Origin of the sequence: Isoptericola halotolerans (assembly GCF_003003075.1) — a bacterium.
Classification (GTDB): domain Bacteria; phylum Actinomycetota; class Actinomycetes; order Actinomycetales; family Cellulomonadaceae; genus Isoptericola; species Isoptericola halotolerans_A.
Map to the genome: position 1 here is coordinate 53,251 of NZ_PVTX01000001.1, position 57,460 is coordinate 110,710.

48 protein-coding genes and 1 riboswitch (2 of these 49 running past the window's edge) are annotated in these 57,460 nt (G+C 73.8%); of the genes, 31 read left to right on the forward strand and 17 right to left on the reverse strand.

The window, feature by feature from the left end; all coding sequences use genetic code 11:
• Positions 1-2,832: the 5' portion of a glycosyl hydrolase 115 family protein gene (locus tag BCL65_RS00320; RefSeq protein WP_106264147.1), read on the reverse strand. The gene continues 858 nt to the left of window position 1, outside the view; the window shows 2,832 of its 3,690 coding nt (coding positions 1-2,832); the start codon lies at positions 2,830-2,832; its stop codon lies off the left edge, out of view.
• A 129-nt stretch (positions 2,833-2,961) separates the two neighbouring features.
• Between BCL65_RS00320 and uxuA the strand changes: the two genes are divergently transcribed.
• The 12 genes from uxuA to BCL65_RS00380 all read left to right on the forward strand — a co-directional run bounded on the left by uxuA (position 2,962) and on the right by BCL65_RS00380 (position 17,052).
• The gene (uxuA, locus tag BCL65_RS00325; RefSeq protein ID WP_106264149.1) at positions 2,962-4,152 is read left to right on the forward strand and encodes a mannonate dehydratase; all 1,191 of its coding nucleotides are present in this window, start codon (positions 2,962-2,964) and stop codon (positions 4,150-4,152) included.
• Between the two features lie 42 nt (positions 4,153-4,194).
• Positions 4,195-4,440 carry an antitoxin gene (locus tag BCL65_RS00330; protein WP_243401147.1) on the forward strand — a complete coding sequence of 82 codons (246 nt, stop codon included), beginning with the start codon at positions 4,195-4,197 and terminating at the stop codon, positions 4,438-4,440.
• Entirely contained in the window at positions 4,437-4,808 is a 372-nt protein-coding gene (locus tag BCL65_RS00335) for a type II toxin-antitoxin system PemK/MazF family toxin (RefSeq protein WP_106264153.1), read from the forward strand. Before BCL65_RS00330 ends, BCL65_RS00335 begins: the two co-directional genes overlap by 4 nt.
• A 37-nt stretch (positions 4,809-4,845) precedes the next feature.
• Complete coding sequence (locus BCL65_RS00340; protein ID WP_106265100.1) at positions 4,846-6,090, forward strand: MFS transporter; 1,245 nt, start codon at positions 4,846-4,848, stop codon at positions 6,088-6,090.
• Positions 6,087-7,073, forward strand: coding sequence for an adenosine deaminase (locus BCL65_RS00345; protein WP_106264155.1), 987 nt, complete (start codon positions 6,087-6,089; stop codon positions 7,071-7,073). Before BCL65_RS00340 ends, BCL65_RS00345 begins: the two co-directional genes overlap by 4 nt.
• Positions 7,074-7,343: 270 nt before the next feature.
• A complete protein-coding gene (gene kdpA, locus BCL65_RS00350; RefSeq protein WP_106264157.1) occupies positions 7,344-9,017 on the forward strand; it encodes a potassium-transporting ATPase subunit KdpA in 1,674 nt (557 codons plus the stop codon).
• The gene (gene kdpB / locus BCL65_RS00355; RefSeq protein ID WP_106264159.1) at positions 9,014-11,182 is read left to right on the forward strand and encodes a potassium-transporting ATPase subunit KdpB; all 2,169 of its coding nucleotides are present in this window, start codon (positions 9,014-9,016) and stop codon (positions 11,180-11,182) included. Before kdpA ends, kdpB begins: the two co-directional genes overlap by 4 nt.
• Before the next feature lie 25 nt (positions 11,183-11,207).
• Positions 11,208-11,867: a potassium-transporting ATPase subunit KdpC gene (gene kdpC, locus BCL65_RS00360; protein ID WP_106264161.1), complete on the forward strand. Its 660-nt coding sequence runs from the start codon at positions 11,208-11,210 to the stop codon at positions 11,865-11,867.
• Positions 11,868-11,881: 14 nt separating this feature from the next.
• Positions 11,882-14,425 (forward strand): DUF4118 domain-containing protein, encoded by a 2,544-nt coding sequence (locus BCL65_RS00365; RefSeq protein WP_243401148.1) that lies wholly within the window; start codon positions 11,882-11,884, stop codon positions 14,423-14,425.
• Positions 14,422-15,120, forward strand: coding sequence for a response regulator (locus BCL65_RS00370; RefSeq protein WP_106264163.1), 699 nt, complete (start codon positions 14,422-14,424; stop codon positions 15,118-15,120). Before BCL65_RS00365 ends, BCL65_RS00370 begins: the two co-directional genes overlap by 4 nt.
• A 70-nt stretch (positions 15,121-15,190) precedes the next feature.
• Positions 15,191-16,108: a glycosyltransferase family 2 protein gene (locus tag BCL65_RS00375; RefSeq protein WP_106264165.1), complete on the forward strand. Its 918-nt coding sequence runs from the start codon at positions 15,191-15,193 to the stop codon at positions 16,106-16,108.
• A gap of 2 nt (positions 16,109-16,110) precedes the next feature.
• Positions 16,111-17,052 (forward strand): glycosyltransferase family 2 protein, encoded by a 942-nt coding sequence (locus BCL65_RS00380; RefSeq protein WP_106264167.1) that lies wholly within the window; start codon positions 16,111-16,113, stop codon positions 17,050-17,052.
• 33 nt (positions 17,053-17,085) lie between these two features.
• On the opposite strand, the gene BCL65_RS17870 is transcribed toward BCL65_RS00380, so the two are convergent.
• The 5 genes from BCL65_RS17870 to BCL65_RS00400 form a co-directional block, all read right to left on the reverse strand.
• Complete coding sequence (locus BCL65_RS17870) at positions 17,086-17,250, reverse strand: hypothetical protein (RefSeq protein WP_165800062.1); 165 nt, start codon at positions 17,248-17,250, stop codon at positions 17,086-17,088.
• 15 nt (positions 17,251-17,265) lie between these two features.
• Positions 17,266-17,538 (reverse strand): metal-sensitive transcriptional regulator, encoded by a 273-nt coding sequence (locus BCL65_RS00385; protein ID WP_106264169.1) that lies wholly within the window; start codon positions 17,536-17,538, stop codon positions 17,266-17,268.
• 18 nt (positions 17,539-17,556) lie between these two features.
• Positions 17,557-19,248, reverse strand: a complete 1,692-nt coding sequence (locus BCL65_RS00390) for an FAD-dependent oxidoreductase (RefSeq protein ID WP_106264171.1) — start codon at positions 19,246-19,248, stop codon at positions 17,557-17,559.
• A 45-nt stretch (positions 19,249-19,293) separates the two neighbouring features.
• Positions 19,294-20,310, reverse strand: a complete 1,017-nt coding sequence (locus BCL65_RS00395) for an NADP-dependent oxidoreductase (protein WP_106264172.1) — start codon at positions 20,308-20,310, stop codon at positions 19,294-19,296.
• Positions 20,311-20,372: 62 nt separating this feature from the next.
• Positions 20,373-20,771: a DUF1304 domain-containing protein gene (locus BCL65_RS00400; RefSeq protein ID WP_106264174.1), complete on the reverse strand. Its 399-nt coding sequence runs from the start codon at positions 20,769-20,771 to the stop codon at positions 20,373-20,375.
• Positions 20,772-20,857: 86 nt separating this feature from the next.
• On the opposite strand from BCL65_RS00400, the gene BCL65_RS00405 reads away from it, so the two are divergent.
• The gene (locus BCL65_RS00405) at positions 20,858-21,436 is read left to right on the forward strand and encodes a TetR/AcrR family transcriptional regulator (RefSeq protein WP_106264176.1); all 579 of its coding nucleotides are present in this window, start codon (positions 20,858-20,860) and stop codon (positions 21,434-21,436) included.
• 16 nt (positions 21,437-21,452) lie between these two features.
• On the opposite strand, the gene BCL65_RS00410 is transcribed toward BCL65_RS00405, so the two are convergent.
• Complete coding sequence (locus tag BCL65_RS00410; RefSeq protein WP_106264178.1) at positions 21,453-22,157, reverse strand: ABC transporter ATP-binding protein; 705 nt, start codon at positions 22,155-22,157, stop codon at positions 21,453-21,455.
• A 30-nt stretch (positions 22,158-22,187) separates the two neighbouring features.
• Entirely contained in the window at positions 22,188-23,312 is a 1,125-nt protein-coding gene (locus BCL65_RS00415) for an ABC transporter permease (RefSeq protein WP_106264180.1), read from the reverse strand.
• 158 nt (positions 23,313-23,470) lie between these two features.
• Between BCL65_RS00415 and BCL65_RS00420 the strand changes: the two genes are divergently transcribed.
• From BCL65_RS00420 to glmS, 4 genes are all read left to right on the forward strand, one after another.
• The gene (locus BCL65_RS00420; RefSeq protein ID WP_165800082.1) at positions 23,471-24,733 is read left to right on the forward strand and encodes a sensor histidine kinase; all 1,263 of its coding nucleotides are present in this window, start codon (positions 23,471-23,473) and stop codon (positions 24,731-24,733) included.
• Positions 24,730-25,350 carry a response regulator transcription factor gene (locus BCL65_RS00425; RefSeq protein ID WP_106264182.1) on the forward strand — a complete coding sequence of 207 codons (621 nt, stop codon included), beginning with the start codon at positions 24,730-24,732 and terminating at the stop codon, positions 25,348-25,350. Before BCL65_RS00420 ends, BCL65_RS00425 begins: the two co-directional genes overlap by 4 nt.
• An 82-nt stretch (positions 25,351-25,432) precedes the next feature.
• Positions 25,433-25,693 carry a hypothetical protein gene (locus BCL65_RS00430; protein WP_106264184.1) on the forward strand — a complete coding sequence of 87 codons (261 nt, stop codon included), beginning with the start codon at positions 25,433-25,435 and terminating at the stop codon, positions 25,691-25,693.
• A gap of 53 nt (positions 25,694-25,746) precedes the next feature.
• Positions 25,747-27,585, forward strand: a complete 1,839-nt coding sequence (gene glmS, locus BCL65_RS00435; protein ID WP_106264185.1) for a glutamine--fructose-6-phosphate transaminase (isomerizing) — start codon at positions 25,747-25,749, stop codon at positions 27,583-27,585.
• A 9-nt stretch (positions 27,586-27,594) separates the two neighbouring features.
• On the opposite strand, the gene BCL65_RS00440 is transcribed toward glmS, so the two are convergent.
• Positions 27,595-28,491: a M15 family metallopeptidase gene (locus BCL65_RS00440; RefSeq protein WP_106264187.1), complete on the reverse strand. Its 897-nt coding sequence runs from the start codon at positions 28,489-28,491 to the stop codon at positions 27,595-27,597.
• Positions 28,492-28,578: 87 nt separating this feature from the next.
• A riboswitch (cyclic di-AMP (ydaO/yuaA leader) is annotated at positions 28,579-28,731 on the reverse strand.
• Positions 28,732-28,951: 220 nt separating this feature from the next.
• On the opposite strand from BCL65_RS00440, the gene BCL65_RS00445 reads away from it, so the two are divergent.
• Positions 28,952-30,397: a basic amino acid/polyamine antiporter gene (locus BCL65_RS00445; protein WP_106264189.1), complete on the forward strand. Its 1,446-nt coding sequence runs from the start codon at positions 28,952-28,954 to the stop codon at positions 30,395-30,397.
• A gap of 13 nt (positions 30,398-30,410) precedes the next feature.
• Positions 30,411-31,667 carry an arginine deiminase gene (locus BCL65_RS00450; RefSeq protein ID WP_106264190.1) on the forward strand — a complete coding sequence of 419 codons (1,257 nt, stop codon included), beginning with the start codon at positions 30,411-30,413 and terminating at the stop codon, positions 31,665-31,667.
• Between the two features lie 4 nt (positions 31,668-31,671).
• Here the strand turns inward: BCL65_RS00450 and BCL65_RS00455 are convergent, their stop codons facing one another.
• Entirely contained in the window at positions 31,672-32,076 is a 405-nt protein-coding gene (locus BCL65_RS00455; RefSeq protein WP_106264192.1) for a VOC family protein, read from the reverse strand.
• Positions 32,077-32,149: 73 nt separating this feature from the next.
• Between BCL65_RS00455 and BCL65_RS00460 the strand changes: the two genes are divergently transcribed.
• The 8 genes from BCL65_RS00460 to BCL65_RS00495 all read left to right on the forward strand — a co-directional run bounded on the left by BCL65_RS00460 (position 32,150) and on the right by BCL65_RS00495 (position 39,882).
• On the forward strand, positions 32,150-32,731 hold the full coding sequence (locus BCL65_RS00460) for a TetR/AcrR family transcriptional regulator (RefSeq protein WP_106264193.1): 582 nt from the start codon (positions 32,150-32,152) through the stop codon (positions 32,729-32,731).
• 91 nt (positions 32,732-32,822) lie between these two features.
• Positions 32,823-34,058, forward strand: a complete 1,236-nt coding sequence (locus BCL65_RS00465) for an inositol-3-phosphate synthase (protein ID WP_106264195.1) — start codon at positions 32,823-32,825, stop codon at positions 34,056-34,058.
• Positions 34,055-34,930 (forward strand): SCO3242 family prenyltransferase, encoded by an 876-nt coding sequence (locus tag BCL65_RS00470; RefSeq protein ID WP_106264197.1) that lies wholly within the window; start codon positions 34,055-34,057, stop codon positions 34,928-34,930. Before BCL65_RS00465 ends, BCL65_RS00470 begins: the two co-directional genes overlap by 4 nt.
• Positions 34,927-35,814: a sugar phosphate isomerase/epimerase family protein gene (locus BCL65_RS00475; protein ID WP_207767742.1), complete on the forward strand. Its 888-nt coding sequence runs from the start codon at positions 34,927-34,929 to the stop codon at positions 35,812-35,814. The genes BCL65_RS00470 and BCL65_RS00475 overlap by 4 nt, the downstream gene beginning before the upstream one ends.
• A complete protein-coding gene (locus BCL65_RS00480) occupies positions 35,811-36,386 on the forward strand; it encodes an EboA domain-containing protein (RefSeq protein WP_106264199.1) in 576 nt (191 codons plus the stop codon). The genes BCL65_RS00475 and BCL65_RS00480 overlap by 4 nt, the downstream gene beginning before the upstream one ends.
• A gap of 56 nt (positions 36,387-36,442) precedes the next feature.
• Positions 36,443-37,333, forward strand: a complete 891-nt coding sequence (locus tag BCL65_RS00485; RefSeq protein ID WP_106264200.1) for a TatD family hydrolase — start codon at positions 36,443-36,445, stop codon at positions 37,331-37,333.
• Positions 37,334-37,336: 3 nt separating this feature from the next.
• The gene (eboE, locus tag BCL65_RS00490) at positions 37,337-38,515 is read left to right on the forward strand and encodes a metabolite traffic protein EboE (protein WP_106264202.1); all 1,179 of its coding nucleotides are present in this window, start codon (positions 37,337-37,339) and stop codon (positions 38,513-38,515) included.
• 5 nt (positions 38,516-38,520) lie between these two features.
• Positions 38,521-39,882 carry a nucleotide pyrophosphatase/phosphodiesterase family protein gene (locus BCL65_RS00495; protein ID WP_106265108.1) on the forward strand — a complete coding sequence of 454 codons (1,362 nt, stop codon included), beginning with the start codon at positions 38,521-38,523 and terminating at the stop codon, positions 39,880-39,882.
• On the opposite strand, the gene BCL65_RS00500 is transcribed toward BCL65_RS00495, so the two are convergent.
• Positions 39,848-41,050, reverse strand: coding sequence for an ROK family transcriptional regulator (locus BCL65_RS00500; protein WP_243401095.1), 1,203 nt, complete (start codon positions 41,048-41,050; stop codon positions 39,848-39,850). The genes BCL65_RS00495 and BCL65_RS00500 overlap by 35 nt on opposite strands.
• Before the next feature lie 412 nt (positions 41,051-41,462).
• Here BCL65_RS00500 and BCL65_RS00505 point away from each other — a divergent pair, with 412 nt between their 5' ends.
• Entirely contained in the window at positions 41,463-44,780 is a 3,318-nt protein-coding gene (locus BCL65_RS00505) for a PQQ-dependent sugar dehydrogenase (RefSeq protein WP_106264206.1), read from the forward strand.
• Between the two features lie 178 nt (positions 44,781-44,958).
• Positions 44,959-45,420, forward strand: a complete 462-nt coding sequence (locus BCL65_RS00510; RefSeq protein WP_106264208.1) for a DUF2255 family protein — start codon at positions 44,959-44,961, stop codon at positions 45,418-45,420.
• Between the two features lie 4 nt (positions 45,421-45,424).
• Here BCL65_RS00510 and BCL65_RS00515 read toward each other — a convergent pair whose 3' ends face one another.
• Together BCL65_RS00515 and nhaA are read right to left on the reverse strand one after the other, a co-directional pair.
• Positions 45,425-46,570 carry a winged helix DNA-binding domain-containing protein gene (locus BCL65_RS00515; protein ID WP_106264209.1) on the reverse strand — a complete coding sequence of 382 codons (1,146 nt, stop codon included), beginning with the start codon at positions 46,568-46,570 and terminating at the stop codon, positions 45,425-45,427.
• Positions 46,567-48,375, reverse strand: a complete 1,809-nt coding sequence (gene nhaA, locus BCL65_RS00520; protein ID WP_106265110.1) for a Na+/H+ antiporter NhaA — start codon at positions 48,373-48,375, stop codon at positions 46,567-46,569. Before nhaA ends, BCL65_RS00515 begins: the two co-directional genes overlap by 4 nt.
• Before the next feature lie 82 nt (positions 48,376-48,457).
• On the opposite strand from nhaA, the gene BCL65_RS00525 reads away from it, so the two are divergent.
• The gene (locus BCL65_RS00525; protein ID WP_106264211.1) at positions 48,458-48,868 is read left to right on the forward strand and encodes a nitroreductase/quinone reductase family protein; all 411 of its coding nucleotides are present in this window, start codon (positions 48,458-48,460) and stop codon (positions 48,866-48,868) included.
• A gap of 3 nt (positions 48,869-48,871) precedes the next feature.
• Here BCL65_RS00525 and BCL65_RS18215 read toward each other — a convergent pair whose 3' ends face one another.
• Complete coding sequence (locus BCL65_RS18215) at positions 48,872-50,350, reverse strand: RICIN domain-containing protein (RefSeq protein WP_106264212.1); 1,479 nt, start codon at positions 50,348-50,350, stop codon at positions 48,872-48,874.
• A gap of 164 nt (positions 50,351-50,514) precedes the next feature.
• Between BCL65_RS18215 and BCL65_RS00535 the strand changes: the two genes are divergently transcribed.
• The gene (locus BCL65_RS00535) at positions 50,515-54,294 is read left to right on the forward strand and encodes a VaFE repeat-containing surface-anchored protein (RefSeq protein WP_106264213.1); all 3,780 of its coding nucleotides are present in this window, start codon (positions 50,515-50,517) and stop codon (positions 54,292-54,294) included.
• Between the two features lie 21 nt (positions 54,295-54,315).
• Here the strand turns inward: BCL65_RS00535 and BCL65_RS00540 are convergent, their stop codons facing one another.
• From BCL65_RS00540 to BCL65_RS00550, 3 genes are all read right to left on the reverse strand, one after another.
• A complete protein-coding gene (locus BCL65_RS00540) occupies positions 54,316-55,152 on the reverse strand; it encodes a Cof-type HAD-IIB family hydrolase (RefSeq protein ID WP_106264214.1) in 837 nt (278 codons plus the stop codon).
• 88 nt (positions 55,153-55,240) lie between these two features.
• Positions 55,241-55,933, reverse strand: coding sequence for an ANTAR domain-containing protein (locus tag BCL65_RS00545; RefSeq protein ID WP_106264215.1), 693 nt, complete (start codon positions 55,931-55,933; stop codon positions 55,241-55,243).
• Positions 55,934-56,041: 108 nt separating this feature from the next.
• A protein-coding gene (locus BCL65_RS00550) for a ribonuclease J (protein WP_106265112.1) crosses the window boundary here: on the reverse strand, positions 56,042-57,460 show its 3' portion. The gene runs 267 nt beyond the window's last position; the window shows 1,419 of its 1,686 coding nt (coding positions 268-1,686); its start codon lies beyond the right edge, outside the window; the stop codon is at positions 56,042-56,044.

Consider the following 57,460-nt stretch of genomic DNA (forward strand, 5'->3'; position numbering starts at 1 on the left):
GCGCCGCTCGCCCGTCCACAGCACCAGCGCGGACAGCGCGAACCCGTCGTCGACCACGTGGAGGCGGACCGTGTGCGTCCCGGCGCCCAGGAACGGCAGGCGCAGCGTGAGCCGCTCGACGTTCTCCACCACGGCCTGCGCCCACACCCCGCGGTGCTCGTCGGTGGTGGGGGACTCGACCAGCACGGGCGGCAGGTCGTCCACCGACACGCCGACGCGGAGCCGGCCCGTCGAGTCCAGGCCGGGGAACCGGAACAGCTCGAGCAGGTGCGCACCCGGGGTCTCGAGGTGGACGCGGAACCCCACCGTCCCGGCGTCGTGCACCGTGGCGGGGTCGGCGCTCGCGGCCCGGCCGTGCGCCTCGAGCAGTCCGCCGCCGCCGCGGCCGAGGCCCGGCACCACGGTCCAGGAGCTCTGCTCGGTGTCGTGCCGCTCGTCGGGCGCGTCGGCGGGGAGGGACACGTACCCGTCGGCCTCCAGCGCGCACCCGTCCTCGGGCGTCGAGGTGGGAGCGCTGGTCCGCACGGGGACGACGACGGTGCTCCCGTCGGTCTCGCAGCGCACCACGACCTGGCCCACCCGGTCGGCGGCGTCCTGCGGGACGCGGACCGCGATCCGACGCTCGGTGGCGACGGTGAGACGCGCGGCACCGGACCCGGGGGCGCCGAGCTCGATCCACGGGTCGGCCTCGAGGGTGACCTCGATCTCGCCCGCGCCGGTGGTGAACACCTCGATCCACTTCGACCGCGTGCCGTGCGCCGCGAACTCCAGGGCGGGCGCGTCGCCGGGGCGTTCCTCGCCCCACACGACGACGCCGAGACCGGGCGCGCCGATCTGCAGGGCGGGCCGCCCGGCCGGGAACAGTGCGGTGGCCGGGGGCGGGAAGTCCTCCGGCGTCATGATCCCGTCCCACTTCCCGCCCGACATGACCGTGTTGTAGGCGCGGATCATCGCGCGCTTGTGCCCGTCGAACGTCCGTGACAGCGCCAGGTGGTGGTCCGCGGCCGCCATCTTGCCCTGGGCGTACGCGAGCGCCGAGCGGTCGGCGTGCACGAACTGGGCGTTGGTCAGGTACGAGGCGTGCACCTTGAGCGCGACGAGCTGGAAGAAGGCGTCGCGCTCGCGGTCCGGGAGCTGCGCCCAGACGGCGGAGACCTGCTCAGCGAGCTCGCGCAGGCGGTCCAGCCGCCGGGCCGCCTCGTCGCCGTACGCCGTCTGCGAGAAGGCGCGGGCGGACAGATGCTCGATCTTGCGCACGTCGGTGACCTGCGCGAACTCCTCGAGGAGCGGTCCGACCTGTGCACCGATGCCGCCGGAGAACGATCGGTCGACCCAGTCGCGGGCCCAGGCGGAGACGTCGGACGTGCTCGTCGGGGCGCGGTGCGTGCCGTCCTCGCCCTCCACGCGGCCGACCTCCCACGCGTACCGCAGGAAGAACTCGGTGTCCTGCTCGAGCGGCTTGAGCGCGCCGACGTTGTTCACCCACAGGGTGCGGATGCCGCGGTCCCAGGCCTTGCCCAGCTCGTTCTTCATGAGGGTCAGCGGCATGGACGAGATGAACAGGTAGCTGCGCGGTGGCGGGGACCAGTACGACGAGTGGTAGTACAGCCCGTGACCGCCGCGGCGGCCGCGCTCGGCGTCGTCCGGGAAGCGGCGCACGTGCCCGAAGCTGTCGTCCGACCAGATGAGGGTGACGTCCTCGGGGATCTCCACGCCGTCGTCGTAGAGGGGGAGCACCTCCTTGTACGGGACGAAGCACTGCAGCTCGCCGGCGGCCCGCTCGGCGCCGAGCTCGTCGGCGAGCAGTGCTCGCTGGTCGTCGATCAGGGTGTTCAGCAGGCTGACGCGGGCGCGGTGCTTCTGCTCCGCGGACAGGTGCGGGTCGTCGTCGATCCTCGACGTGACGAATCCCGAGTCGTGGATGCCCCGCATGCCGACGGTCCAGCCGACCTCGTAGTCGGCGTTCTGCTGGATGCTCTCCCGCCAGTACCGGTGCAGCAGGTCGCGGTTGGCGCCCTCGATCGAGTAGTCGTACTCGACGTGGTGGCCGGCCCGGGCCTGCTCGGCGGCCCACGGCGCCCACTCGTGCTCGTTCGAGCGCAGCAGCATGTCGCAGTGGCTGGTGCCGATGACGATCCCTGCCTCGTGCGCGAGCCGGCCGTTCTCCGGGTCCGCGTTGAACGCGTTGACGTGCATGGCCGGCCACAGGTAGTTGCCCTTGAGGCGCAGCACCAGCTCGAAGACGTGCGCGTAGAGGGTGGGTCCGATGGTGCCGTCGGGGGTGTGCCGGCGCGCCCAGGTGTCGAGCTCCTCCTCGTCGTTGAGGAAGATGCCGCGGTAGCGCACCGACGGCCGATCGGTGTGGTCGGTGTCGCGCGCCACGGTGAGGTGCTCGCGGGTGCGGACGGGCACGTCGGCGAACCAGTGCCACGGCGAGACGCCGGCGCGCTCGCACAGGTCGTAGATCCCGAACACGGTGCCGCGCCGGTCGGCGCCCACGATCCAGAGCTGGTCGCCGAGCGTCCGGACGAGGAGCGCCTCCCAGGCGGGGCGGCCGTCGTCGTCGAGCAGGGCGGTGACGTCGAGGCGGCCGTCGGCGACGGCGTCGTCCACCCACCGGCTCGTGCCGAGCGTGCCGACGACGACGGTGGCGCGGTCCGCGTGCGCGTGCCGGTCCACCGTGGCCCCGGGGCAGACGCGACCGATATCGCCGACGAGGTGGCCGACGGCGCGGAGCACGGCGGCGGTCTCGGCCGGGTCGACGGCGACCGTCGTCGTGGCGCCGGGTGCGGCCAGCGGGGTGCCGTCGCGATCCTCGAGGACGTAGCTCATGCGGCGACCCTAGGCTGCAAACGTTTGTCGGTCCACCGGCCACGGGTTTACTTGACCGGTCGAGAGGCTTGTGACAACGTTTGCCATCGCGGCGAAGCGACATCGCGACGGAGCGACGAGAGGACGACGATGGAGCACACCTGGCGCTGGTTCGGACCGCGCGACCCCATCACGCTGGCGGACGTCCGCCAGACCGGGGCGACCGGCGTCGTCACCGCCCTGCACGACGTCCCCAACGGCGAGGTGTGGACCGTCGAGGCGATCACCGAGCGCCGCGAGATGATCGAGGCCGCCGGTCTGCGCTGGTCGGTGGTGGAGAGCATCCCCGTGCACGACGACGTCAAGCGGCGCGCACCGGGCTACGAACGGTGGCTCGAGACGTACGCCCAGAGCGTGCGCAACGTGGCGGCCTGCGGCATCGACGTCGTCTGCTACAACTTCATGCCGGTCCTGGACTGGGTCCGCACCGACCTGGCGTACCCGCTGCCCGACGGCGCGCTGGCGCTGCGGTTCGACCAGGACGCCTTCGCGGCGTTCGACCTGTTCCTGCTGCAGCGACCGGGCGCCGAGGGCGACTACACCGACGTCGAGGTCGAGCGCGCGCGCCGGCATCTCGACGCGATGACACCGCCGGAGGTCGACCGGCTCGTCGCGACCGTCTCCGCCGGGCTCCCGGGCTCGGAGGAGACGTGGACGCTCGACGGCCTGCGCGCCGAGCTCGCCGCCTACGCCGAGGTGGACGAGGCGTCCCTGCGCGCGGCGCTCGTCGAGTTCCTCGAGGCGATCGTGCCGGTGTCCGAGGAGTGCGGGGTGCGCCTCGGCATCCACCCGGACGACCCGCCGCGTCCGGTACTCGGGCTGCCGCGCATCATGTCCACCGCCGCCGACGCGCGCTGGCTCCTCGACGCCGTCCCGCACCCCGCGAGCGGGCTCACGTTCTGCACCGGGTCCTTCGGCGTCCTGCCCGAGAACGACCTCGTGGCGATGGTCGACGAGCTCGCGCCGCGCATCCACTTCGCGCACCTGCGCTCCACCCGCCGCGAGGCTGACCCGCGCACCTTCCACGAGGCGCACCACCTGGGCGGTGACGTCGACATGGTCGGTGTGATCGCGGCGCTCGTGCGCGAGGAGCGGCGCCGCGAGGAGCACGGCGGCGCCCGGATCCCGATGCGCCCCGACCACGGCCATCTGCTGCTGGCCGAGCAGGCCTCCGAGCGCGCGTCCGCCGTGCCCGGCTACTCCCTGGTCGGGCGGCTCAAGGGCCTGGCCGAGCTGCGCGGCGTGGAGCTGGCGGTGCGGCAGCTCTCCACGTCCGGCTGAGCTCTCCCGCCCGGTTTCGCGACGCCAAGTATGATGGGGAGTATGAGCGCTCCTACGAAGGCATTCAGCAGCAGTCTTCCGGTGCCGGACCTGGAGTTCCTGGAGGACTACGGTCGCCGCCACCAGCTGTCCTCGCGAGCGTCGGCCCTCCGTGCTGCCGTGCGAGCCTTGCGCGAGGCCGAAGCCGAGGACCACTACGTGGCTGCCTTCGAGGAGTGGAACGAGTCCGACGACTCGGCGCTGTGGGAGGGGACCGCTACCGACGGTCTGGAGACTCCGGGTCCATGAGCCTGGCACCGGCCAAGCGGCGGAGCGAGATCTGGGACGTCGAGTTCGATCCGGCGCAGGATGGCGAGGTCGCCACAACCCGTCCCGCCGTGATCGTCTCCAACGACGGGGCGAACCGCGCCGCGGGACGAGCCCGAGAGGGCGGTGTGCTGGTCGTCGTGCCGATCACGTCGAACGTGCGTCGAGTGCTGCCGTTCCAGACGGCCCTCCCGGCGGACGAGCACACCGGGCTGGCTGCCGACTCGAAGACCCAGCCCGAGCAGCTCCGCGCTGTGCACGTCCGGCGTTTCGTCGGACGGCGCGGCTCGTTGTCGGCCGAGCAACAGGCAGCGCTCGACACGGTGCTGATGGACCACCTCGGTCTCTGACGGCGCTCGTCGTCGTGGCCGGGGGATGATGGCCGCGATGAGCACCGACACGACACCGGGTCGCCCGGGCCGCCCGGACCTGGTGGCACGCCGGGCGCGCGCCGCCGTCGCGGCGCTCTTCCTGACGAACGGTGCGCTGTTCGCCAACCTGCTGCCCCGGTACCCCGAGATCAAGGCGGCCCTGGACCTCAGCAACACCGTCTACGGCCTCGCCGTCATCGCCTTCCCCGCCGGTGCGATCGTCTCGGGGTTCGCGACCGCCGCTGCCGTCCGCCGGTTCGGCTCCGCCCGGATCGCCGCCGTCGGCACCGTGCTGACCGCCGTCGGCGTGCTGTGCGCCGGGTTGGCTCCGGCGCTCGGGCTGTTCGTCGCCGCGCTGTTCGCCGCCGGGGCGTCCGACGCGTTCACCGACGTCGGCCAGAACGCGCACGGCCTGCGCGTCCAGCGCCGGTACGGGCGGTCGATCTTCAACTCCTTCCATGCCCTGTGGTCCGTTGGGAGCGTCGTCGGCGGGGCGATGTCCGCCGTCGCGATCGCGCTCGACGTCCCGCTCGGGATCCACCTCGCCGTCTCCGGGGCGATCTTCTCCGCCGTGGCCCTCGTCGCGCTGCGGTACTGCCTGCCCGGCCTGGACGAGCAGGAGCGCGCGGCCGGCGGGCGTACCGGGGACCGACCGGCCGACGGCGGCGCCCCGGCCGCCGGACCACGAGGCCGGACGATCTTCCTCCTGGTCGCGTTCGTCGTCGTCGCGATCTCCGGCACCGTGGTGGAGGAGGCGACGAACTCCTGGGCGGCCGTCTACCTGTCCGGGTCGCTCGACACCACCGGCGCGGTCGCGGCCACCGCGTTCATCGCCTTCATGGCGGCGGAGTTCGTGGGACGGGCGACGGGGGACCGGTTCGTGGACCGGTTCGGCCAGCGGGCGGTCGCCCGGGCCGGCGGCCTCCTCGTGGCGGTCGCGATGGGTCTGGCGCTTGCCTTCCCCTCGGTGCCGGGGACCGTCGTCGGGTTCGCGGTCGCCGGCTTCGGCGTGGCCACGGTGATCCCCGCGGCGATGCACGCGGCCGACGAGCTGCCGGGCCTGCGCGCCGGCACCGGGCTGATGGTCGTCACCTGGCTGATGCGCCTCGGGTTCCTCCTGACGCCGCCGTTCGTGGGGCTCGTCTCGGACGCGACCACCCTGCAGGTCGGGCTCCTCGTGGTGCCGGCGGCCGGGATCGCCATCGTGCTGGCCGGTTCGCTGCTGCAGGGACGCCGGACGACCCCCAGGATCGACCTATGACCCACCTGCCGTTCGCCGAGCTGCACCTGCACATCGAAGGAACGCTGGAACCCGAGCTCGTCATGGAGCTCGCCCGGCGCAATGGCGTCGCCCTGCCGTACGACGACGTCGGCGAGCTGCGTGCCGCCTACGACTTCACCGACCTGCAGTCCTTCCTGGACCTGTACTACGCGAACATGGCGGTGCTGCGCACCCGTCAGGACTTCGCGGACATGACGGCGGCGTACCTCGCGCGGGCCGCGACGGCGGGGGTGCGGCACGCCGAGATCATGTTCGACCCGCAGGCGCACCTGGTCCGCGGCGTCCCGCTGGAGGTGGCGGTCGAAGGGATCGCCTCCGTGCTCGCCACCAGCGAGGACGACCACGGCGTCTCGACGCTGCTCATCGCGGCGTTCCTGCGGGACCGTCCGGAGGCGGAGGCCCTGGACGTCCTCGACGGGCTGCTCGGCATGGGCGCCCCGATCGCCGGCGTCGGGCTCGACTCAGCCGAGATCGGCCACCCGCCGGCGAAGTTCGCGAGGCTCTTCGCGCGGGCCCGGGCCGCCGGTCTGCACCTCGTCGCCCACGCGGGGGAGGAGGGCCCGGCCGCGTACGTCACCGAGGCGCTCGACGTGCTGGGTGTGGAGCGGATCGACCACGGCATCCGCGCGCTGGACGACGACGCCCTGGTGTCCCGGCTGGTCGCCGAGCAGGTGCCGCTGACGGTCTGCCCGCTGTCGAACGTCGCGCTGCGGGCGGTCGGCACGCTGGCCGAGCACCCGGTCGTGGCGATGCTGGAGCGCGGGCTGAACGTCTCGGTGCACTCCGACGACCCCGCCTACTTCGGCGGCTACCTCGACGACAACCTCGACGCCCTCACGACGGCGGTGGGCCTGACCCGGGCGCACCGCGTGCGGCTCGCCGAGAACTCGCTCCGGGCGTCGTTCCTCCCCGCCGGGCGCCGCGACGCGCTGCTCGCCGAGGTCGCCGCGGCGTCGGACTGAGGGCATCAGCAGGGCGTCAGGGTTCCCGGCCCGGGCGTCAAGGATCCGTCAGGGCCGCCGATCAGGAGGCCGGCGACGGCTAGACCTGGAGTCATGACCGATCTCGCCTTCGTCGTGTTCACCGTCGCGTTCTTCGCGACCGTGGCCGCTCTGGTCCGCCGGAGGGTCGCATGAACGCCCTCGACTACCTCTTCTTCGTCCTGATGCTCGGCACCCTGGGCTATCTCTTCGTCGTGATGCTCCGCGACGGACGGGAGCGCTGACGGGCCGATGAGCACCACCACCACCGTCCTCGCGGCGGTCGGGCAGCTTGCCCTGCTCGTCACGCTGCTCGGCGCGGCCCACGCTCCCTTCGGGGCCTACATGGCCCGCGTGTACTCCAGCCCCCGGCACCTGCGCGGTGAGCGGCTCTGGTACCGCCTCGTCCGGGTCGACCCGGACGTGGAGCAGCACTGGCGGACCTACGCCCTGTCGCTCCTCGGCTTCTCCCTCGTCTCGGTGCTCGCCCTCTTCGGTCTCGGCCGGCTGCAGGGGCACCTGCCCGGGAACCTGGGGTTCCCCGGCCTCGACCCGGCCGGAGCCTGGAACAGCGCGGTCAGCTTCACCACGAACACCAACTGGCAGTGGTACTCCGGGGAGCAGACGGCCGGCCACCTGCTGCAGATGGCGGGCTTCGCGGTCCAGAACTTCCTGTCCGCCGCCGTCGGCATGTCGGTCGCCATCGCCCTGGTCCGCGGGTTCGCCCGATCCGGGACGGACGCCCGGATCGGCAACTTCTGGACCGACCTCACGCGGTCCGTCGTGCGCATCCTGCTCCCGATCTCGATCGTCGCGACGCTGGTCCTCGTGGCCAACGGCGTCGTCCAGAACCTCGACCCGCACTCCGCCGTCACCACGCTGACCGGAGACACCCAGCACGTGGTGGGTGGCCCGGTCGCCTCGCAGGAGGCCATCAAGGAGCTCGGCACGAACGGCGGCGGGTTCTTCAACGCCAACTCGGCGCACCCGTTCGAGAACCCGAACCCGGTGACCAACCTGGTGGAGATCTTCCTGCTGCTCCTCATCCCCATGACGCTGCCGCGCACGTTCGGCCTGCTGGTGGGCGACCGTCGGCAGGGATGGGCGATCCTCGGCGTCATGGCCACCCTGTGGGCGAGCGCCGTCGCGCTGACGACCTGGTCCGAGGTGGCGGGGCCGGGGACCGTGCCACAGCTCGCCGGTGCTGCCATGGAGGGCAAGGAGACGCGCTTCGGGCCCGCCACCAGTGCGCTGTTCGCCGCCTCGACCACCGGGACCTCCACCGGTGCGGTGAACTCGATGCACGACTCGTTCACCGCCCCGGGTGGAGGTGTCGCCCTGTTCGACATGCTGCTCGGAGAGGTCGCCCCCGGAGGCGTCGGGGCCGGTCTGTACGGGATGCTCGTGCTCGCCGTCGTGGCCGTGTTCGTCGCCGGGCTCATGGTCGGGCGCACGCCCGAGTACCTCGGCAAGAAGATCGGTCGCGGCGAGATGACCCTCGTCGCGTTCTTCGTGCTCACGACGCCGGCGATCGTGCTCGTGGGCACCGCCGTCTCGGTGTCGGTCGCTCCGGGCCTTCTCGGGATCCAGGAGCCGGGACCGCACGGGTTGTCCGAGGTCCTCTACGCCTTCGCCTCGGCCGGCAACAACAACGGCTCGGCCTTCGCGGGCCTGAGCACCGGAACGCCCTACTACAACACGATGCTCGGCCTCGCCATGCTCGCCGGCCGCTTCGTGCCGATCGTGCTCGTCCTGGCGCTGGCCGGGCGGCTGGCGTCGCAGCGCACCGTGCCGGCCTCGGTGGGCACCCTGCCCACGCACCAGCCCTTGTTCGCCGGCCTGGTCGCCGTCGTCGCGATCGTCGTCGTCGGCCTCACCTTCGTCCCCGTCCTGTCTCTCGGGCCTGTCGTGGAGGCACTGTCATGACCCACCACACCACTCTCACCCCGCCCCAGCCGTCGACCCGGCCCTCGGGCACGACCGCGTCCGCCCCGCTGCGCGGCGCGCGGCAGCGGTCCGTGACCTGGGCCCAGGTGCGTGCGGCGCTCCCGGGGGCGCTGCGCGGCATGGACCCGCGCACGCTGCGGCACAGCCCGGTCCTGCTGGTCGTCGAGGGCGGCGCCGTCCTGACGACCGTGCTCGCCGCCGCCTCGCCGAGCCTGTTCTCCTGGCTCGTCACGCTCTGGCTGTGGGCCACGGTCTTCTTCGCGACCCTGGCGGAGTCGATCGCCGAGGCCCGGGGACGCGCGCAGGCCTCGTCGCTGCGGGCCACCCAGCGCACCACGACGGCCCGCAAGGTGGTGGCACCGCGGGACACCCTCGCGTCGGGGACCAGCCTGGGGGAGCTGCCCGCCGTCGAGGTCGCGTCCGCGGACCTCACCGTCGGCGACGTCGTCGTCGTGGTGGCCGGGGAGACGATCCCGGGCGACGGCGACGTGATCGAGGGGGTCGCGACCGTCGACGAGTCAGCGATCACGGGGGAGTCCGCCCCGGTGATCCGCGAGTCGGGCGGGGACCGCTGTGCGGTGACCGGTGGCACCGTGGTGCTCTCGGACCGGATCGTCGTCCGCATCACCAACCCGCCGGGGCAGAGCTTCGTCGACCGCATGATCGCGCTCGTCGAGGGCAGCGAACGGCAGCGGACCCCGAACGAGGTGGCACTCAACCTGCTGCTGACGGCGCTCACGGCCGTCTTCGTGCTCGCCGTGGCGACGCTCCAGCCGTTCGCGGTCTACAGCGGCGCGCGCCAGGACGTCATCGTCCTGGTGGCCCTGCTCGTCTGCCTCATCCCGACGACGATCGGCGCCCTGCTGTCGGCGATCGGGATCGCCGGCATGGATCGGCTCGTGCAGCGCAACGTGCTCGCGATGTCCGGCCGAGCGGTGGAGGCCGCAGGCGACGTGGACGTGCTGCTGCTCGACAAGACGGGGACGATCACCTACGGCAACCGACGGGCCACCGACCTGCTCCCCGTCGGTGACGCGGGGGAGGCGGAGCTGGCCGCCGCGGCGCGGCTGGCGTCCCTGGCGGACGACACCCCCGAGGGGCGCAGCATCGTCGAGCTGGTCGACCACCGGTCCGACGCCCCGGCCGGCGAGCTGCCCGCGGGCAGCGAGCTCGTACCGTTCACCGCGCAGACCCGCATGTCCGGTGTCGACCTCCCGGGCACGCCTGGCGAGGGAGCGGTGCGACTGCGCAAGGGGGCCGCTTCCGCGGTGCAGCGCTGGCTGCGGAGCACCGCCGCGCAGCCGACCGCCGAGACGCTCGACGAGCTCTCCCGCCAGGTCGACTCCGTGGCGCGCACCGGCGGCACCCCGCTCGTCGTCGCCCAGCAGCTCGGTGACGCACCCGCTCGCGTCCTCGGCGTCGTCCACCTCAAGGACGTCGTCAAGGACGGGGTGCGCGAACGGTTCGACGAGCTGCGCGCCATGGGCATCCGCACGGTCATGGTCACCGGCGACAACGCCGTGACCGCCCGGGCCATCGCCGCCGAGGCCGGCGTCGACGACGTCCTGGCCGAGGCGACGCCGGAGGACAAGCTCGCCCTGATCCGCCGCGAGCAGGAGGGCGGACGCCTGGTCGCGATGGCCGGCGACGGGACGAACGACGCCCCGGCGCTCGCCCAGTCCGACGTCGGCGTCGCGATGGCCTCGGGGACCTCGGCCGCCAAGGAGGCCGGGAACATGGTCGACCTCGACTCGGACCCGACCAAGCTCATCGAGATCGTGGAGGTCGGCAAGCAGCTGCTCATCACCCGCGGAGCGCTCACCACGTTCTCCGTGGCGAACGACGTCGCCAAGTACTTCGCCATCCTTCCGGCCATGTTCGTGGGGTTCTTCCCCCAGCTCGGGCTGCTCAACGTCATGGGGCTGCACTCGCCGGAGTCGGCGATCGTCTCGGCGGTGATCTTCAACGCCCTGGTCATCCTCGCGCTCGTCCCGCTCGCCCTGCGCGGTGTGCGTTACCGGCCGTCCTCCGCGTCAGCACTGCTCCGACGCAACCTGTGCGTCTACGGGCTCGGTGGTCTGGTCGCACCGTTCCTCGGGATCAAGCTCATCGATCTCGCCGTCTCGCTCCTTCCCGGCCTGTGAGGCCGGCGTCCTCTGGAGGGCACTCATGACTCAGTCACAGGCCGTCACGGCCACCGCACGGCGTGCCACGGGCGCGTCGCTCACCCGGCACGCGCTGACCGGGCTCCGGGTGCTGCTGGCGTTCACGCTGCTGGTGGGGGTCGCGTACCCGCTGGCGATGACCGGGGCGTCCCAGCTCCTGTTCGGCTGGCGTGCGGACGGCTCGCTCGTCCGTGCCGACGGCAGCCCGACGCGGGACCGCTCGGAGGCGGTCGGCTCGGCACTGCTGAGCCAGTCCTTCGAGGGCCCGGAGTGGTTCCGCTCGCGGCCGTCCGCCGCGGGCGACGGGTTCGACCCGCTCTCCTCCGGGGGCACCAACCTGGGTCCGGAGAGCCCCGAGCTCGTCGGCTCGGTCCGCGAGCTGCGCGCGGAGGTCGCGGCGACCGAGGGCGTCGACGTCTTCGACGTCCCTGCCGACGCGGTGACGTCCTCGGCCTCGGGGCTCGACCCGCACATCAGCCCCGCGTACGCCGAGCTGCAGGTGCCGCGCGTCGCTCGGGCGCGCGGGCTGCCCGAAGAGGTGGTCCGTGAGCTGGTCGCCGACCACTCCGCCGGACGCTCCCTCGGCGTCCTCGGCGACCCGCGCGTCGACGTGCTCGGCCTCAACATCGCGCTCGACCGGTCCGGCCGTACGATCGGCGGTTGAAGGGGAGTGGAGACATGACGATGCCCGGCGCGGGACCGCGCGCGGCGCGACGAGGCCGCCTGACGGTGTATCTCGGTGCGGCGCCCGGCGTCGGCAAGACCTACGCGATGCTCGACGAGGCCGAACGACGGCGGGGCCGCGGCACGGACGTCGTCGTCGGCCTCGTCGAGACCCACGGGCGTGCGGGCACGGCGGCGAAGGTCGGCACACTGGAGGTGATCCCTCGCCGGGAGGTCACCTACCGCGGCACGAGGCTGACCGAGCTGGACGTGGACGCCGTCATCGCCCGTGCCCCGGAGGTGGTGCTCGTCGACGAGCTCGCGCACTCCAACGCGCCGGGCTCGAAGCACCCCCAGCGGTGGCAGGACGTGCACGATCTCCTGGACGCCGGGATCGACGTCGTCACCACGGTCAACGTGCAGCACCTCGCCTCGCTCACGGACGACGTCGAGGCCATCACGGGCGTGCGGCAGCAGGAGACCTTGCCCGACCAGGTCGTGCGGGACGCGGAGCAGATCCAGCTCGTCGACCTGTCGCCGCACCAGCTCCGACGGAGGCTGGCGCACGGGAACGTGTACCGCTCGGAGCAGATCGACGCCTCGCTCAGCCAGTACTTCCGGGAGGGCAACCTCACGGCGCTCCGTGAGGTGGCGCTGCTCTGGCTCGCCGACAGGGTCGACGACGCGCTCACCCGCTACCGCGTCGACCACGACATCGGGAGCATGTGGCCGGCCCGCGAGCGCATCGTCGTCGCGGTCACCGGTGGCGAGGAGAGCGAGACGCTCGTCCGGCGGGCCAGCCGGATCGCCCAGCGCGCCGCGGGGTCCGAGCTGCTGGCGGTCCACGTGCTGGCGACGGACGGCCTGCCGTCGGCGCCGCCGGCGGCGATCGCCGCCCAGCGCAGCCTCGTGGAGTCCCTCGACGGCACCTTTCACACGGTCCTCGGTGAGGACGTCCCCTCCGCGGTGATCGACTTCGCCCGGGGCGTCAACGCGACGATGGTGGTGGTGGGGGTGTCCCGGCACTCCCGCTGGCGCCAGGCGCTCCTCGGATCCTCGAGCAACGAGATCGCGCGCCTCTCGGGTGCCATCGACGTCCACCTGGTCACGCACGAGAAGGCGCGGACGGGTGTGCGGGTGCCGTCCCGGTTCTCGTCGCTCTCGCGTGGCCGCCGGGTCGCCGGGTGGGTCTCGGCGGTCGTCGTCCCCGCCCTGCTGGCGACGCTCTTCGCGTGGCTCGACCGGGATCCCGACAACCTCCCGAGCCACCTGATGATCTACCTCGCCGGGGTCGTCGCGGTCGCGCTGGTGGGCGGGCGCTGGCCGGCGCTGGTCGCCGCCGTCCTGTCGTTCGTCGTGCTGAACTGGTTCAACACCGAACCGACCGGGCAGCTGGTGGTCGACCGGCCGGAGGACGTGCTCGCGCTGGCCGTGTTCGTGGTGGTGGCGGCCTCGGTCGCGTCCGTCGTCGACCTCGCCGCGCGGCGCACCATCCAGGCGTACCGGGCTCGCGCCGAGGCGTCGACGCTGGCCGCGCTGTCCCGCGCGGTGCTCTCGGGGGAGGACACCGCCGAGGCGATCGTGCAGCGTCTGAACCTGACCTTCGGCCTCGACGAGGTGCGGCTCGAGGCGCGCGGCGCCGAGCGCGCGCGGTGGGAGCCCGTGGCCACGGCGGGACACGCCCGGACGTCGTCGACCGCGACCGTCGTCCGCATCGACGACGGACGCCGGCTCGTGCTGCACGGGCGGGCGCTCGCGGCCAGCGACCGTCAGGTGGTCGAGGCGTTCGGCAGCCAGGCAGGCATAGCGCTCGAGCACCGCGAACTGCGCGAGCAGGCGGCGGCGGCCCGGACGCTGGAGCACGCCGAGGCGACCCGCACGGCGCTGCTCGCCGCCGTCTCGCACGACCTGCGCACACCGTTGTCCGCCATCCGTGCCGCGGTCGACGGGCTCTCGTCGGACGTCAGCCTCGACCTGGAGGACACCGCAGCTCTCGTGGACACGATCCAGGACTCGACGGGCCGCCTGGAGCGGTTGATCGACAACCTGCTGGACCTGTCCCGGCTGCAGACCGGCTCGGTGCAGCCCGTGCTGCGGCGGGCGTCCTTGGAGGAGGTCGTCCCGGTCGCCGTCGAGCCCTGGGTCGGCGCCCTCGACCTGGACCTGCCGGAGGACCTGCCCCTGGTGACCACCGACGTCGGCCTGCTCGAGCGGGTGGTGGCGAACCTCGTGTCGAACGCCGTCCGGCACTCTCCGGCGGGGGCGGCCGTGCGGGTGTCCGCCTCGGCAACCCGGGACAGCATCGAGATCCGCGTGGCCGACGCCGGACCGGGTGTGCCGGACGAGCGCAAGCAGACCATGTTCGCACCGTTCCAGCGCCTGGACGACCGGGGAGGCGCGGGGCTCGGGCTCGGACTCGCCGTCGCGGACGGGCTGGCGACGGCGGTCGGCGCGACGGTCACGGCCGAGGACACACCGGGTGGAGGGCTCACCATGCTCGTCACCGTCCCGCGGGACGGGGTGTCCGCGGACGGGCACCGGGGAGGTGCTGACGGATGACCGGCGAGACGGGCCAGGGGAACCGCGTGCTGGTGGTCGACGACGACGCCGGGCTCGCGCGGGCGCTGGCCATCAACCTGCGGGCGCACGGCTGGGACGTGACGGTGGCCGCGACGGGGGCGGGAGGCCTCGACGCGGCGTCGTCGGCGCACCCTGACGTGATCGTCCTGGACCTGGGCCTCCCGGACGTGCCGGGGCTGGAGGTGCTGCAGGGGATCCGCGGGTGGAGCAGGGTGCCGATCGTGGTGCTCTCGGCACGGGAGCTCAATGAGGACAAGGTCGACGCGCTCGACGCCGGTGCCGACGACTACGTGACGAAGCCGTTCGCCATGAACGAGCTGCTCGCGCGGCTGCGTGCCGCCGTGCGGCGGGCAGCGCCCGCGGCGCCCGCCGCCGCCGTGGTCGAGGCAGGCCGGCTCCGCATCGATCTCGCACGGCGGACGGTCGAGCGGGACGGTGCCGACGTCCGGCTCACCCCGACGGAGTGGTCGCTCCTGGAGGTGCTGGTGCGTCAGCGGGGGCGCATGGTGGGGCGCCTCCAGCTGCTCCAGGAGGTCTGGGGGCCGGGTTACGACACCGAGACCAACTACCTGCGTGTCTACACCGCACAGCTGCGGCGCAAGCTCGAGGACGACCCGGGTCGGCCGCGGCACCTCATCACGCACCCGGGCGCCGGGTACCGCTTCGAGGTCTGAACGGCGTCGGCGCCGCCCGCTCGGTCCGTCTCGCACTGCCTGGAGAACGGCCTTGCGGTAGGACGAAGTCATGGAGTCGAACGGATCGGTGCGACCGTCGCGCCCGCAGGACGAGGACCCGCGGGTGACGGTCGTCGTCGTCAGCCGCAACCGTCGCGACGAGCTGCTCCGCAGCCTCGGGCACCACCGGGCGCCCGTCGTCCTCGTGGACAACGGGTCGACGGACGGCAGCGCCGAGGCGGTGCGCCGGGCGTACCCGGACGTGGAGGTCGTGGAGCTGGGTCGCAACCTCGGTGCCGCGGCCCGGACGGTCGGCGTCGGACGGGCGCGGACGCCGATGGTCGCGTTCGCCGACGACGACTCGTGGTGGACGCCGGGGTCGCTCCGCGCCGCGGCCGACGCGCTGGCCGGCGCCCCGCGCGTCGGGCTGGTGACGGTCGAGGTCCGGGTGGGGGAGTCGCAGGAGGTGGACCCGTTCACGCGGGACCTGGCCGCCTCGCCGCTGCGGGCCCCGGGACGCTCGCTGCCCGGCCTGCGGGTGCTGGGCTTCATGGGGTGCGCGGCGATGGTCCGGCGCAGCGCGTTCCTCGCGGCCGGCGGGTTCGACGACGTCGTCCGCTTCCCCGGGGAGGAGGAGCGCCTGGCGTGGGACCTCAGCGCGGCGGGATGGGACCTCGTGTTCCTGGACGGGCCGGTGGTGCGCCACTTCCCCTCGCCGCGTCGTGACGGCACGGACGACCGGCGCCGGGGGATCGCCCGTGCCCGCGTGCTGACCACGACCATGCGCCTGCCCTGGCGGCGGGTCGCCGCCCGCGTCGCGGCGGAGCTGCGGGCCGGGCCGGGCCCGCGGCGAGGCGTGCTCGACGCGGCGCAGGACCTGCGCGCCGCGCTGCCCCGACGGGAGGTCCTGCCGCGCCACGTGCTCGCCGACCTCGACACGCTCGCCGCGGTGCCCGCACCGCAGGGGGTCGGCACCGGGGGGAGGTGACCATGTCCCCGACCGCCACCAGGACGACCGACCGCAGCGACGCGGACGCGCCCGACTCCCGGGTGGGCGTGGTCGTCATCACCCACCAGCGACGCGCGGAGGTGCTGCGCACGCTCGAGACGCTCCGCCGGCTGCCCGAGCAGCCCCGCGTCGTCGTGGTCGACAACGGGTCCACCGACGGCACCGCCGAGGCGATCCGTGCGCAGCACCCCTGGGTGGACCTCGTGGCGAGCGCGGAGAACCTCGGGGCCGTCGGCCGGAACGTCGGCGTCGACCGGCTCGACACCCCGTACGTCGCGTTCTGCGACGACGACACCTGGTGGGAGCCCGGGTCGCTCCGGCGGGCTGCCGACGCGCTCGACGCGCACCCCGGCGTCGCCGTCGTCACGGCGCGGATCCTGGTGGAGCCCGGCGGACGGGAGGACCCGGTCGTGGCCGAGCTGCGCCACTCCCCGGTGCCGACCGCCGCCGGCCTGCCCGGCCCCGCGCTGGGGAGCTTCCTCGCCGGTGCGTCCGTCCTGCGCGCCGACGCCTTCCGCGCCGCCGGGGGCTTCCACCACCGGCTGTGGCTCGGCGGCGAGGAGGAGCTGCTGGCCGCCGACCTCGCCGCTGCCGGGTGGGAGCTGTGCTATCTCGAGGCGATGACGCTCCACCACCGGCCGTCGTCGGCGCGGGACCCGCACGCCCGGCGACGCGACGGGATCCGGAACACCCTGTGGTTCACCTGGCTCCGGCGTCCGCTGCCCGCGGCGCTGCGCCGCACCCGCGACCTGGTGCGGTCGCTGCCGCGGGACCGCGTCTCGGCGGCCGGCGTCCTGCAGGCGCTGCGTGGGCTGCCCTGGGTACTGCGGGAGCGGCGGGCCCTGCCGACCCATGCCGAGCAGCGGTTCCTCGCGCTGGAGGAGTCGCAACGGACCTCGGCCAGCCGCCGGTATGTGAGCTGACCGCGTCCCGGCGCCGGGACGGAGGCGGACGGCTCAGCGCCCGAACAGCCGGGCGAGGAAACCTCCGGTCGGGGCCTCGTCGTCGTGCCCGCCGCACCACTGCGCGGCGGGGACGCTGCGGCGCACGTCGTCGACGTGCTGGCCGCAGCCGCTCCAGGTGGTCTTGCCGCAGGTGCGGCAGGTGACGGGTCGACACATGGTGGTGCTCCTTCGTCAGGCGAGGGTGAGGAAGAGCTTCTCGAGCTCGGCGGCCGTCAGGCCGTCCTCGGTGGTCTGGTCGGGGTCGGTCAGGCAGTCCTGCATGGCGGTGGAGATGACGGCGTAGCCCGCCTTGTCGAGGGCGCTGGAGACGGCGGAGAGCTGGGTGACGACGTCGCGGCAGGGCTTGCCGGTCTCGACGGCGGTGATGAGAGCGTCGAGCTGGCCGCGGGCGCGCTTGAGCCGGTTGGCGATCTTGCGCTGGGCCGCGGGGTCCGGGATGGCCATGGGGGGTCTCCTGAGGTGTCAGCCGGCGAACGCCGGTTCGTGGGTGGTGAGCAGCTCGTCGGCGGCGGGGCCGAGGGCCGCGCGCAGCGTGAGCATCCCGCCGGACAGCGACGCGGAGTCGAGACCGGCCTGCACCAGGACGCGGTGGGCGATGTGCGACCGCACGCCGGAGCCGCACAGCGCCCGGACGGGCCGGCCGGCGGCGGCCTCCCGGACCTCGTCGAGGCGTTCGCGCAGCTCGGTGTGCGGCACGTTGAGCGATCCGGGGAGGTGACCGGTCGCGAACTCGGCGCGGCTGCGGACGTCCAGGACGAGCGCCTCGGCCGTCACCGCGTCGAGCTCCGCGACGTGCCAGGTCCGCAGCGTGCCGTCGAGCACGTTGCTCGCGGCCATCCCGGCCAGGTTCACCGGGTCCTTGGCGGCGCCGTACGGCGGGGCGTAGGCGAGGTCCAGGTCGATGAGGTCCTCGACGTGCAGGCCGGCGCGGAGCGCGGTCGCGAGCACGTCGATGCGCTTGTCGACCCCGGCACGGCCGACGGCCTGCGCGCCGAGGAGGCGGCCGTCGTCGGCGCCGAAGTGCACGACGAGGTGGATCTGCTCGCTGCCGGGGAACCAGCCGACGTGGTGGCTGGGGTGCAGGTGCAGGGTGTGGAAGGCGGTGCCCGCCGCGGCGAGCGCGGCGCGGTTGGCCCCGGTGGTCGCCGCGGTGAGCTCGCCGACGCGGACGACGGCGGTCCCGACGGCGGCGGGGATCGGCCGCGCGGACGCCGGGCGCAGGACGTGGTCCGCGACGAGGCGTCCGGCACGGTTCGCCGGTCCGGCCAGCGCGACCGGTCGCCGGACGCCGGTGACGGCGTCGGTGCTGACGGTCGCGTCGCCGACCGCCCACACGTCGGGGAGGTTGGTGCGGCCGTGCTCGTCGACGACGATCGCGCCGCGCTCGGTCTCGACACCGGCCCGCGCGAACACCTCGGTGTCGGGCCGGACACCCACGGAGAGGACGACGAGGTCGGCGTCGGCGCGCGTGCCGTCGGCGAGGACGACGACGTCGTGCGCGGCCCCGGGCAGGACCTCGGTGGCGGCGACGCCGGAGCGGACGGCCACGCCGAGCCGCCGGAGCTCGTCGGTCACGAGCGACGCGAGCTCCGGCTCCAGCGGTGGGAGCACGTGGTCGGCGAGCTCGACCACGGTCACGTCCAGGCCTTGCTGGGCGAGGGCCTCGGCGGCCTCCAGCCCGATGAACCCGGCACCGAGCACGACGGCGCGGCGGGCGCCCGCGGTGATCCGCTCCCGCAGGGCGGTGGCGTCGGCGACGGTGCGCAGGGTGCGCACGCGCGGCGAGTCGAGGCCGGGCACCGGCGGCCGGACGGCCTGGGCGCCGGGCGAGAGGATGAGCGCGTCGTAGCGGAGCGTCTCGGTGCCGGCCGCGGTCCGGACGGTGAGGGTGCGGGACGCGGCATCGAGCCCGACGATGTCGTGCCGCGTGCGCACGTCGAGGTTCAGCGCGGCCCGCAGGGACTCGGGCGTCTGGACGAGGAGGGAGTCGGCGGCGGGGATCTCGCCGCCGACGTGGTACGGCAGCCCGCACCCGGCGAACGAGACGTGCTCGCCCCGGTCGAGGACGATGATCTCGGCGCTCTCGTCGAGACGCCGCGCCCGGGCCGCGGCGCTCATGCCGCCGCCGACCCCACCCACGATGACGATTCTCATGCGGTCGACGGTAATACCCCCGGGGGTATTTGTCGAACCGCCTGCTCAGACGTTCGTGCGCACCACCATCTTGCCGACGTTGCCGCCGCGCATCATGTCCAGGAACGCCTGCGGTGCGTTCTCGATGCCGTCGACGACGGTCTCGTCGTAGGCGATCCTGCCGTCGGCGAACCAGCCCGACATGAGCTCCTGGAACCGGGGGGCGTGGTCCATGTAGCTCGGCAGCGTGAAGCCCTGGAGCGTCAGGCTCCGCGTGACGATGTTGGACAGGTTGTCCGGCCCGGGCGTGCGCTCGGTGTCGTTGTACTGCGAGATGGCGCCGCACAGGGCGACGCGCCCACCGGTGTTCATGCGGTCCAGCGCCGCCTCCAGGTGGTCGCCGCCGACGTTGTCGAAGAACACGTCGACGCCGTCGGGCGTGACCTCGCGCAGCTGGCGCCGCACGGGGGCGTCCTTGTAGTTGAACGCGGCGTCGTACCCGTACTTGCCGGTCAGCAGCTCGACCTTCTCGGCCGATCCCGCCGAGCCGATCACTTGCGAGGCGCCGAGCAGGCGGGCGATCTGCCCGACGGCCGTACCCACGGCGCCGGCCGCACCGGAGACGAACACGGTGTCGCCCTCGCGCAGGCCGGCGACGGCGGTGAGGCCGACGTAGGCGGTGAGCCCGGTCAGGCCGAAGATGCCGAGGTAGAGCGACAGTGGCGCGCCGGGGATCTCCGGCACCACCTGGAAGCCGCGGGCGTCCTCCTGGACGACGTCACGCCAGCCGTACTGGTGCTGGACCACCGCGCCGACCGGGACGTCGTCGGACGCGGACTCGACGACGCGGCCGACGGCGCCGCCCGTCATGGTCTCGCCGAGCGCGAAGGGCGGGACGTAGCTCTTGGCGTCGTTCATGCGGCCCCGCATGTACGGGTCGACGGAGACGAACTCGTTGACGACGCGCACCTGGCCGGGCTCGAGGTCGCCGTAGGTCACCTGGACGGTGCGGAAGGTGTCCTCGGTGGGCCAGCCGGTGGGACGGGCGGCGAGCTGGACCTGGGTGGACGTGACGTCGGACATGAGGGGACCTGCCTTGGTTCGGGTGCGGTTTCCGGTCAGTGCACGGGGCTGGGGTGAGCGGTTCAGACGGTGAAGCCGACGACGAGCGCGACGACGGCGAGCAGCGGCAGGACGCCCTGCTTCAGCGCCGCCCCGCGCTTGCCGGGCGAGGAGGCGAACAGCACAAGGGCGGCCGCGGCCATCGACCCGGTGCCGGCGAGCACGAGGGCCGACCCGGCGGCGTCGAGCCCCGAGCCCTCGGCGCCGGCCGCAGCCAGCACGATGCCGACGGCCGTGACGACCGCGAGGAACAGGTTGTAGAAGCCCTGGTTGAACGCCATCTCTCGGGTGGCGGCCGCCTCCTGCTCGCTGGTGCCGAACACCGCGCGGGCGCGCGTGGTCCAGACCACCGACTCCAGCCAGAAGATGTAGACGTGGAGGGCGGCGGCGAGGCCGGCCAGGACGAGTCCGACGACGGTCACGGGTGCTCCCTGCTCGCGCTGCGGTTCTGAAACGATCGGTCCACAATCTATACTGGAACGATCGTTCCAACAACCGGAGGGCAGTGATGGGCAGGGCGCAGGCCTTCGACACCGACCGCGTCGTGCGGGCGGCGCTCGGCGTGTTCTGGCGCTCCGGCTACGAGGCGGCGTCGGTCCCGGCGCTCGAGGAGGCGACCGGGCTGAACCGGTCGAGCATCTACCACGCCTTCGGGTCCAAGCGCGGGCTCTTCGACGCGGCCGTGCAGACCTACCTCGACGACGTCGTCCGGCCGCGCCTGCGCCCGCTGCTCGCCGACCCGGTCGCCCCGGACGCCGTCGTGGAATACTTCACGGGGCTGCGTGACGCGCTCGCGCGCACCGGCGAGATCCAGGCGGACAGCGGCTGCCTGCTCGTCAACACCTCCGGCGCGCCGATCGCCCGCGACGAGGCGGTCCGCCGCACGGTGGCGGACTACCGTGCCGAGCTCCGGGCCGCGCTGGGCCGCGGCGTCGACGCCCGGTTCCCGGCACGCGACCACGCCGAGCGAGACCGGCTCGCCGAGCTGTGCACCTCGCTGGTGGTCAGCGCCTTCGCGCTCGTCCGCGTCGACCCGGACAGCGCCGTGGGCTCGCTGGACAGCGCTCTCGTGCTGCTCGAGGCCTGAGCGCGGTGCGGGTCGGTCAGGCGGGTCGGACCGCGGCGAGCGGCGCGGACTCCTCCAGGCGCGCGTCGAGCATGCGCACGGTGGCGTCGACGGTCGCGAGCGTCGAGGCGTCGTGCGACACCAGCAGCGTCGCCGCCGCCATCTCGCGGGCCAGTCCCGTGATCAGCTCGACCACCTGCGTGCCGCGCTCGTGGTCGAGCGCGGAGGTCGGCTCGTCGACGAGCAGCACCTCGGGCCGCCCGACGAGGGCGCGGGCGATCGCGACCCGCTGACGCTGCCCGCCGGACAGCTGCGCGGGCCGCTTGTGCGCGTGGTCGGCCACGCCGACGGCGTCGAGCAGCTCCATGCCGCGCTCGCGCACGCTGGCCGGGCGCTTCCCGCGCAGGTGGGCGTGCAGCTCGAGCTGCTCCAGCGCCGTCAACGACCCGAGCAGCTGCGGCGACTGGAACACCATGCCGATGCGCTCGAGCCGTACGCGCGTCGAGTCGGCCACCGAGGTGTCGGGCGTGAACACGACGTCAGCACCGATGGTGACCGTGCCGCGGCTGGGCTGGGTCAGTCCGGCCGCGACGGCCAGGAGGCTGGACTTGCCGGCACCGGACGGACCCAGCAGGGCGGTGGTCGTGCCGGCAGGGACGGTGAGGTCGACGTCGTCGACGGCGGTGAGGGTGCTGTCCCCGTCGGGGTAGACGAGGGTGATGTGCTCCAGGTGCAGGTCCACGGGTGGCTCCTTCGGTGCGGGCGAGGACGGTCAGCGGGCGGCGAGGGCCGCGTGCGGGTCGATGCGGGTGATGCGCGCCACCGAGACGCCGGCGCCGACGAGGCCGAGGAGGATCAGGCCCGCGGCGGGCACGAGGGTCGTAGCGGTGGTGACGACGACGGGGACGGCGTCCGGCAGCAGGGTCGCGGCGGCCACAGACAGCCCGGTGCCGACCGCGACGCCACCGACCAGCAGCACCGCGGCCTGTCCGAGGGCGTCGCGCAGCAGGTAGCCGGTGGAGCCACCGAGGGCCTTCAGCACGGCGATGTCGCCGGAGCGGCTGATGGTCCAGACGGTGAAGAACGCGCCCACCACGAGGGCGGAGATGACCAGCAGGAACGCCTGCATCGTGGTCAGCGACGTGTTCTCGCCGGCGAAGGACGACACGGCCGAGCGGGCGTCCGAGGTGGTGACGGTCGTGGTGCCGAGCGCGTCGTCCGCCGCGGCGAGGTCGGCGTCGTCGGTCGTGGTGAGGGCGACGACGGTCGCCACAGGGTCGGCACCGCCGCCGGCGGTCGCGGAGCCGCGGGCGCCGATGTCCTGCCAGTCGTCGAGCGAGGTCCACACGACGGGGGTGTGGGAGAACGACTGGTCGGCCTCCACGGTCGCGGCGACGGTGAGGGCGGTCCCGCCGAGCGTCACGATGTCGCCGGTCTGCGCATCGAGGGCGCCCGCGGCCTCGGGGGTGAGCACGACGGTGCCCGGCTCGACGTCCCCGGCCTCGCCGTCGTCACCCTCGCCGTCAGAACCGGGCACCAGGTTCGTGCCCTCGTCGACGCCGAGCGCGGTCACCGACGCCGTGGTGCCGTCCGTCTCGGCGCGGGTCGTCGCCACGCCCAGCGGGTCGGCGGACTCGACGCCCTCGACGTCGGCCCAGGCATCCCACTGGTCGGCCTCGACGCGCGAGGCGGTGAACTCGGGGGCGTCGTCCTCCGCGGGCATGGAGAACGCGATGTGGTCTGCGGGCAGGTCGGTGACGGCGGACGTCGACTCCCGAGCGAGGCCTGCGGTGAGGGAGGCGAGGAACGTGACGAGGAAGGTGATGAGCACGATCACCACGGACATCAGGACGAAGCGGCCTCGGGCATGCTGCAGATCGCGCAGGGCGACGAACACGGGAACCTCCACACACGTTGGCTGGGACTGCCTCCAGCCTCGGTGTGGGCAGGCGTGCGGTCATCGCGATCCGGGGTGATCCTGCGGAGCCGAAGGTGTGGTCCGCCGATCAACCTTTCGGACGATGCGCCGCCGCCGGGCCTGGCTACCGTGGACAGGTGATCCGCCACCCCCTGCCGTCGGCGACCCGCGGCGTCATCCAGGGACTGGACGTCCTGATCGCGGCCCTCGTCGTGGTCGCCGTGGTGCAGGCGCCCTCGGGCGTCGGCTGGCCTGTGCTGCTCGTCGCGGGAGCGTTCGGCGCGCTCTACGTCTGGGGTCGTCTGGTCGTGCGGGTGCACGAACGGTCCGTGGACACCCCCAGGGGACGCTGGTGGCCGGACGTCGCGTGGATCGCCGCACTCCTGGTCGCCTGGGCCGCGCTGCTGTGGCTGTCCCCGGCGGCGCTCTGGCTCGCGTTCCCGCTCATGCTGCTGCAGATGCACGCTCTCGGTCCCCACCGCGGCGTCGTCGCGGTCGTCCTCACCGCGGTGCTCGCCGTCGCCGACGGCCTGCTGGTGCAGGCCGACGTCGGCGAGCCCTGGACCGGGTTCGTGCTCGGCCCGGTGCTCGGAGCGGCTGTCGCCGTGGGCGTGGTCAGCGGTATCGAGGCGTTCGTCCGCGAGTCCCAGACGCGCCAGCGCACCGTCGACGAGCTGACCCAGGTGCGCCAGCACCTCGCCCAGGCCGAGCGGGAGCGGGCCGTCACCGACGAACGGGCCCGCCTCGCCCGGGACATCCACGACACCCTGGCGCAGTCCCTGTCCGCGATCGAGCTGCTGCTCCGCGCGGCGGACGACGCCGTCGGCACCGACGACGACAAGGCACGGACGCTGATCGAACAGGCGCGCGCCGCGGCGCGCGACAGCCTCGCCGAGGCGCGGCGCGTCGTCGAGGACCTCACTCCCGGTGACCTCGAACGCACCACCCTCGTCGCGGCGCTGCGCCGGGTCGCCGAGCGCGCCGCGACCACCGACGACGACACCGACGACGACACCGACGCCGGACGGCGGAGGCCGTTGGCGGTCTCGGTCCGCACCAGCGGCACGCCCCGCCCCCTGCCGGTTCCGCTGGAGACCGCGCTGCTGCGCATCGCCCAGTCCGCACTCGCCAACGTCACCGAGCACGCGGGCGCCGCCCATGCCCGGATGACGGTGACCTATGACGACGACACCGTCACCCTCGACGTCGTCGATGACGGCACGGGGTTCGACGCCGCACGGCTGGGCGACGACCGAGCCCGCGGACGAGGCTTCGGCATCCCCGCCATCCGCTCGCGCGTCCACGAGCTCGGTGGCACCCTCGCGCTGGAGACCAGCCCCGGCAGCGGGACCGCCGTCGCCGTCACCCTGCCCACCCGAGGACCGGAGGACGCCCCATGATCGACGTCGTCCTCGCCGACGACCACCCGGTGGTCCGCGCCGGGTTGCGCGCCGTCGTCGACAGCCAGCCGGACATGCAGGTCGTCCACGAGACCTCGACCGCCGAAGACCTGCTCGCCTGGCTCGACGACGGCGGCCAGGCCGACGTCATCCTCCTCGACCTGCGCTTCGGCGACGCCCGGATGGGCGGGGCCACAGCCACCGGGACCATCGTGCGCCGGCACCGCACGCCGGTGCTCGTCGTCACCACCTACGGGACCGACGCCGACATCCTCGCCGCCATCGAGGCCGGCGCCACCGGCTACCTCCTCAAGGACGCACCCACCGACGAGCTCGCCCGCGCCGTCCGGTCGGCCGCCGCAGGAGAGGTCGCCCTCGGACCGGACGTACAGCGCCGGCTCCTCGGCCGGATGCGGAGCCCGAGCGAGAACCTCAGCACACGCGAGCTCGAGGTTCTGCGCCTGGTCGCAGCAGGCCGCTCCAACGACGCCATCGCACGCGAGCTCTTCGTCTCCGTCGCCACCATCAAGTCGCACCTGGCCCACATCAACACCAAGCTCGGCACCCGGTCACGCACCGCAGCCGCCGCGACCGCACGCGACCGCGGCATGCTCTGACCTCGAAGCTACCTGAATCCTGGATCTGCCTGAATTCGGGCAGATTCTGGACACTCATGCGCGAGGAGCGCATGATGAACCGGTGACCGACGCCGAGCTCGTCTCCCGCGTGGCGCTCACGACGGGCCTGAACCCGTCGGAGGCGGCGCGCGTGGTCGAGGACGTCCTCGCCTGGTACTCCGAACCGGTCGAGGACTACGTCCGGCGCCGCCACGCGGCCCTGCAGACCTCGGGGCACCGCAACGCCGAGATCTACGCGCGCATCACCACGGAGCTGCAGGACCGCGTCGTGGCCGCGCCGGAGCTCACCGAGCGCCAGGTCCGCCGGATCGTCTACGGATAGCCCACCGGCAGGCATCCACCCCTCACACCCGTCACCACCCTGGAGCAGCACCCATGTGCGGAATCGTCGGCTACGTCGGCCCCCAGCAGGCAGCACCCGTCCTCGTCGAGGGCCTGACACGCCTGGAGTACCGCGGCTACGACTCGGCCGGCGTCGCCGTGCTCAACCCGCGCTCGAGCGCCAACCCGTCGCGGGTGGTCCGCGCCCAGGGTCGTGTCCGTGACCTCGAGGCCGCCCTGCCCGCGCGCCTGGCCGGCACCACCGGCATCGGCCACACGCGCTGGGCGACCCATGGCGAGCCCAGCGAGCGCAACGCCCACCCGCACACCTCGGCCGACGGCCGGGTCCACGTGGTCCACAACGGGATCATCGACAACTTCGCGACGCTGCGCAGCCGGCTGGCCGACGACGGCGTCGAGCTCACCTCCGACACCGACACCGAGGTGGTCGCCCACCTCGTGGCGCGCGAGCTCGCGACCGGGCTGAGCCTCGAGGACGCGGTGCGTGCCGCCGTCGCGCAGATCGTGGGGACCTACGCCCTCGCCGTGCTCGACACCCAGACCCCCGAGCGGATCGTCGTGGCCCGCAACGGCTCCCCGCTGCTGCTCGGGGTGGGCGACGGCGAGATGTTCGTCGCCTCGGACCCTGCCGCGATCGTGCGGCACACCAGCCAGGTCGTGCTGCTCGACGACGGCGACTTCGCCACCGTCACCGCCGACGGCTTCCACAGCTTCACCGACGGCGAGGAGCGCACGGCGCGGGCCGCCGTCACGATCGACCTCACCGTCGAGGAGCTGGAGCTCGACGGCCACGAGCACTTCATGCACAAGGAGATCCACGAGCAGCCGGAGTCCGTGGAGCGGATGCTCACCGGGCGCCTCGACGACCGCTTCGGCACCGCCAAGCTCGCCGGCCTCAACCTCGAGCCGCGCGACCTGCGCCGCTTCGAGCGCGTCAAGGTGCTCGGCTGCGGGTCCGCCTACTACGTCGGCCAGCTCGGGGCCTCGATGATCGAGGACCTGGCGCGCATCCCCGCCGACGCCGAGCCCGCGAGCGAGTTCCGCTACCGCAACCCGATCATCGAGCCGAGCACGCTGTACGTGGTCGTCAGCCAGTCCGGCGAGACCGCCGACACGCTCTTCGCGGTGCGCGAGGTGCAGCGCAAGGGCGGCACCGTCGTCGGCCTCGTCAACGCCGTGGGCTCGTCCATCGCCCGGGAGGTCGACGGCGGGGTCTACCTGCACGCGGGCCCCGAGGTCGCGGTGGCCTCCACCAAGGCGCTGACGCACATGTCGATCGGCTTCGCGCTGCTGGCGCTGACCCTCGGGCGGGTGCACGACCTGTCGTTCGCCGACGGCCGGCGCATCATCGCCGGGCTGCGGGCGATCCCCGGCCAGATCGCCGAGATCCTGGCCGGCGAGGAGGCGCTCGCCGCCGCCGCGAAGGAGCTCTCGACGGCCCCGAGCCTGTTCTTCGTCGGCCGCGTGCGGGGCTACCCCGTCGCGCGCGAGGGTGCGCAGAAGTTCAAGGAGATCACCTACCGGCACGCCGAGGCGTACCCGACGAGCGAGCTCAAGCACGGCCCGCTCGCCCTCATCAGCCCCGAGCTGCCGTCGGTCGCGATCATCCCGGACGACGACCTCGTGGAGCGCAACATCACGGCCGCCCAGGAGATCCGGGCACGCGGTGGCGCCGTCGTCGCGATCACGCACCCGGGCGTCGAGCTCGGCGACGCGGCGACCTCCCGGATCGAGGTGCCGCGCAACGAGGTCGAGCTCGACCCGATCCTCCTGACGATCCCCACCCAGCTCCTCGGCTACCACGCCGCCGTGGCGCTCGGCGAGGACGTCGACCGGCCGCGCAACCTGGCGAAGTCCGTCACCGTGGAGTGACGCGCCCCGCTACGCGGCGGGGGAGAACTCCCAGTGCCACGGCTCGTAGGGTCCCGCCCCGCCCTGGCGGGCCCAGGCCGGGTTGGTCCACCCCGCCGCGGGGCCGTGCTCGGCCAGCCAGGCCCAGCGGTCGCCGGAGTAGGACTCCGGGCAGATGTCGATCGCCAGGCCCCAGCCGTGGTTCGACGTGCCCGGAGCAGCCGCCAGGCCCGGCTTCTGGGCCTTGAGCACGACCTGCTGGTCGTAGCTGCGGTAGCCGTCCGTGATGCACATCCGCTCGCCGAACTGCTCGACGTACGCGTCGTTCAGCGCGGCGAGGGCGGTCGCGGCGTCGGCGCGCAGGAGCACCGCGCCGGCCCACGGCGCGCAGAGGTCGGCCGTCGAGAGGCGGCCGTTGCTGCCCTGAGGGTCGATGCTCGGGTCGCAGCCCGGTGGCGGCACGCGCTCGTCCGGCGCGGCCGGTGCCGGCTCGGCCGGCACGATCTTGATCGCGTCCCGGTCGATGCGGTCGCCGTCCCGGGACACCTTGGCCCCCTGGTCGACGACGATCGCTTCCACTGAGCGTGGCGCGCGGGCCGTGCCGGAACGCGAGGCGGCCGCGCCGTCGGACCGCTCGGCGACGGCCCGCTCGGCCGCGGCCAGGGTCGCCGGGTCGATGGTCGTGGTGGCGCTGCCCTCGGCGTTGGCCTCCTCCGGCAGGACGGCGGGGGCGACGACGGCGGACGCGGTGGCCAGCGCGAGGGCGAATCCGGCGCCGACCCGGCCAGCGCGGGGCGGACGGGCGGCGCGCGCGGCACCGGTCGAGCGGGTCGGACCGGCTGAGCGGGTCGCACCGGTCGAGCGGGTCGCGCGGGGAGCGCGGGCGGGCGGCTCGGCGAAGTGCCGGCCGCGGCGCGCCCGGCTCATCGGGCCCCCTCGCGGCGGCGCGGGGTCGGGGTGGTGCTGGACGTGGTCGCCCCGCCGGTGCGGCCGGGCGCGCGGGTGTGCCTGGTCATCGTCATCTCCTGTCGCCTTCGGGGTTAGCTGTCGGATTCGGGTCGGAGACTGACCCGGCCGACGCGCACTGCGCGTCGGCTTCACCCCAAGGGCGCCGTGGCGCCCGTCGTTGGTTCCCCCGCCCCGTGTCTGCTTCGGTCGACGACGCACGGTGACAGGGCTCGGCGCCCGCGCGACGTACCCCGCGACCTGGCGAGGTAGGCAGAACCTACCCCGCCGGGACCGGGTTTGTCACGAACGGATAACGGCATGCCGGCTTCTGTCTCGGGTTGCCTCGGAGAGCGCCTGCGGTGCGCCTCCGGGTGCGCTGCTCCTCGGCGCCTGCCAGGATCGCGAGGACGGCGACCGACGGCGCGGGTGGGGCGGCGACATGGCGGAGCGGACTGACGGGGCTGGCCCCTCGACGGGCACCCGCGTGGGCGTGCTCACCCTCACCGCGATGGTGGTCGGGTCGATGGTCGGTGCCGGCGTGTTCTCGTTGCCGCGCCGCTTCGCCCAGGAGACCGGTGTCGCCGGGGCGATCGTCGCCTGGGCGGTCGCCGGGGCGGGCATGCTCACCCTGGCGCTGGTCTTCCAGCGGCTCGCGGTCCGCAAGCCGGAGCTCGACGCCGGGGTCTACGCCTACGCCAAGGCCGGGTTCGGCGACTACACGGGGTTCTTCTCGGCGGCGGGCTACTGGGCGAGCGCCTGCGTCGGCAACGTGACCTACTGGGTCCTCATCATGTCCACGCTGGGCGCGTGGTTCCCGCAGCTCGGTGCCGGCGACACGCTGCTCGCGGTCGCGCTGTCGTCCGCCGGGCTGTGGCTGTTCTTCCTGCTCGTGCGGCGGGGGATCCAGGAGGCCACGGCGATCAACAGGGTCGTCACCGTGGCCAAGCTGGTGCCGATCGTCGTCTTCGTGCTGATCGCCGTCTTCGTCTTCGACCCGGCCGTCTTCGCCGGGAACTGGGCGGGGGAGTCCTACGGGTCCCTCTTCGACCAGGTGCGCGACACCATGCTCGTGACGGTCTTCGTGTTCCTCGGCGTGGAGGGGGCCAGCGTCTACTCGCGGCACGCGCGCCGCCGGGAGGACGTCGGCCGGGCGACCCTGCTCGGGTTCGGCAGCGTGCTCGCGGTGTTCGCGTCGGTGACGATGGTGTCCTACGGGATCATGCCGGTGGAGGAGATCGCCGAGCTCCGGCAGCCGTCGATGGCCGGGGTGCTGGAGGCCGCCGTCGGTGACTGGGGGACCGCCTTCGTCAGCGTCGGCCTGATCATCTCGGTGCTGGGTGCCTACCTCGCCTGGACGCTGATGGCCGCCGAGGTGCTCTACGTGGCAGCCAAGGACCGCGACATGCCGCGCTTCCTCGCGCGCGCCACCGACCGGGACGTGCCGGTGAACGCCCTGTTCCTCAGCACCCTGCTGTCGCAGGTCGTGCTGGTGGTCACCCTGTTCTCCGCCGACGCGTTCGACTTCGCGCTCGACCTCACCGCCGCGATGTCGGTGATCCCGTTCCTGTTCGCCGCGGCCTACGCGCTCAAGCTCCGCGCGACGCGCGAGACGTACGACGGCGCCCCGCGGGCGACGCTGCGCGCCGACCTGGTGGTGGCGGTGCTGGCGACGGTCTACACCACGTTCCTGGTCTTCGCGGCGGGACTGTCGTTCCTGCTGATCTCCCTCATCTTCTACGCCCCGGCGACGCTGCTGTTCGCGATGACGCGCCGTGAGCAGGGTCGGCGGGTGTTCGCGCCGGCCGAGCTGGTCGTCTTCCTGGCCGTCACGGCCGGGGCGGTGGCCGGCGTCGTCGGGCTCGTGTCGGGCTGGATATCCCTGTGAGCGAAGGAGAAGCATGACTGCACACGTGGGCGGCGCCGTGACGCACGGCGTCCACTCCGAGGTGGGCCGGCTGCGCAAGGTCCTGGTGTGCGCGCCGGGCCTGGCGCACGAGCGCCTGACCCCGACCACCTCCGACGAGCTGCTGTTCGACGACGTCATGTGGGTCGAGGCGGCCCAGCGGGACCACCTGGACTTCGTCAACAAGCTGACGAACCGGGGCGTCGAGGTGGTGGAGCTGCACGACCTGCTCGCGGAGACGATGGCGCTGCCCGAGGCGCGGTCGTGGCTGCTGGACCGCAAGGTGGTGCCGAACCGGGTCGGGCTCGGGCTGGTGGAGGGCACCCGCGCCTATCTCGACTCGTTGTCCGCGCCGGAGCTGTCCCGGTTCCTGGTGGGTGGGCTGTCCACGGCCGACCTGCCGGGGGACTACCGCACGGGCTACGTGTCGCTCGCCCAGGAAGCGCCGGACGCCCGGGAGTACCTGCTGCCGCCGCTGCCGAACACCCTGTACACCCGGGACACGACGTGCTGGATCTACGGCGGCCTCACGCTCAACCCGCTGTACTGGCGGGCACGCAAGGACGAGACGCTGCTGATGAAGGCGATCTACTCGTTCCACCCGGAGTACCGGGACGCCACGGTGTGGTGGGGGGACCCGGAGCAGGACTGGGGTCAGGCCACGCTCGAGGGCGGCGACGTCATGCCGGTGGGTGCCGGCGTCGTCCTGGTCGGCATGAGCGAACGGACGTCGCGCCAGGCCATCAGCCAGTTCGCCAAGGCGTTGTTCGACGCCGGAGCGGCGCAGCAGGTGGTCGTGGCCGGCATGCCGCGGCTGCGGGCGGCGATGCACCTGGACACCGTGTTCACGTTCGCCGACCGGGACCTGGTCACGGTGCACCCGACCATCGTCGACAGCATCCACCCGTACGTCCTGCGCCCGACCGACCGCTCGCCCGGCGTGGAGGTCACGGACCGCGGGGGCACCCCGTTCGTCGACGTGGTCGCCCACGCCATGGGGCTGGACCGGCTGCGCGTGGTCGAGACGGCGGGGGACGTGTACGCCTCGGAACGCCAGCAGTGGGACTCGGGCAACAACGCGGTGGCGCTCGAGCCCGGGGTGGTCTTCACCTACGACCGCAACACGCTCACCAACGCGGCGCTGCGGCGCGCGGGCGTCGAGGTCATCACGATCGTCGGCGCCGAGCTCGGTCGCGGGCGCGGTGGCGGGCACTGCATGACGTGCCCGATCGTGCGGGACCCGCTGGACTGAGCGCTCACTCCCGGTAGGCCGCGGCGAACGCGGGCGACGGCTCGATCGGCTGGATGACGTCGACGAGGACGCCGTCGGGCGCCTCGACGATGAAGTGCCGCTGCCCGAAGTCCTCGTCGCGCAGCGCCAGCACGGGCTCGAGGCCGTGCACCGCGACCAGACGGCGGTGCTCCGCGTCGACGTCGGTCACCTCGAGGTTGAGCAGCAGTCCCTGGACGGGGCGGCCGAACCCGGCGGGCACGGTGGGGTGCGCGGCGTCGAGCAGGGCCAGCTCGAACGCGCTGCGACGCAGGCTCACGTACCAGTCGGCCTCGAACGTGGTCTCGAAGCCGAGGACGCGGTGGTAGAAGTCGGCCGCGGCGCTCACGTCCGCGGACATGAGGACGGGGTAAAAGCTGGTGGCGGTCATGGCGCTCCTCGGCTCGATACGTACACTGCGTATGCCAACCACTATACATGCGCTGTGTATGTCAGGAGGACCCATGCCACGCGCTACCGCCGCGGCCGCTGCCGAGACGGCCCGGCGTCTCGTCGAGATCGCCGCCGACCTGTTCGCCGAGCGGGGCTACGCCGCCGTCGCGCTCGACGACGTCGCCACCGCGGGCGGGGTGACGCGGGGGGCCGTCTATCACCACTACGGGAGCAAGGCCGGCCTGTTCCGGGCGGTGACCGCGCACCTGCAGCGAGAGGTTGCGGCGACTCTCGTCGAAGCGGCGGAGGCCGCCGGCGGACCCGCAGACCGGCTGCGGGCCGGGAGTCACGCGTTCCTCGACGCGATCACCGCGCCGCGGATGGTGCGCATCCTGCTCGTCGAGGCGCCCGCCGTCGTCGGCTGGCAGGTGTGGCGGGCGCTGGACGCCGAGTCGTCGGCCGTCCACCTGCGGGAAGCCCTCGCCGAGGCGGGGGTGCCCGCGGCCCTGCTCGACGCGCTGACGGCCCAGCTCTCCGGCGCGATGAACGAGGCCGCGCTGTGGCTCGCCGAGCGCGACGGTGACGCGGAGGCGCGTGAGGCCGCGCACCGGGCGCTCGACGTCCTGCTCGACGCGGTGGCGCCGCCGCCCTGACGCGCGGGGGCGCGCAGCGCCATGACCTGCGGATGCAGAAGTGGCCCGACATTTGCTTGACAGCAAACAGAAGTCGCGTAGTGTGCGCGACATGGTCAATGATGACGACGTCCGTGGAACCCGTACCGGTGTCTGGTTCATCGGCGCTCGCGGCTCGGTCGCGACGACCGCCACCGTCGGCGCGCTCGCCCTCGCCCGGGGCGGCACCGCGCCGACCGGTCTGGTCACGGAGCTCGAGGAGGTGTCCCGAGCAGGGCTGCCGGCCCTCGACGGCCTGGTGTTCGGCGGGCACGACCTCGCCGGCAGCATGGTCGAACGGGCCCACGAGCTCGCGCGCTCGGGCGTGGTGCCGCCCGGCACGGTCGCGGAGGTGCTCGACGAGCTCGCCGAGATCGACGCCCGGGTCCGCCCGGGCGCCACCGGCGCCGCGGACCGGGCCACCACCGACCGGCTCGAGCAGGACCTGCGGTCCTTCCGGGCCGAGCACGACCTCGACCACCTCGTCGTCGTCGACGTCTCCAGCACGGAGCCGCCCTCGCCCGAGGCGGCCCGCATCGGCAGCCTCGACGAGCTCGACCGCGCCCTCGACGCCGGGACCGCGGCCCTGCCGCCGTCGTCCCTCTACGCCTATGCCGCGTTCCGGGCCGACTGCCCGTTCGTGGAGTTCACGCCGTCCACCGGCCCGCACGTGCCCGCGCTCGAAGAGCTCGCCAAGGCCCGCCACCTGCCGTGGGCGGGGCGGGACGGCAAGACCGGCGAGACCCTGCTCAAGTCGGCGCTGGCGCCCATGTTCGCGATGCGCTCCCTCGAGGTCCGCTCGTGGGCGGCGTTCAACATCCTCGGGGGCGGGGACGGCCGGACGCTCGCGGACCCCGCCGCCGCGGCCAGCAAGACCGCCACGAAGGCCATGGCGCTCGAGGCGATCCTCGGCTACCCCGTCGACGGGCCGGTCCGGATCGACCACGTCGCCGACATGGGTGACTGGAAGACCGCCTGGGACCACGTCTCGTTCGAGGGCTTCCTCGGCACCCGCATGCGCATGCAGGTCACCTGGGAGGGCTGCGACTCCGCGCTCGCCGCGCCGCTGGTCCTCGACCTCGCCCGCCTCCTGGCCCGGGCGCAGCAGGCCGGCCAGTGCGGCCCCGTCGCCGCGCTCGGGTTCTTCTTCAAGGAGCCGCTGGGCGGCACCTCGCACGCGCTCACCGACCAGTGGCAAGCGCTCACCCGCTGGTGCGCCGAGCTGGCCGCCGACGCCGGCCCGGCCGCCGACGCCGGCCCGGCCGCCGACGCCGACGCGGCGGTCGCGCCGTCCGACGGCGTCGCATGAGGTGGCGCGACCTCGCCGAGCTCGTCCGGCTCCCCGCGGCGCTCACCGTCCCCGGTGACACGCTGGTCGGCGCCGCGGCCGCAGGCTGGCCGAGCGGGCGGCGCACGGCGGCGCTGCCCGTCGCCTCGGCGGCGCTCTACTGGGCGGGTATGGCCCTCAACGACTGGTCGGACCGGGAGCTCGACGCCGTCGAGCGCCCGGAGCGCCCCGTCCCGTCGGGCCGCGTTGCGCCGAACGAGGCGCTGGGTACCGCCGCCGCGCTCACCGGCGTCGGGCTCGCGTTCGCCGCGGTGGCCGGGCGCCGGCCGCTCGCCGTGGGGACGGCGCTGGCAGCCGCGGTGTGGACGTACGACCTCGTCGCCAAGCCGACGGCGGCCGGTCCCGTGGTCATGGCGTCGACCCGGTTCCTGGACGTGCTGATGGGCGCCGGCGGCCGACGCGCCGCCCTCGCCCCGGCGGCGGCGCTGGGCGTGCACACGCTCGCCGTCACCGCGGTCTCGCGGGGCGAGGTGCACGGCACGACCGTCGGCACGGCCCGCGCGGCCGTGGCCGCCACCGTGGGCACGGGCACCGCGGCAGCCCTCGGCGCGCTGGTGGGTGCGCGCCGCGACACCGGCAGTGGCGCGGCGACGTCGGTCGCCGGACCTGCGCTCGCCGCCACCTACGTGGCCGCCGTCCTCCCGGCCCAGGCTGACGTCGTCCGGGCGCCCGACGCCGGGAACGCCCGGCGCGCGACCGGCGTCGGCATCCGCGGGATGGTCCCCCTCCAGGCGGCCCTGCTCGCCGGGCAGGGAGCCGTCGGCGCCGCGCTCGCCCTCCTGGCCGTGGTCCCGTTGGCGCGGGCCGGCGCCCGGGTGGTGAGCCCCACGTGATCACTCTGGCGTACGGGACCAACGGGCTGACCGACCACCGCCTCGACGACGCGCTCGGCCTGCTCGCCGAGCACGGGTACGGCGGCGTGGCCCTCACCCTCGACCACATGCACCTGGACCCCCTGGCCCCCGGCCTCGCGGCCCGCACGGCGCTGGTGCGGGGGATGCTAAAGCGCCACGGCCTGCAGGTGGTCGTCGAGACCGGCGCCCGCTACGTGCTCGACCCGCGGCGCAAGCACGAGCCGACGCTGCTGTCCGACGACGGCGCCGAGCGCCGGCTCGACCTGCTGCGTATCGCCGTCGACGTCGCCGCGGACCTCGGGTCGCGGGTCGTCCACCTGTGGTCCGGGATCCTGCCGGCGGGCACCTCGCCGGCGACGGGGCGGGCGCGCCTGCTGGCCGGCCTCGAGGAGCTGCTCCCCGTCGCGGAGGCCGCGGGGGTCGTCCTCGCGTTCGAGCCCGAGCCGGGGATGCTCGTCGAACGGGTCGACGACGTGCTCGACCTGCGCCGCGCGCTCGGCGACCCGGACGCCCTGCGGCTCACCGTGGACGTCGGTCACCTCACCTGCGTGGAGGACGCCCCCGGACCCGACGTGGTGCGGCGGGTGGGGGACCTGATCGCCCACGTGCAGGTGGACGACATGGTGCGTGGCGTGCACGAGCACCTCGAGCTCGGCACGGGGGCGGTCGACCTGCCCGGGGTCCTGGCCGCGCTGCACGAGTCCGGGTTCGACGGCCTGGCCGCCGTCGAGCTGCCCCGCCACTCGCACGCCGCCGCACGGCTCGTCGCGTCGAGCGCCGAGGCGATCCGCGCCGCGGCGCACGCGGCGGACGTCCCGCTCCGGGAGCGGGCCCCGCTCCAGACCCAGGAGGTGACCAGATGACCGCCGAGGAACGCCTCGCCGCACTCGTCGAGGAGGTCCGGCACGACCCCGCGGCGCTGCCGCTGGCGTCCGCCCGGGCCGCCCGGGTCGTCGGGCGTGGCCCTGGCCTGGACGGCCGCCGGATCGAGGACGTCGCCCGGTCCCGGCTGCTGGTGACCGCCTGCGAGGCGGTGGGGCCGGACGGGGCGGCCGACGTCGTCGCCGCGCAGTACGCCGTGGGTGACGCCGACGAGCGCCGGGCCGTGCTGCTGGCGCTGCCCGAGCTCGCCGACCGGGGGCTCGGCGACGGCGCGGTGCCCGTCGTCCTCGACGCGCTGCGCACCAACGACACCCGGCTCGTGGCCGCCGCCATGGGGCCGTACGCCGCCGCGCACCTGCCGGCGGACGCCTGGCGCCACGGCGTCCTCAAGTGCCTCTTCACCGGCGTGCCGCTCGCCGCGGTCGCGGACCTGGACGTCCGCCGGGACGCCGAGCTGGACCGCATGGTCCGCGCGTTCGCCGAGGAGCGCGAGGCCGCCGGCCGGGACGTCCCCGCGGACGCGCACCGGCTGCTGGCCGCCGCCGACCGCTGACCGAGCTGACCGACCGATCCCTCCGCGACGCCGCGGACCGACCCGAGGAGAGTGCCGTGCGCATCTTCGACCCGCACATCCACATGACCTCCCGGACGACCGACGACTACGAGGCGATGCACGCCGCCGGGGTGCGCGCCGTCGTCGAGCCCGCGTTCTGGCTGGGCCAGCCGCGCACGTCGGTCGGCTCGTTCGTCGACTACTTCGACGGTCTGCTGGGGTGGGAGAGGTTCCGGGCCGCGCAGTTCGGCATCGCCCACCACGCCACCATCGCGCTGAACCCGAAGGAGGCGAACGACCCGCGGCTGCTGGAGGTCCTCGACCTGCTCCCGCGCTACCTGGAGAAGGACGGCGTGGTCGCCGTCGGCGAGGTCGGCTTCGACTCGATGACCGACGCCGAGGAGAAGGTGATGGTGCGCCAGCTCGAGCTGGCCGGCGAGCACGACCTGCCGGTCATGGTGCACACCCCGCACCGCGACAAGGTGGCCGGCACGCGGCGCACGCTGGAGATCGTCGGCCAGGTCGGCCTGCCGCCGGAACGGGTGCTCGTGGACCACCTCAACGAGAAGACCGTCGACCTGGTCGACGACGCCGGGTGCTGGGCGGGCTTCTCGGTCTACCCGGACACCAAGATGGACGAGGACCGCATGGTCGCGATCCTGGACCGCCGTGGGCTCGACCGGGTGCTGGTCAACTCCGCCGCGGACTGGGGGCGCTCGGACCCGCTGAAGACCTACCGCACGGGGCAGGCCATGCTCGCGGGCGGCTACTCCGACGACGACGTGGACCGCGTGCTCTGGCGCAACCCGGTCACGTTCTACGGCCAGAGCGGGCGGCTGCTGCTCGACGACGTCGCGGACGACGCCGGGGACTTCGCGGGCAACACGCTCCAGCGGGGGGAGCCGCTGGCGCCGGGCGGCGCGGCCACCGCGGGTTCGGAGGGCTGAGCCGTGCGCCTGCGTCACCCCGACGGGACCGTCCTGCACGTGTCCTACGGCACCAACGTCCACCCGGCGCAGGACGTCGACGGGCTCGTCGAGCAGGTCCGCCGGTTCGCAGGTCCGGTCCGGCGCCGTCTCGGCGTCGACCGCCTCGGCCTCGGCCTGTGGCTCCCCGCCGAGGCGACGCGTCGGCTCGCGACGGACCCCGCCGCCGTCGGTCTGCTCCGCAAGGCGCTCGACCGGGAGGGCCTGGAGGTCGTCACCGTCAACGCGTTCCCGTACGGCAACTTCCACGCGCCTGTGGTCAAGAAGGCGGTCTACCGCCCGGACTGGACCGAGGACGACCGGCTGCACTACACCCTCGACTGCGCGCAGGTGCTCGGCGAGCTGCTGCCCGACGACGTCGCGCGCGGCAGCATCAGCACCCTGCCGCTGGGCTGGCGCGAGCCGTGGGACGCCGCCCGGGCGCGGGCGGCCCGCGAGCGGGTCGACCGGCTGGCCGAAGGCCTCGGCGCGCTCGAGGACCGGACGGGCCGGACGGTGCGGGTCGCGTTCGAGCCCGAGCCCGGCTGCGTCGCCGAGACCACCGAGGGGCTCGCCGAGCACCTGGACGGGGTCGATACCGAGCGCCTCGGTGCCTGTGTGGACCTGTGCCACCTGGCCACGGAGTTCGAGGACCCCGCCGAGGCGCTCGCGAACCTGCACGGCGCGGGGCTGGCCGTGGTCAAGACGCAGGTCTCCGCCGCGCTGCACTGCGACGACCCGACGGACCCCGAGGCGCTGGCCGCGCTGGAGGAGTTCGTCGAGGCCCGGTTCCTGCACCAGGTGCGCGAGCAGCGGGACGCGTCCGTGCAGCGCCGCGACGACCTGCCGGACGCGCTGGGCCGGACCGGTCCCGCGGACGCTCTCCCGGGGGAGGGGCCGTGGCGGGTGCACGTCCACGTGCCGCTCCACGCGGACCCGCGCCCGCCGCTGCGGAGCACGCGAGACGTGCTCACGGACGCGCTGGGGCTCCTGGTCGGGGGCGCCCACCCGCTCGTGGACCACCTGGAGACCGAGACGTACACGTGGTCGGTGCTGCCCGCGCACCTGCGGCCCCGCGACGACGACGGCCTGGTGGCCGGCATCGCGGCGGAGCTGGACTGGACGCGCGCGCGGCTCGTCGACCGGGGGATGGAGGTCCTGTGAACCGGATGCTGGTGCTCGACGTGGTCGGGCTGACGCCGCGCCTGCTGGAGCACATGCCGCGCCTGCGGGCGCTGGCCGAGGGGGGCGGCCGGGCCGAGCTGGGCACGGTGCTCCCGGCCGTCACGTGCTCGGTGCAGTCGACGTTCCTGACGGGCCGGCTGCCGCGGGACCACGGGATCGTCGGCAACGGGTGGTACTTCCGCGACCTCGGCGAGCCGCTGCTGTGGCGTCAGCACCACCGGCTGGTGCAGGGCGAGAAGGTCTGGGAGACGATCCGGCGCGAGCAGCCGGGCTACCGGGTCGCCAACGTGTGCTGGTGGTACGCGATGGGGTCGACGGCGGACACGACGGTCACGCCGCGCCCCGTCTACCGGGCGGACGGGCGCAAGGAGCCGGACTGCTGGACGTGGCCGCCGGAGCTGCACGACGAGCTCGAGGCCGAGCTGGGGCCGTTCCCGCTGTTCACCTACTGGGGGCCGACGGCGGGCATCGCGTCCTCGCGGTGGATCGTCGCGGCGGCCCGCAGGTTGCTGCCGGACCACGACATGACGCTGGTGTACGTGCCGCACCTCGACTACGACCTGCAGCGGTTCGGGCCGGACGGCCCCGAGGCGGTGGCGGCCGCGCAGGCGGTGGACGAGGTGCTCGCACCGCTGCTGGACGACGCCGAGCGGACCGGGACCACCGTCGTCGCGCTCAGCGAGTACGGCATCACGGCGGCGCGCCGTCCGGTGGACGTCAACCGGGCGCTGCGCCGGGCCGGGCTGCTGCACGTGCACACCAACGCGACCGGCGAGCTGCTGGACCCGTGGACGTCGCGGGCGTTCGCCGTCGCGGACCACCAGGTGGCGCACGTCTACGTGCCCGACGCGGACGACCTGGCCGAGGTGTCCGAGCTGCTGGCGGCCCTGCCGGGCGTGGCCGAGGTGCTGGACGCCGCAGGCCGCGCGGCGTACGGCCTGGACCACGAGCGGGCCGGGGACCTCGTCCTCGTCGCGGAGCCGGACGCATGGTTCACGTACTACTACTGGCTGGACGACGAGCGGGCGCCGGACTTCGCGCGGTCGGTGGAGATCCACAAGAAGCCGGGCTTCGACCCGGCCGAGCTGTTCTGGGACGGCCCCTGGGCGAAGGTGCGGGCGGCGATGCACGTGGCCCGCAAGAAGCTCGGCCTGCGCTCGTCGATGCGGGTGGTGCCGCTCGACCCGGCGCCGGTGCGCGGCACGCACGGCCGCCTGCCCGCCGATCCGGCGGACGGTCCGGTGCTGCTGTCCTCGGTGCCCCTCGACGGCACGGAGCGGCTGGAGGCGACCGAGGTGCGGGACCTGCTGCTCAGGCTGTCGCGGCGGCGGAGTCCGGTGGGCTGACGGCCTCCCCGGTGAGCAGCTCCGGGTGGGCGAAGGCGTGCTCGGCGGCGGAGTGCGCGCCGCCGAGCACGCCGGCCCGCGGCCCGGCGATGCTGGTGACGACCCGCAGGTGCTGGGTCGCGAGCGGCAGCGACCGCGCATAGACGATCTCGCGGATGCCGGCGATGAGGTGCTCCCCGGCGCGGGACATGGACCCGCCGACCACGACGGCGGACGGGTTGAGCAGGCTGACGCAGCCGGCGAGCACGGCGCCGATGGACCGGCCGGCCTCCCGCACGGCCGCAGCGGCCCGGAGGTCGCCGTGCCGGACGAGCTCGACGACGTCGTTGGTGGTCTCGGCCGTGAGCCCCTGCGCGGCGAGGCGGGCAGCCACGGCGCCGCCGCCGGCGATCGCCTCGAGGCAGCCGGTGTTGCCGCACGTGCACGGGACCGGGTCCGCGCCGGGCACGGCGATGTGGCCGAGGTCGCCGGCGCTGCCCTGCGCGCCGCGGTGGATCCTGCCGTCGGCGACGATGCCGGAGCCGATGCCCGTGGCCACCTTGACGTAGAGCAGGTGCCCGACGGCGGGCAGGGCGGTGGCGTGCTCGCCCAGGGCCATGAGGTTGACGTCGTTGTCGACGAGCACGGCGAGGTCGCCCAGCCGGTGTCGGAGCGCTCCCACGACATCGCTGCCGTCCCAGCCGGGCATGATCGGCGGCTTGGTGGGGCGCCCCGTGGTGTGGTCGACCGGTCCCGGCAGGCCGACGCCCAGGCCCACCACGTCGCGGAGCGGGCGGTCGAGGCGGGCGACCAGGCCCGTGACGACCTCGGCCACCCGGTCGAGCACGACGTCCGGGCCGTCGGCGATGTGGAGCTGCTCCATGTGCTCGGCGAGCTCGCGGCCGGTGAGGTCGGTGACGGAGACCCGGGCATGGGTGGCCCCCAGGTCGACCCCGACGACGAGCCGTGCGGCGGGGGCGAGGGCGAACGTCGCCGCGGGCCGCCCCCCGGTCGAGCCCGCGTCGCCCACCGGGGCCACGAGGCCGAGGCGCAGGAGTTCGTCGATGCGCGCGGACATCGTGGAGCGGGAGAGCCCGGCCGTGCGTGCGAGCTCGGCGCGGGTGCGGTATCGCCCGTCGCGGAGCAGCCGCAGGACGGCACCGAGCTCGGGTGCCGAAACGGTCGCCATGGGCAAAGTCAACCACATTGTCGGTGTTCTGTAAGGGAAGTTGTGCTTCGGGAAGTCATCTTTTGCTTGACCGCTGGCATAAGTGGGTTAGAGTCGTGCCATGGTCAGGGAGGACCGCGCAGCACTGCCGCTGCCGAACGGACATCGCGAGCCCGCGGGGCGGGCCTCGTGACACAGCGTGGGCGGACGGGCCCCGCCCGCGACGCGACGAGCCCGTGGGAGCGCACGGCGCACCGCGGTGACGGGTGCCAGGGCTCCGAGCCCGTCACCACCCTTCGCAGCACAGGACGGCAGAACCGACGCTGCAGCCACCGGACGTGAGCGCACCCCGCCAAGGACCCGGGTCCGTCGTGCCAGCGACGGGGGTCCGCGGCGGGGCACTCACGCACCTCATCCACAGGAAGGTAGTGCGATGGTCAATTCTAGACGTTCACGGGTCTCCGTGGCGCTGGCCACGATGCTCGCGCTGGCGGTGCCGGCAGCGGCCGCGGCGCACGACGGCGTCGACCACGGCGCCGAGGCTGGCGCCGAGGCGGCGCTCGACTGGTCCAACTACGAGAAGGTCCTGCTCAGCAAGAACACGGGCGAGCCCATCGGCATGGCCGTCATGCCGGACGGCAGCGTGCTGCACACCGCCCGGGACGGCGCGATCCGGCACACCGACCCGTCGACCGGCGTCACCGAGGTGGTCAACACCGTCGACGTGTACGCCAACTCCGAGGACGGCATGCAGGGCATCGCCCTCGCGCCCGACTTCGCCGAGTCCGGCTGGGTGTACCTCTACTACGCCCCGCGGGTCATGGAGGGCGACGACTACCCGACCACGACGCCGTCGGGCTCCGCCCCGAACTCGCTGCCCGAGGGCGAGGACGAGTCCTACTGGGACCAGTGGAAGGGTTACAACCAGCTCTCGCGCTTCCAGTGGGACGCCGAGGCGCACGCCCTGGACCTGAGCACCGAGCAGAAGATCCTGCAGGTCGAGGTCCAGCGCGGACAGTGCTGCCACGTGGGCGGCGACATCGACTTCGACGCCGAGGGCAACGTCTACCTCTCCACGGGCGACAACACCCCGGCGAGCACGCCCGGCGCCAACGGGTTCACCCCCATCAACAACGCCCCGGGCATGAACCCCGGGTTCGACGCCCGGCGCGGTGCCGGCAGCACGAACGACCTGCGCGGCGCGATCCTGCGCGTGCACGTCGAGGAGGACGGCAGCTACACCATCCCCGAGGGGAACCTGTTCGAGCCCGGCACCGAGGGCACGCGCCCCGAGCTGTTCGTCATGGGGCTGCGCAACCCGTTCCGCATCGACGTCGACGACGTCACGGGCGCCGTGAGCTGGGGCGACTACGGTCCCGACTCCGGCGTCGCGAGCGACGAGCGCGGGCCCATGGGCTACGTCGAGTGGCAGAGCACGACGACGCCGCTCAACGGCGGCTGGCCGTACTGCCACGGGCCGAACACCAACTACAACGAGTGGGACTACGCCACGGCGACGCCCGGCGAGTGGTTCGACTGCGAGGCCGGGGCCGAGAACAGCTCCACCTGGAACACCGGGCTCGACGTCCTGCCGCCGGCGACCGCGCCGCAGGTCTACTACGGCGACAACCCGGGCGACCAGCCGTTCGACGAGTTCGTGGAGTTCGACGCCCAGGGCGGTCAGGGACCGATGGGCGGGCCCACGTTCCACCACGACCCGGAGGGTCCGGACTCGCAGTGGCCGGAGTACTGGGACGGCAAGGCCTTCATGTACGAGTTCTCCCAGGACTACATCGCCGGCCTGACCATCCCGGACCGGGACGGCCCGGTGACCCACGTCGAGCACGTGCTGCCCAACGAGGCCCTGACGGACAACGTCCAGGCGATCACCGACGGGCCGATCGACATGGAGTTCGGGCCGGACGGCTCGCTGTACGTCCTCGACTACGGCAACGGGTTCTTCCGCCAGAACCCCGAGGCAGGCCTGTACCGCATCGACTACGCCGAGGGGAACAAGTCGCCGACGGCGCAGATCTCCGCCGACCCGGTCTCCTCGTCCCAGGCGCCCCTGACCGTCACCCTCGACGGGTCGGGCTCCTCGGACCCGGAGGGCGCCGAGCTCACCTACGAGTGGGACCTCGACGGTGACGGCACCTTCGACGAGACCGGCGCGCAGGTCACCACGACCTACACGGAGCTGGGCCAGTACACCGTCCGGCTGCGCGTGACCGACCCGGCCGGGCGGCAGGGGCTCACGTCCCAGCTCGTCACCGTCGGCAACGTCGCCCCGACCCTGTCGGCCGACCACCCGGCCGACGGCGGGTTCTTCGCCTGGGGCGACGCCGTGCCGTACGCGTTCAGCACCTCGGACCCGGAGGACGGCGACGAGACGGTCTGCTCCGAGCTGTCCTGGACCTTCGGGCTGGGGCACGACACGCACGCGCACCCCGAGGTCCTCGGCAGCGGGTGCTCCGGCGCCTGGGCGACGCCCGCCGACGCCCCGGAGCACGGGGCGACGGAGAAGCTCTACGGCGTGGTCGTCGCGAACTACACCGACCAGGGCAACGGCGACATCCCGCCCGCCCAGGACGAGGTGTCGCTGCTGCTCAACACCTTCACGCAGGAGGCGGAGCACGCCGACGTGCTCGAGGGTGTCGAGGTCGTGGCCGACGACTCGGCCGGCGGGCTGTCCAAGGTCACGTCGTTCGGCGCCGGCGACCACCTCGCCTGGGACCCGGTGAACTTCACCGGGATCGACGGCGTCGACGTCCGGGGTGCCGGGACCGGCACCGTCGAGCTGCGCTGGGGTGCGGCCGACGCCGAGCCGTTCGCGACGGCGGACCTCGACGCCGCGGGATGGTCCACGGTCGCGGCCGACGTCGCCGCGTTCCCCGAGGGCACGGGTGAGCTGTTCGTCACCTCCACCGGGGGCGTCGAGCTCGACACCCTGACCTTCCAGGGGCCGGGCGTCACCGACGTCACGGCGCCGGAGGCCACGGTCACGCTCGACCCGGCCGAGCCCACCGGCGACAGCGGCTGGTACACCGGACCGGTCGAGGTGCAGCTCGAGGCCACCGACGACGGGCAGATCGGCGACGGCGAGGTCTCCACCGACGGTGGGCAGACCTGGCAGAGCGTCCGGCACCCGTGGTTCGGCACGCTCCAGCCGTTCACGCTCGACGAGGACGGCGTCCACGAGGTCCTCTACCGGGTCTCCGACACCGGCGGCAACGTCTCCGAGACCGGCTCGGTGACGGTGTCCGTCGACGCCACGGCCCCCGAGGTGGCCGTCACCGGCGTCGCCGACGGGGACGAGCCCGGCTCGTCGCAGACCGTCGAGCTCGGGACCGAGGCGACGGACGCGACGTCCGGTGTGGCGTCGTCGGCCCTGACGCTCGACGGCGAGACCGTCGAGGCCGGGGCGATCGACCTGTGGACGCTCGACCTGGGCGAGCACGAGGTCACCGCGACCGCCACCGACGAGGCCGGGAACACGACGGAGGTGACCGTGTCGTTCACCGTCACGACCTCGTTCGGCGACCTGGCTGCCCACCTCGAGCGGCTCCAGGAGGGCGGCGAGCTCTCGTCGTCCGAGGCCGCCCGCCTCTCGGCGTTCCTCGGCCAGGCCGAGCGGCACGCCGACGCCGGCCGGGACCGCCAGGCGGCGTCCGCGCTGCAGCGGTTCGTCGACGCGACCGACGAGGAGGTGCTGGTCCGCGACGCCGAGGCGCTCGTCGCGCAGCGGGGCTGAGCCGCCGGACGGGGCGGGGCCGCACGGCCCCGCCCCGTCCGGCGGTTCCTGCGCGTCGGGGGAATAGCTGCATCAGTTCCCGGGTTCGACCAGCCGGAAGAGCACCCGACCTGAGGACACCCGTATCCACCCGAGCCAGCCCCGTACCACCCTGCCGCCCCGCCGCGAGGAGACCGCCATGCCCACCGCCGCCCTGGAGGACCTCGCCTCCCTGCCCACCGCCCAGCTGCTGACGAGCGACGGTGCAGGGCCGGGCAGCCCGGCCTGGCTGGTGTCGCTCGGTCGCGACCTCTACATGCGGTCCGCCCCCGGCGGGGAACGGCTGCGACCGGGCGGCGGCCGCGCACGCGTCCGGGTGGCCGACGTCGTGCACCACGTGACGCTCGCCGAGGTGGCGCCCGAGGTGCACGGCCTGCTCGACGACGCCTACCGGGCCAAGTACGGGCACTGCACCCCGGACCGGGTCTCCGCCGTCGTCTCCGACGTCGCGGCGGCCACGACGTTCCGCGTCAGCACCCGCCGGCCGTCGTTGTGGGAGCGCACGGCGCCCCTGCTTGACCGCGGGCAGGCGTGGTGGGACCGGGTCCGCCCGGTGCGCGGCGAGGCCCGCGCCGGCGAGGTGCCCTGCCCGACCTGCTGAGCCCTCAGCCGGCGACCCGGCGGACGTCGGCGGCCGGGACCGCGTCCCACCAGCGGCGGTACCGGCGGTAGACCGTCGGCTCCCGGTCCGCCAGGAACGCCCGCAGTCCGTGGGCCTCGGCCTCCAGCGCCGACCAGGCGGCCCGGTCGAGCGGCTCGAACGCCGCCACGTCCACCCCGTCCTCCGTGGCCCGCCACACGCCGGCCACGCGGCCGTCCACCAGCACGGTCGGCAGGGTGTCCCCGTTGCGGCGGACGACGTGCGGGCGGTGCGCGTCGGCGACGACGCGGTTCCGGTCCTCGTGGGCGAGGACGACGCTCTCCCACATGCCGAGCAGGCGCGGGGGTGCCGGCGTCGCCGGGTCGGGCCGTGGAGCGTCGGGGAGGTCGAGCAGCTCCCTCCCGTCCGGTCCCTCGACGACGACGAGCTCGTCGCGCAGCGCCGCGACGGCGGGCCGGGTGAACGGCCGCCGCAGCATCGTGAACCGGGCGAAGTCGGCCTCCGACGCCGGGCCGAACGCCGCGAGGTAGCGCCGCAGCAGGTGCACGACCGCCGGGTCGTCGCCGGGCGGCGGGTCGTCCGCGGCCGTCGCCGCCCCTGCCCGGTAGCGCCGGGCCCGCGGCGAGAAGGACCAGGGCGGCCCGGTGGGCACGTGGTGCAGCGGCGCGAGGGTGCGCAGCGCGAACCAGGCCGCCGGTGCCCGGTCGGCGCCGAGGAGCCGCTCGAGCTCGCCGAGGATCTCGTCCTGGGTGCGCGGCTCCGCGCAGAACGCCAGCAGCGCGTCGCGCACGCCGTCCGCCTCGGTAGGGGTGAGGCGAGCCGGGGCGAAGCGGCGGTCGTTCAGCCGCGACGCGCGCAGCGGGTGCGTCATCGCGCGGTGGAACGGGGCCCAGTCGTCGCGGTGCACCGCGTGCAGCGTGATGCGCATCAGCGTGGCGCGCACGACCTCGCCCGACGCGAGGGCGTGGTCCAGGTCGGCGGGGTCGAACCCGGCCACCCGGTTCCAGAGCGCGAGGTACGGGGACGCGGGCTCCTGGGCCTGGAGCGCACCGACCCGTCGTACGGCCTCGGGCACCGCGACGTCCTCGCGGCCGAGCAGGAGCTGGCGGGCGAGGGTCGCGCGGCCGAGGGCGGCGTCCGAGAGTCTCACCGATCGACCGCCTCCAGGGCCTCGAGCGCGGCGATGAGCGTCTGGGCGTCGTGGGAGCCCTGGTGGCGGGTGCCGTCGAGGAAGAACGTGGGCGTCCCGCGGGCGCCGCTGGCCGCCGCGCTGACGGCGTGGTCCTGCACGCGGGCGTGCAGGGCGCCGTCGGCGAGGTCGGCGTCGAACTGCTCCAGGTCCAGGCCCAGCTCCTCGGCGTAGCCGCGCAGGTCCTCTGGCTCCAGCCGCGACTGGTGGGCGAACAGCAGGTCGTGCATCTCCCAGAATCGGCCCTGCCGCGCCGCGGCCTCCGACGCCACGGCCGCGACGACGGCGTGCGGGTGCACGTCCTCCAGCGGCAGGTGGCGCACGACGTACCGGATGCGGTCGCCGAAGTGGTCGCGCAGGTCCCGCCACATCCCGGTCGCCCGGGCGCAGAACGGGCACTCGTAGTCGAGGTACTCCACCACGGTGTGCGGGGCGTCCGGGTCGCCGCGCACGTGGTCGTGGCGCAGGTCCACCGGCGGGTCCAGCGCCGTCGGCAGGTCGGCGCTCTCCTCGCCCCAGCGCACCCGCGCCATCGCGAAGAGCCCCCAGGCCAGCAGCGAGGCCACCACCAGGGACAGGAGCACGCCCACGGTGGCCGCCTGCGCCTGCGACTCGTCGGTGAACGCGAGGCCGACGACCAGCAGCGACACGGTGAAGCCGATCCCGGACAGGGCCGCGCCGCCGAGCACGCTGCCGGGCCCCACGCCGTCGGGCAGCGTGCCGAGGCGGAGCCGGACGGCCGCCCACGTGCCGACGCTGATGCCCACCAGCTTGCCGACGACCAGCCCGGCGACCACGCCCCACGTGACCGACGAGCCGAGCGCCTCGCCGAGGGCACCGCCCCGCAGGTCGATCCCCGCGTTCGCGAGGGCGAACAGCGGCACCACGACCAGCGCGACCGGGGTGCTGAGCACCTGGTGCAGCCGGTGGTTCACCGAGATGGACCGCGCGAGGCCGAGGTGGACGTCGCGGGCGACGCTCGCGCTGGGCGACTGCCAGTACGCGCGGTACAGGCTCTTGGTCCGCACGACGTCGTCCCGCCGGGTGAGCGCCGCCGGCACCAGCAGGCCGGCGAGCATGCCGGCGATGGACGGGTGCACGCCGGCCTGCACGGTGGCGCCCCACAGCACGACGACCACGAGCACGTACGGCGTGCTGCGCCACTCGCGCATCCGGCCCAGCAGCCACAGCGCGCCGAGGCACGCGAGCGCGAGGAGCAGCGGGCCGACGCGGACCTCGTCGGAGTAGACGACGCCGATGATCGCCACCGCCAGGAAGTCGTCCACCACCGACAGGGTCAGCAGGAAGACGCGGAGCCGGTTCGACATGGCGGGGCCGACCAGCGCCAGGACGCCGAGCAGGAACGCGGTGTCCGTGCCGACGACGACGCCCCACCCCTCGGGCGCCTCGCGGCCGGCCACCGCCAGGTAGACCAGTGCGGGGACCGCGACGCCGACGGTGCCGGCGACCAGCGGGACCAGGCGCTGGCTGCGCCGGCGCAGGGAGCCGACGGAGAGCTCCTGGCGGACCTCGAGGCCGACGACGAAGAAGAACAGCACCATCAGGCCGTCGTTGACCCAGTGGTGCAGGTCCATGTCGAACGCGAGCTCGCCGATCTCGACGTTGACCGGGGTCTCCCACAGCTGTTCGTACACGCCGGACAGCGGGGAGTTGGCCCAGAGCAGGGCCAGCGCCGTGACGGCCAGGAGCAGCAGCGCGGCGCCCGAGTCGGTGCGCAGCCGGGCTGCGAGCGGTCGTCCGGCCATCGTCACCCCTGTCCAGAGCAGTTGACCGGCAGCCTACGTCCGGCGCTCGCGGGAGTGCACGAGCGCACGCGACACTGGGCGCATGAGCGACTGGAACCAGCAGATCATCGAGGAGTTCCGCCGCCACGGCGGGACGGTCACGACCATGGGGTTCGGCCGCCGGCTCGTGCTGCTGCACAGCCGCGGGGCCCGGTCGGGCGCGGAGCGCGTCAACCCGCTCGCGGCGATCCGCGAGTCCGACGACGCGTGGCTGGTGGCGGCGTCGGCCGGTGGGGCGGACCGCCACCCGGCCTGGTACCGCAACGTCCTCGCCCACCCGGAGGTGGAGATCGAGACGCCCGACGACGGGACCGTCGCCGTGCACGCCACGGACCTGGCGGGGGCGGAGCGGGACGCCGGGTGGGCGCGGTTCACGGAGATGTCGGACGGCTTCGCGAGGTACGAGGCCAAGACGTCGCGCACGATCCCCGTGGTGCGCCTCACCCGGCGCTGAGCGTCAGTACACGGACGGCCAGCCGTCGTCGTACCGGAGCAGGTTGATGCCGAGGAACGACGCCCCCGACGCCGCGTAGTAGTGGTACATCAGCACGTCGGCGTCGCTGTCGGCGAAGACGGTCTGGTGCCCCGGGCCGTTGATCGACCCGTGGCTCGCCAGGACCTCCGTGCCGCCGCCGTCCGTCATCGGCACGCCGGCCCGGTCCACGTAGGGGCCGGTGACCGAGGCGGAACGGCCCACCATGACCCGGTAGGTGCTGTCGGCGCCCTGGCAGCAGGAGTCGAACGACACGTACAGGTAGTAGTAGCCGTTGCGCTGGTGGATGCTGGGCGCCTCGATCGCGCCGCCGCCTCGGCCGGCGAGCGAGTGGAGCTCGCTCCCGGACCGCTGCCCGGTGGCGGGGTCGAGGCGGATCATCTTGATGCCGGACCAGAACGAGCCGAAGCTCATCCACCAGGACCCGTCGGTGTCGACGAACACGTCCGGGTCGATGGCGTTGAAGTCGTCACCGGCCCCGGACTCGACCACCCTGCCCTGGTGCGTCCAGGTCCCGGCGGCTCCCGACGGGCTGGTGGCCAGGAAGATCGCCGAGGTGTTCTCGCCGAACGACGACGCCGAGTACCAGAGGTAGTACTGCCCGTTCGCGGAGTGGATCTCGGGTGCCCACAGGTGGGTGCTGCCACCGGTGTAGGGGTCGGCCCACGGCGTGCCGCCGGGGAACGCCGACCCGGCGTCGGTCCAGCGCGTGCGGTCGCTCGACGTCTTGAGCGGCACGCCCGGTCCCGTGCTCGCGAGGAGGTAGCCGCCCGACGGCGTCCTCGTCACCTCGGGGTCGTGCACGCCGGTGTCGCCGGTGACGAGTCCCGGGTCGGGGTAGCTCGTCCCGCCGCCGGTGCCGCCGTCGGCCCCGCCGTCGACACGGACGAGGCGCCAGCGCTGGTTCGCGCCGTCGAGGTCCGCGAACTGCGAGATGCGGGCGCCGTCGTCGGTGGACCACTCCCAGACCTCGAGCGCCTTGCCGCTGTGGCGGTTGAGCAGCCGCACGGTGCCGTCGGCGGAGTCGGCGAGCCGGAACTGCTGGTTGGTCCCGCCGGTGTCGGCCCACTGGATCACCTCGGCGCCGTCGGCGGTCGACCGGCCGGAGACGTCGACGACCTTGCCGCTGTGCCGCGACTGCAGGCGGTGGTAGCCGTCCCCGGAGTCGAGGAAGCGCCACTGCTGCCAGGCGCCGTCGTTGCGCTCCCACTGGACGATCCCGGCGCCGTCCGCGGTCGAGGCCTCGTAGACGTCGAGGGCTTTGCCGCTGTGCTGGTTGACTAGCACGTACCAGGCGTCCGGGTCGACGGTGGCGGCGCGGGCGGGGGAGCCGACGGCGACGGTCCAGCCGGCGGCGAGCGCCAGCGCCGTGACGAACGCGGCGAGGAGTGCGGCGACGGTGCGCCGGGGGTGGTGCCGTCGGGCGAGGGTGCGGGCTTCCATGGTTCCTCCACGTTGAGGGTGGCCGCTGGCACCGCGAATGTACATCGATGTACATCGCCCGGCAACGGGTCGCCGACCGGCGAGGGGCAATCTCGCCGGGCACGCACGCCCGCCGGGCGCTAGCCTGCGCGGGACGGGGATGACGCTGGGGGGCGTAGTTGAGCATGGGAAAGCACGGCCTGACGGGCCGTACCGCAGGTCGGCGCGGCCTCGCACGAGCCACCGCGGTCGCGGTCGCCGTCGGCCTCGTGGGTGTGTCGGCCACCGCGCCGGCGCGGGCAGCGGTCGAACCGTACGACCCGTTCGACGTCAACCAGGGCTTCTCGGTCCTGGCCACCGGCGACGCGATGCTCGACAACGGCGAGCTCGAGGGATCGGTGGCGGCGTTCGGCACGGTGTCGACCACCCGGTCGAACTACCCGTTCATCCACCAGGCCGCCGGGGACCCCGACTACACGGTCCCGCTGGTCGACGGCGACCCGGTCCGTCTCCTCGCCGACGCGTACGTCGGGACCGGCGGAGCCGCCGTCACCAACCGCGACGACTCCGGCACGATCGACCCCGCCTCCCCGGAGGCCACGGCCGTCGCCAAGCTCGCCGACACCTCGAACCTCACCGCCTCGGCGCGCGGCAGCAACTACACGCGGCTCACGAACACCGAGGGCGGCACGCTCGACCTCGAGGAGCTGCCCTACGACCCGGCGACCTGGCAGAGCAGCGTCCAGACGCAGGAGCCCACGGTCGCCGACTACTTCCCGGACCTCGACGCGCACGTCGCGCAGACCAACCAGTGCCTGGCCGCGATGTACACCGACCCCGCGCTCGGCAACGAGGTGACGGTCACCGGGGGCGGCAACGAGGTGTTCGTCTCGGGGTTCAGCTCGTCGGTGCCCAACTGGATCGACTACGAGGACGTCGCCGGCCAGGTCATCAAGCTCGACGACGCCGGCGGGTACACCCCGACGGCCCAGGCGCCGCTCGTGGTGCGCGTCTCGGACCCGACGAACACCGTCGGCCCGCTCAACTTCGAGGGCTGGAACGACCAGGACCTGGCCCGTTACATCATGCTCGACCTGTCCGAGGTGACCAGCCCCGTGACGGTCGACGGGCTCGAGTACGGCGCGGTGTGGGCGCCGGGGATCGACCTCACCTACACCTCGTCGCGCACGACGAACGGGCAGTGGTTCGCCGACGACTTCACCACCGGAGGCGCGGACGGGACCGGCGGCGGCGAGCTGCACCACCACGCGTTCCTCGGCCAGCTGCTCTGCGAGGTCGAGGACGCCGCACCGGTGATCACCTCGCAGGCGGCCGTCGCGGACTCCGCCGACGGGCTGCTGCCGACCGACGGCGGCACCGTGGTCGACACCGTGTCCTACACCGGCCTGGAGCCGGGCACCGAGTACGTGGTCACGGCGTCCGTGGTGACGGCCGACGGCACCGACACCGGGATCACCGCCGCCACGACGTTCACGCCCACGGCGGCGAGCGGCAGCGTCGAGGTCGAGATCGAGGTCACCGCCGAGCAGGCCGCCGCGTACGCCGGGCAGGACCTGGTGATCTTCCAGTCCCTGACGGCCGGCGGGACCGAGGTCGCCACCCACGAGGACCTCGACGACCCCGACCAGACGTTCACGGTCGCGGCGATCCCCGCGACCGGTGGGTTCGACGTCGTCAAGGCGGTCGAGGGGGACGGCGCGGCGCTCGTCGACCCCGGCACCAGCTTCACCGTGGCGTGGGAGGTGACCGACGGCCCCTCGACCGGCCGGTCCGGCACGCTCGAGGTGCTGGGCGACGGGACCGTCGTCGAGGGCCCGGACGACCTCGCCGAGGGCGACGTCGTGACGTTCACCGAGGTCACGCCCCCGGTCGTGGAGGGCACCGCGCCGGCCGAGGTCGCCGTCTCGCCGGAGACGCTGACGATCGACCCTGCAGCGCCGACCACGCCGGTCGTCACGGTGACCAACACCTACGACAAGGCCGACGCCACCTTCAGCCTCCGCAAGGAGATCAGCGGCGACGCCGCCGGTCTGGTGCCGCCCGGGACGGAGTTCACGGTGGCCTGGGAGGTCACCGCCGGCGCCGGCGCCGACGTCGGCGAGTCGGGGACGCTGACGGTGCCGGCGGACGGGACCCCCGTCGACGGCCCCACGCTGTCCCACGGCGACGCCGTGACCTTCAGCGAGCCCGAGCTCCCGGAGATCGAGGGGGTGGTCTGGGGGACACCGACCATCACCCCCGACCCGCTCGTGCTCGACACAGACGAGCCGGCCGAGGTGGTCGTCGACAACGAGGCCGTCCCGGAGCAGCTCGAGGGCGGCGCCATCGAGATCGCCAAGACGCTCGACGGCGACGGCGCCGGTCTGGTGTACCCCGACGTCGACAACCCGGACTGCGGGCCGGACGGCAACCAGGGCGGCGGTAACGACCCGGACTGCGCGGAGCCGCCGTCGTACACCATCGGCTGGACCGTGACCGACGGACCGTCGGCCGGCCGCACCGGAGAAGTGGTCGTCACCGGTGACGGCGCGGTCTCGCCGGTCCCGGCCGAGGGCGAGGAGCCGTTCCAGGCCGGCGACGTCGTCGAATTCGACGAGCCGGAGGGACCGGGCACGGACGGGGCCGAGCTGACCGGCGTGACGTTCGACCCCGCCAGCGTCCTCATCGTGCCCGGCCCGGCGGAGACCGTGACGGTCGACGTGACCAACACCTACGACCTCGACGACGCGACGTTCACGGCGCACAAGGAGGTCACCGGGCCGGCCGCGGACCTGGTGCCCGACGACGCCGAGTTCGCCCTGCACTACGAGGTCACCGACGGCGAGTCGGCCGGGGCGACCGGCACGCTCACGCTGCCCGCGGACGGGACGGTGGTCGACGGACCGACGCTCCGCCACGGCGACACCGTGACGTTCACCGAGGCCACCCCGCCGGTGGTCGACGGCGTGGTCTGGGGCGACGTGGCGATCGACCCGGAGACGATCGTCCTCGACTCCGCGACCGGCCCGGTCGACGTGACCGTCACCAACACGGCGGCAGGGGTGCCGGCGCTCAGCTCGCAGGTGGCGGTCGCGGGCCCGAGCACGACGACGGTGCCCGGCGCCGGCGGCACCGTCGTGGACACCGTCTCCTACGAGAATCTCGTCCCCGGCACGGAGTACACGGTGGGCGGCCTGCTGGTGACGCCCGACGGCGGGTCGACCGGCATCACCGGTGGTCCCGTCGCGTTCGTGCCGACCTCCCCGGACGGCAGCGTCGATGTGGAGTTCGAGGTCACGGTCCAGGACGCGATCACCTACGCGGGCCAGGACCTGGTGGCCCTCCAGGCGGTGTGGCTCGACGGTGAGCCCGTCGCCGTGCACGCCGACCCGGGCGACCCGGCGCAGACCGTCAGCGTGGCGGGCCCGGCCCCGACGATCTCCTCGGAGGTCACGGTGCTCGGCTCGGACGACAAGACCGTCCCGCTCTCCGGCGGCACCGTGGTCGACACGATCTCCTACACCGGCCTCACGCCGGGGCGCGAGTACACCGTGGCCGGCGCCGTCATCCTCGCGGGCCTGTCCACGACCGGCGTGGTGGGGGCGACGGCGTTCACGCCCGACGCGCCCGACGGCACCGTCGACGTAAAGTTCGAGATCACCGCGGCGCAGGCGGCCGAGTACGCCGGTACCACCGTGGTGGCGTTCCAGGCCGTGTTCCTCGCGGACGAGCTGGTGGCGAGCCACGACGACTTCGCGGCGGTGGCGCAGACCTTCCGGTTCGCGAGCCCGACGCCGTCACCCACGCCGAGCCCGGCCCCCACGCCGAGCCCGGCGCCCGACGACGGCGGCGAGCTGCCGGTCACGGGCCCGGAAGCCGTCGTCGGGATCCTGCTCGTGGCGGCCGCCAGCCTGCTCGTCGGGACGCTCCTGGTGACGCTCCGCCGTCGGGGGCTGCTGGGCTGATCCGGCTGCCGCCCGGTGCCGTCAGGCCGCGAACAGCGCCTCGAGCACCTGGACCACCCCGTGCTCGGCGTTGCTCGGCGCGGTGTGGCGGGCGTGCGCCAGGACGTCCGGGTGGGCGCCGGCCATCGCGAACGACCACTCGGCGGCGTCGAGCATCTCGATGTCGTTGAGGTAGTCGCCGAACACCATCGTCTGGGCGGGCGTCACGCCGAGCTCGGCCTGGAGCCGGCGCAGGCCACGGCCCTTGGTGACGCCGGTGGGCATCACGTCGATCCAGTGGGGGCTGGAGACGACGACCTGGTGGTCGGCACGCAGGTGCTCCAGCGCCGGGAGGGTGCCGGTGGCCGAGTCCACGTCGTCGTACACGGCGACCTTGAGGGTCTCGTCGTCGACGGCGAGCAGGTCCTCGACGACCTCGAGCTCGCGGTAGTAGGTGCGGACGTGGTCGACGAACCGCGCGTCGGCGCGCTCGACGTAGGCGCCCCGCTTGCCGGCGAGGACGGCGCCTCCGTCCCGGCTGGTGCCCAGGCCGCGCACGGCGTGGACGACGGCGGTGACGGCGTCGCGGTCGAGCGTCTCGGACGAGACCTCGACGCCCCCGCGGGTGACGAGCGTGCCGTTCTCGGCGATGATCACCAGCTCGTCGTGGCCGGGAGTCACCCCGGCCGGGAACGACGCGGCGATGGTGGCGTGCTGCCGTCCGGAGGCGGGCACGAACGCGATGCCGGCGTCGTGCATCCGGCGCAGCAGCGGCCACAGCCCGTCGGGGACGGCACCGTCGGGGTCGAGCAGGGTGCCGTCCATGTCGGTGACGACGAGGCGGACCTGGTCCGGGCGAGGCAGCGGGGGGAGCGGCATGGACCCATGATGGGTCGAGGCGGCGGGCCGGTGCACCACCGTCCGCTGTGAGCCTCGCCTCGTCGTGGCCCGCGGGCCCTCGCCCTCGTCAGGAGTCGTCGTCCGAGCCGAAGTCGGTGCGGCGGTGCAGCACGTCGTCGATCACCGACCGGAGTGTGCAGGAGCCTGCCAGGGCTCGCGCGCGCAGGACGGCCAGCGCGTCGCCGGCCGTGGCCCCGAGCTGGGCCATCACCATCCCGATGGCCCGATGCCGGCGGCCGTCGTCGGGCCACCACTGCTCCACCGGTGTGCTCGACGACAGCAGGATGGTCGAGGCGGTGTCCGCGAGCTGCTGCGCCGCGTCGGGGCGCAGCGGGGCCCGGTCGGCCTCCTGGTACAGCGTCAGGACCCCCAGGGGCCGCCGCTCGAGGCGCAGGGGCGCGGCGACGACGGCGGCCGAGAGCCCGGACGTCGCGGCGCCGGACGCGAAGGCGGGGAAGTCGGGGAACTCGATGCTGCTGGCCTGGCTGCCCACGACCGTCGCGACCGCACGCTCCCGGGAGAACGCCAGCAGTCCCGGACCTTCGCCCAGCACCTCTTGCAGGTCTTCCATCCGCTGCGTGGTCTCGTCGCCCGTCGTCACGGTCATCTGCTCGAGGGTCATCGGGGCGAACGTCAGCGCACCGCCCCGCGCTCCGAAGGCCCGCGCGCAGGCCCGGCAGACGCCCTCCGCGAGCGGTATCTCCCGCTCCAGGGTCGTGAGCATGCCGACGAGGCGCGAGAGCAGGTTCGGGTCGACCATGGAGCCCCCTCTCGTGGGTTGCCCTCCAGTCTGGGCGGCGGCTCAGATGCTCGCCCGTCGGGGGTGCCGGCACGCCCGGCGGGCTCCCTCCGGGAGTACCGCCCGCCGTCAGGCGTCGAGCACCAGCGCGATGACGACGGGCTCCCGGCGCGACGTCCGGGCCAGCGACCGGCCGACGGCGCCCGCGAGCAGGTTCTCGAGCTCCTCGCCCTCGGTCACGCCGCGGTCGGCCGCGGTGGCCAGCGCCTTCTTGAGGGCGACCGTGGCGGCCTCGAGGCTCTCCGGGCTCTGGACGAACCCGCGGTGCAGGTACTCCGGGGGCTCGGCGAGCTCGGTCGTGCCGGGCTTCAGCAGGACGAGCACGGTCAGCACGCCGCCGGCGCTGAGCTGGCGGCGCTCGGCCAGGGTGTCCTCGGTCGCGTGCCCCACCGTCTGCCCGTCGACGAACACCAGGTCCGCCTGGACCTGACCGACGATGCGCGCGGTGCCGTCGACGAGGTCGACCACCACGCCGTCGCGCGTGATCAGCACCTTGTCCGGGTCGACGCCCGTGCGCTCGGCGAGCGCCCCGTTGGCGTGCAGGTGCTTGGGCTCGCCGTGGACCGGCATGACGTTGCGCGGCTTGAGGATGTTGTAGCAGTAGACGAGCTCGCCGGCGCTGGCGTGGCCCGAGACGTGCACCCGGGCGTTGCCCTTGTGCACGACGTTCGCCCCGAGGTCGGTCAGCTTGTTGATGATCCCGTAGATGGCGTTCTCGTTGCCCGGGATCAGCGAGCTCGCCAGCAGGACGGTGTCGCCCTCGCTGACGCGGACCTCGTGGGACTCGTTGGCCATGCGGGACAGCGCGGCCAGCGGCTCGCCCTGGGAGCCGGTGCAGACCAGCGTGACCTGCTCGGGCGCCATGCCGCGCGTCTTCTTGTAGTCGATCACCAGGCCGCGGGGCACCGTGAGGTAGCCGAGCTCGCGCGCGATCCGCATGTTGCGCACCATCGAGCGGCCCACGAACGCGACCTTGCGGCCGGCCGCGTGGGAGGCGTCCAGCACCTGCTGGATCCGGTGGACGTGGCTCGCGAAGCTGGAGACGATGACGCGCCCCGGCGTCGAGCCGAAGACCTGCTCGATGGCGGGGACCAGGTCGCTCTCGGAGATCGAGAAGCCGGGGACCTCGGCGTTGGTGGAGTCCACCAGCAGCAGGTCCAGGCCCTCCTCGCCGATCCGGCCGAAGGCCCGCAGGTCCGTCAGCCGTCCGTCGAGGGGGAACTGGTCCATCCGGAAGTCGCCGGTGTGGAGCACGGTGCCGCCGGCGGTCCGGATGACGACGGCCAGGCCGTCGGGGATCGAGTGGTTGACCGCGACGAACTCGAGGTCGAACGGACCGGCCGAGTACCGGTCCGTCGCCTCGACACGCTTGAGCACCGGCTTGATGCCGTGCTCCTTGAGCTTCTCGGCGACGAAGGCCAGCGTCAGCTCGGAGCCGACCACGGGGATGTCGGGGCGGTGCTTGAGCAGGTACGGCACGCCGCCGAT

Bases quoted from the DNA above. Each gene is read 5' to 3' on its own strand.
- BCL65_RS00505 (WP_106264206.1), top strand. From the start codon at position 41,463: ATGGTCAATTCTAGACGTTCACGGGTCTCCGTGGCGCTGGCCACGATG.
- BCL65_RS00440 (WP_106264187.1), bottom strand. From the start codon at position 28,491: ATGAGCCGGGCGCGCCGCGGCCGGCACTTCGCCGAGCCGCCCGCCCGC.
- kdpC (WP_106264161.1), top strand. From the start codon at position 11,208: ATGACTCAGTCACAGGCCGTCACGGCCACCGCACGGCGTGCCACGGGC.
- uxuA (WP_106264149.1), top strand. From the start codon at position 2,962: ATGGAGCACACCTGGCGCTGGTTCGGACCGCGCGACCCCATCACGCTG.
- BCL65_RS00390 (WP_106264171.1), bottom strand. From the start codon at position 19,248: ATGAGAATCGTCATCGTGGGTGGGGTCGGCGGCGGCATGAGCGCCGCG.
- BCL65_RS00395 (WP_106264172.1), bottom strand. From the start codon at position 20,310: ATGTCCGACGTCACGTCCACCCAGGTCCAGCTCGCCGCCCGTCCCACC.
- BCL65_RS00465 (WP_106264195.1), top strand. From the start codon at position 32,823: ATGGTCAATGATGACGACGTCCGTGGAACCCGTACCGGTGTCTGGTTC.
- BCL65_RS00460 (WP_106264193.1), top strand. From the start codon at position 32,150: ATGCCACGCGCTACCGCCGCGGCCGCTGCCGAGACGGCCCGGCGTCTC.
- BCL65_RS00370 (WP_106264163.1), top strand. From the start codon at position 14,422: ATGACCGGCGAGACGGGCCAGGGGAACCGCGTGCTGGTGGTCGACGAC.
- BCL65_RS17870 (WP_165800062.1), bottom strand. From the start codon at position 17,250: ATGTGTCGACCCGTCACCTGCCGCACCTGCGGCAAGACCACCTGGAGC.
- BCL65_RS00375 (WP_106264165.1), top strand. From the start codon at position 15,191: ATGGAGTCGAACGGATCGGTGCGACCGTCGCGCCCGCAGGACGAGGAC.
- BCL65_RS00525 (WP_106264211.1), top strand. From the start codon at position 48,458: ATGAGCGACTGGAACCAGCAGATCATCGAGGAGTTCCGCCGCCACGGC.
- kdpA (WP_106264157.1), top strand. From the start codon at position 7,344: ATGAGCACCACCACCACCGTCCTCGCGGCGGTCGGGCAGCTTGCCCTG.
- BCL65_RS00330 (WP_243401147.1), top strand. From the start codon at position 4,195: ATGAGCGCTCCTACGAAGGCATTCAGCAGCAGTCTTCCGGTGCCGGAC.
- BCL65_RS00545 (WP_106264215.1), bottom strand. From the start codon at position 55,933: ATGGTCGACCCGAACCTGCTCTCGCGCCTCGTCGGCATGCTCACGACC.
- kdpB (WP_106264159.1), top strand. From the start codon at position 9,014: ATGACCCACCACACCACTCTCACCCCGCCCCAGCCGTCGACCCGGCCC.
- glmS (WP_106264185.1), top strand. From the start codon at position 25,747: ATGTGCGGAATCGTCGGCTACGTCGGCCCCCAGCAGGCAGCACCCGTC.
- BCL65_RS00345 (WP_106264155.1), top strand. From the start codon at position 6,087: ATGACCCACCTGCCGTTCGCCGAGCTGCACCTGCACATCGAAGGAACG.
- BCL65_RS00500 (WP_243401095.1), bottom strand. From the start codon at position 41,050: ATGGCGACCGTTTCGGCACCCGAGCTCGGTGCCGTCCTGCGGCTGCTC.
- BCL65_RS00380 (WP_106264167.1), top strand. From the start codon at position 16,111: ATGTCCCCGACCGCCACCAGGACGACCGACCGCAGCGACGCGGACGCG.
- nhaA (WP_106265110.1), bottom strand. From the start codon at position 48,375: ATGGCCGGACGACCGCTCGCAGCCCGGCTGCGCACCGACTCGGGCGCC.
- BCL65_RS18215 (WP_106264212.1), bottom strand. From the start codon at position 50,350: ATGGAAGCCCGCACCCTCGCCCGACGGCACCACCCCCGGCGCACCGTC.
- BCL65_RS00445 (WP_106264189.1), top strand. From the start codon at position 28,952: ATGGCGGAGCGGACTGACGGGGCTGGCCCCTCGACGGGCACCCGCGTG.
- BCL65_RS00365 (WP_243401148.1), top strand. From the start codon at position 11,882: ATGACGATGCCCGGCGCGGGACCGCGCGCGGCGCGACGAGGCCGCCTG.
- BCL65_RS00495 (WP_106265108.1), top strand. From the start codon at position 38,521: ATGCTGGTGCTCGACGTGGTCGGGCTGACGCCGCGCCTGCTGGAGCAC.
- BCL65_RS00405 (WP_106264176.1), top strand. From the start codon at position 20,858: ATGGGCAGGGCGCAGGCCTTCGACACCGACCGCGTCGTGCGGGCGGCG.
- BCL65_RS00335 (WP_106264153.1), top strand. From the start codon at position 4,437: ATGAGCCTGGCACCGGCCAAGCGGCGGAGCGAGATCTGGGACGTCGAG.
- BCL65_RS00480 (WP_106264199.1), top strand. From the start codon at position 35,811: ATGACCGCCGAGGAACGCCTCGCCGCACTCGTCGAGGAGGTCCGGCAC.
- BCL65_RS00540 (WP_106264214.1), bottom strand. From the start codon at position 55,152: ATGCCGCTCCCCCCGCTGCCTCGCCCGGACCAGGTCCGCCTCGTCGTC.
- BCL65_RS00455 (WP_106264192.1), bottom strand. From the start codon at position 32,076: ATGACCGCCACCAGCTTTTACCCCGTCCTCATGTCCGCGGACGTGAGC.
- BCL65_RS00450 (WP_106264190.1), top strand. From the start codon at position 30,411: ATGACTGCACACGTGGGCGGCGCCGTGACGCACGGCGTCCACTCCGAG.
- BCL65_RS00510 (WP_106264208.1), top strand. From the start codon at position 44,959: ATGCCCACCGCCGCCCTGGAGGACCTCGCCTCCCTGCCCACCGCCCAG.
- BCL65_RS00425 (WP_106264182.1), top strand. From the start codon at position 24,730: ATGATCGACGTCGTCCTCGCCGACGACCACCCGGTGGTCCGCGCCGGG.
- BCL65_RS00385 (WP_106264169.1), bottom strand. From the start codon at position 17,538: ATGGCCATCCCGGACCCCGCGGCCCAGCGCAAGATCGCCAACCGGCTC.
- BCL65_RS00470 (WP_106264197.1), top strand. From the start codon at position 34,055: ATGAGGTGGCGCGACCTCGCCGAGCTCGTCCGGCTCCCCGCGGCGCTC.
- BCL65_RS00340 (WP_106265100.1), top strand. From the start codon at position 4,846: ATGAGCACCGACACGACACCGGGTCGCCCGGGCCGCCCGGACCTGGTG.
- BCL65_RS00535 (WP_106264213.1), top strand. From the start codon at position 50,515: ATGGGAAAGCACGGCCTGACGGGCCGTACCGCAGGTCGGCGCGGCCTC.